This window comes from Ochrobactrum sp. 19YEA23 (assembly GCF_029909865.1).
Lineage (GTDB): Bacteria > Pseudomonadota > Alphaproteobacteria > Rhizobiales > Rhizobiaceae > Brucella > Brucella gambitense.
This window is the reverse complement of sequence record NZ_JASAMQ010000008.1, coordinates 1-57671: the sequence shown is the minus strand read 5'-3', so window position 1 is coordinate 57671 and position 57671 is coordinate 1. Positions and strand designations below refer to the sequence as shown.

Here is a 57671-nt window from a genome sequence, read left to right as displayed (position 1 = left end):
TGCCGCCTGCGTTTTCCAGTACATTTTCCAGCCACTGGAACTGTTCTTCCTCTTCCTCACTGCCGGTGCCGATGATCAGGCTGTTGAGGCCGACGATCAGCCATTCGCCGAGGTCTTTGGCCCAGCGGTCGGGACCAATATGGCGCTGCCAGCGCGCAAGGCGCTCAGCATTGACCGGCTGGTGGCTTTCCGGCAGATGGCCGATGTCGTGATTGCCCGGCACACTGAGGACAGGGGCGGAGAGCTGTTCGAAACAGCTGCGGCAGAATTCGAGATCGGCTTCGACATCGGCGCCGTCAACGGCAAGGTCGCCGGTGTGAATGATCAGGTCGGGCTTCTGCTGCTCGACCCACGCCACGAGCGGTTCCCAGTTCGGGTTGAAATGCGTCTTGATCGGGCTGAGATGGGTGTCGGTGATTTGAACGATCCGCATGGGTGCGCTCCCTCGTGGCTTGTGGGACGATCGCAGCGGTGCCGTTCAGAGCATTCCTTAGACAAATAAGTATATTTGGCGTCGAGATAGTGGCTCTTAACAGCACCTTAGAGCACGGTTTGATGTCATCGATCCGAAATGCACTCTAAAGGCCGCGTTTGCCGCTGCTGACTTGCTTATGCAGCGGCTTCTGCGGGGGCTTGTATGCCTCTTGTGTGACAGTCCTGATGCGCCAGGATGACAGTTGGGTGACATCTTCTGTGGGGAATCAGCCATAGGTGATTTGCTGATTTTGCAGGCAGTCCGGTTGTATTGATGCCTGTTCCATAGGCGCTCTTATTTGAGCTTGCGGCGTCTCGTGACGGGCAATTTATCGGTAACTATTTGTTTTTACATCATATAATTGCGCGTCTGAGCTATGCAGTAAACGCATGGCAGCATTGCGCTAAAGTTGCATTGCAAAAATCATGAGCAGGGAGCATATAACAATCATCTCAGCGCCGCGTTTCCTCCTCCCATTTGCGCGGGCTGAGTGTTCCCCTCTGGAGGTTTGCCTCAAAGGCACCTTCAAAACTCAAAGCCAGACATTTGTCTGGCTTTTTTTTTGGCTTTTCGCCTGTTTCTTGGCCGTGATGGCTGAGCTGAACAAACTACAGATACCGTTTGTCTTCCAGCTGTCTGTTCTGACAGGGGCCTCGACGATTAGTATTTAAAGCGCAGATACGAAAAAGGGGCCGTGAGGCCCCTTTGTCATTCATCGTTTCGAAGTGATTAGCGCAAGCTGGCGCAGAAGCGCTGGATGCGGTTGCAGGCTTCTTCGAGCAGCTCATCGGACGTTGCATAGGAAATGCGGAAGTTCGGTCCGAGGCCGAAAGCCGAACCGTGAACCACGGCAACGCCTTCTGCTTCGAGCAGCTCGGTGACGAAATCTTCGTCGGTTTCGATAACCTTGCCAGCTTCGGTCTTCTTGCCGATCAGGTCAGCGCAGGACGGGTAGACGTAGAATGCGCCTTCTGGCGTTGGGCACTGGATGCCCTTGGCCTGATTGAGCATCGATACGACCAGATCGCGACGAGCCTGGAAGATTTCCTTGTTCTTCGGGATAAAGTCCTGCGTGCCGTTGAGTGCTTCAACCGCAGCCCACTGGGCAATCGAGCAGGCGCCGGAGGTCTGCTGACCCTGCACCATGTCCATGGCCTTGATAAGCTGTAGCGGGCCAGCGGCGTAACCGATGCGCCAGCCGGTCATTGCATAGGCCTTGGAAACGCCGTTCATGGTCAGCGTGCGCTCATAGAGCGACGGCTCGACCTGGGCAGGCGTCGTGAAGACGAAATCGCCATAGACCAGATGCTCATACATGTCGTCGGTCAGGATCCAGACCTGCGGGTGACGCACGAGAACGTCCGTCAGCGCCTTCAGCTCGGCTTCCGTATAGGCAGCGCCCGTCGGGTTCGACGGCGAGTTGAAGATCAGCCACTTGGTCTTCGGCGTGATGGCCTTTTCCAGATCGGCGGCGGTCAGTTTGAAATTGTCTTCGATCTTGGTGTTGATGAACACCGGCGTACCGCCGTTGATCGCGACCATTTCCGGATAGCTGACCCAGTAAGGCGCAGGCACGATGACTTCATCGCCGGGGTTCAGCGTGGCCATGAAGGCGTTGAACAGGATCTGCTTGCCGCCCGTGCCGACGATCACCTGATCCGGCGTGTAGTCGAGACCGTTTTCACGCTTGAACTTGGCGACGATGGCCTTGCGCAGTTCAGGGATACCGGCAACAGGCGTGTACTTCGTTTCGCCGCGATTGATCGCGTCGATGGCGGCCTGCTTGATATTGTCTGGCGTGTCGAAATCGGGTTCGCCCGCACCGAGACCGATCACGTCCTTGCCTTTGGCTTTCAGTTCGCGTGCTTTCTGGCTGACCGCGATGGTCGCAGATGGCTTTACGCGGGAAAGGGCGTCGGCGAGAAATGCCATGATAGATCTCCATAGATGGCAGGCTCTGTTAACCGCACTGGGAACGGCGCGGTTTTGCGAATTTTCTATGTCGCATCGGCAAAGGAATCGCAACAGATGGATTGGCATTTGGCCGGTATTTCGGGGTTTTCTCGAAAATGTGTTGCGAAAAGTGCCGGATAGATCAGTCTTGCTGACATAATATCTCAATGAAACTGATTGGACAGGCCGTGACGCAGGCAGAGATAGTGCTACGAAACAGGAGACATCGATGCTGACCATTTACGGACAACCCGATTCAGGAAATTGTTACAAGCCCCGCCTGCTGCTTGCCCTGCTTGGCAAGCCTTTTCGCCATGTGACGGTCTCGTCGCGGGACGGTTCCACACGCAAGACGGACTATCTCGCCAAAAACCCCAATGGCAAGGTGCCTTTGCTTGAGCTCGATGATGGACGCATGCTGGCGGAATCGAACGCGATGCTTCTCTATCTGGCTGAGGGGACACCGTTTTTGCCCGCTGACGCCTATGAGCGTGGGCTGGTCTATCAGTGGTTGTTTTTCGAACAATATAGCCACGAGCCCTTCGTGGCGGTAAGCCGCGCGTTGCGGCTTTATCCGGAACGGGCACAGCTGGCGACACCGGAACGTCTGGCCTCGTTACAGGACGGCGGTAACAAGGCGCTTGGCGTCATGGAAACGCAGCTCGAAAAGACGCCCTATCTGGCGGGCGAGGCTTATACGGTCGCCGATATCGCGCTCTATGCCTATACGCATGAGGCGCATCTGGGCGGCTTTGACATGCAGCAATATCCGGCGATTCAGGCCTGGCTTAAACGCGTTGCCGCGCATCCGGGCCATGTGTCGCTTGACTGGCTGCCCTGAAAGCCTGTTCCAAAAGTCGTCCTGTGTGGCTGCAAATTGCAATTTTCTCCATTCCGGTGCTCACGTATCTAAAAGTACGCTCCGCTCCGGTATTCGAAAATCACCAATTTCGCACACACATGCCGCTTTTTGATTCAGGCTATGAGAATTTTCAAACGGTACAAATAATTAGAGCGCCGATCAGATCGGCGCTCCAATATTTCTAGCCACATTCAGGCAATGCCGGATGGGACATCCAGCCGCTAAATGTATTAGGCTGCGACGAGGTTGTCTGCAGACGAACGGCCCGAACGGCGATCCTGCACGATCTCGTAAGAGACCTTCTGACCTTCGTTGAGCGTGGCAAGGCCAGCGCGCTGAACGGCAGAGATGTGAACGAAAATGTCCGTGCCGCCCTGGTCAGGCTGAATGAAGCCGAAACCCTTGGTCGTGTTGAACCATTTAACTGTTCCCGTAGCCATGGGAATGTCCTTTGTAACGATAGTAATTTTTAGTCCGTATGCTCCGCACACGTCCCTGTGGATCGAATTTATGGACAGGAGATCGTTAGGAAGCACGGCAGGCCGCACGGGTCTCAAAGTCACTCGACCGAAAAATCGATTGCCGGACTATATGCGACAAATTTGACCAGCACAAGAGAGCTAGAATGCGTGAAGGGCGGTTGATTTGCTAAAAAAATCGCGGCTTTAACGATAATGGAAGGTAATTTTTATCTGAAGCGCAGTCTTTTGGGCGATTGCACGCCCCGACCGCACTTAGCAGAAAGGTTCTCGACATAATATTGCGGGCTAATATTAAGACGTAAACGGATCGACCATGTCGGAAAAGTCAGGCATCGCGTTTCTTTGACTTTTGCGTGATATGCATAACGCGCATGTTGTGAATTGCCCGCGAGTTCGTCACAGGGATTAGCGATTGGGCACGTGGTGAGGCAAAATATGACGTCTGAACCGGAACAGAAGCAGCCGAAGCGCAGTGCGCCGAAGAAAAGCCGCAGGCGCGGGAAGTCCCAGCGTACGGGCATCAAAGGCTTGCTTACGCGTCAGCCGGTCCGCGACGGCAACGATCTGTTCTCGCAGCTCTCCATGATGACCGGCGCTTTCTGGAGTTCGCCGGTGCGTACTGCGCTGATAGCGCTTGGAACCGGCATTTTTGTGCTGATCGTGCTGATTGCGATCGGACAGGTTGCAATCAATCGCTGGAACGAGCCCTTTTATGATGCGCTGGCGCGCAAGGATTTGCAGGCTTTCTTTCACCAACTGATGGTCTTTTTCGGGATTGCCGGTACTTTGCTGGTGCTCAATGTCGCGCAGACATGGCTGAACCAGATGTTCAAGCTGAAGATGCGCGAAGGTCTTGCGGGCGATCTGGTCGGTCAATGGCTGGCGCCGGGGCGAGCGTTCCGGCTGGCCAATGCGGGCGAGATTGGCATCAATCCAGACCAGCGTCTGCATGAAGACGCCCGGCATCTGGCCGAAACCTCCTGCGATCTCGGTATCAACCTGCTGCAATCGACAGTCATTCTGGTGAGCTTCGTCGGCGTGCTCTGGTCGCTGTCGAGCGGCTTCATTTTCCATGTTGGCGGCTACAGCTTCCCGATCCCTGGCTATATGGTCTGGGCGGTGGTCATCTATGCCGCCTCCGCATCGTGGCTGACATGGATCGTCGGGCGCAACCTCGTCAATATCAACGCCAACCGCTATGCCCGTGAGGCGGATTTCCGCGCCTCGCTGATGCGGGTCAACGAACATCTGGATGCTGTTACCCTTTCACGCGGTGAGGCGGACGAGCGGCGTCGTCTCGATCTGGATATCGACGCCGTACTGGCCGCGATTCGCAAGATCGTTTATGCGACCACGCGATTGACCTGGGTGACCGCCGGTTATGGCTGGCTCACCATTGTCGCGCCGATTCTCGTTGCCGCGCCGGTCTATTTTTCCGGCGGACTGACCTTCGGCGGTCTGATGATGGCGGTCGGCGCCTTTACGCAGGTGCACAATTCGCTGCGCTGGTTCGTGGATAATTTTGGCGCCATCGCCGACTGGCGCGCGACGCTGCTTCGTGTCGCCACGTTCCGGCAGGCGATTCTACGCATGGATGAATTGGGCCGTCTCGACCGTCAGGTCGATCTGGCCGTCAACGAGGACGACAGAATCAGTCTCGACGATGTGTCGATCGCAGCACCCGATATCTGCCTGCGATTGTCGAAGAGCGCCTTTGCGGTCAAGCCGGGTGAGCGGGTGCTCGTAACCGGTGGAACCGAGACGCAACGCACATTGCTGTTCCGGGCGCTGGGCGGCCTGTGGCCCTGGGGTGAGGGGCGTATCGGCATGCCCGCCAATGACGGCGTCGCCTTCATGCCGCGCGCACCCTATTTGCCGCCGGGCACGCTGAAAAGCGTGATCGTCTATCCGTTCGATCTGAAGAAGTTCTCGCCCGAAGCACTGGAAGGTGTGTTGCAGCGCGCCGGGCTTGCGCGGCTTATCGGCAGTCTCGATCATGTTACCCGCTGGGAGCGGGTGCTGACCGATGACGAGCGGCAATGTCTCGCCTTTGCGCGGCTCATTTTGCAGGAGCCGCAATGGATCATCATCGACGGCGCGCTCGATGGGCTCGATGCCGAGGCCTATGATCGCATTCGGGACATTTTGAACAATGAGCTGAAGCAAGCCGCGGTGATCCATCTGGGCAAGCCGCACCTGCATAACGGGCTTTTCTCGCGGCAGGTCAATCTGGAAGAAGATCCTGATGGAAAGCCGCTGGAAATTCCTGCTTTGAAGAGCGCATAAAAAAAAGCCGCCGGATCACTCCGGCGGCTTTTTTGTTTATCTATAGAGCGGGTTATGCGCGGAAGTAATCCTGCAGCGGGCGGACTTCCAGCGAACCTGCCTTCAGCGCCGCGATGGCTTCTGCGGCCGATTCGGCACCTGCCATGGTGGTGTAGTAAGGCAGCTTCTGCATCAGCGTTGCGCGACGGATCGACTTGGAGTCGGACACGGCGCTGGCGCTATCGGTCGTGTTGAAGACCAGATGGATCTGACGATTGCGGATCGCATCTTCCACATGCGGACGGCCTTCGATGACCTTGTTGATCTTGATCGCTTCGACGCCGTTGTCAGCGAGGAAACGCTGCGTGCCGCCCGTTGCCATAACACGGAAGCCGAGGCTTGCGAGCTTGCGCACAGGCGCCAGAACGCGTTCCTTGTCTTCGTCGCGTACCGACACGAACACGGTGCCTTCACGCGGCAGTTCCACGCCAGCACCAAGCTGCGCCTTGGCGAAAGCCAGTGCGTAGTCGTAGTCGAGGCCCATGACTTCGCCGGTCGAGCGCATTTCCGGTCCGAGCAGCGTATCGACGCCCGGGAAGCGGGCGAACGGGAACACGGCTTCCTTGACCGCGATATGCGGACGCGACGGTGCCTGCGGCTTACCGCCGTAAGCGCCGAGCGCGTCTTCAAGGCTTTCGCCAGCCATAATGCGGGCAGCGACCTTGGCAATCGGGGTGCCGATGGTCTTGGCAACGAACGGCACCGTACGCGAAGCGCGCGGGTTGACTTCGAGGATGAAGATTTCGCCATCCTTGATCGCGAACTGGACGTTCATCAGGCCGCCGACATTGAGCGCCTTGGCCAGTGCTTCCGTCTGACGTTCGAGTTCGGCAACGGTTTCAGCCGAGAGCGAGTGAACCGGCAGCGAGCAGGCGCTGTCGCCCGAGTGAATACCGGCTTCTTCGATATGCTCCATGATGCCCGAAACAAAGCTGTCCTTGCCATCGCAAAGGCAGTCGACGTCTACTTCGATAGCCTGGGTCAGGTAGGTATCGAACAGAAGCGGGTTCTTGCCGAGCAGCGTGTTGATCTGGCCGGTCTTGTCGTTCGGATACTTCGCCTTGATGTCTTCCGGGACCAGTTCCGGCACGGTGTCGAGCAGGTAGGCCTGCAGCGTGCGCTCGTCATGGATGATCTGCATGGCGCGGCCACCCAGGACATAAGACGGGCGAACGACCAGCGGGAAACCGAGGTCGGCAGCGACGAGGCGAGCCTGTTCGACCGAATAGGCAATGCCGTTCTTCGGCTGGTTCAGGTCGAGCTTGACCAGAAGCTTCTGGAAGCGGTCGCGATCTTCCGCAAGGTCGATGGCGTCCGGCGAGGTGCCGAGGATCGGAATGCCAGCCTTTTCAAGCGCATTGGCGAGCTTGAGCGGGGTCTGGCCGCCGAACTGGACGATAACGCCGTGCAGCGTGCCCTTTTCCTTTTCAACGCGCAGGATTTCCAGCACGTCTTCCGCCGTCAGCGGTTCGAAATAAAGACGATCCGAGGTGTCATAATCGGTCGAAACCGTTTCCGGGTTGCAGTTGATCATGATGGCTTCGTAATCGGCATCGCCGAGCGCGAAGGCCGCATGGCAGCAGCAATAATCGAACTCGATGCCCTGACCGATACGGTTCGGGCCGCCGCCGAGAATGACGACCTTCTTGCGATCCGAGACTTCGGCTTCCGAACGCGGCTGGCCGACGAAGGGCGTTTCATAGGTCGAGTACATGTAAGCGGTCGGCGAAGCGAATTCGGCGGCGCAGGTATCGATGCGCTTGTAGACCGGATGCACGTCGAGATCGGCGCGCAGCTTGGCGACGTCCGTCGCTTCCTTGTTCGTCAGGCTGGCAAGGCGGGCGTCGGAGAAGCCCATTGCCTTCAGCATGCGCAGGTTCTCTGCGTCCTGCGGCAGGCCATGTTCGCGAATGCGCGCTTCGGTCGAAACGATGGCTTCGATCTGTTCAAGGAACCATGGGTCGATCTTGGAGGCGTCATGCACCTGCTCGACGGTCAGGCCGAGGCGCATGGCCTGCGCAACCATGCGCAGACGATCCGGCGTTGGCGTGCCGATGGCGGCGCGGATAGCGTTCTTCTCGTCGCCTTCCTCGATGTTCGGAATGGCGATTTCGTCGAGGCCGGTCAGGCCGGTTTCAAGACCGCGCAGCGCCTTCTGCAAGCTTTCCTGGAAGGTACGACCGATGGCCATCACTTCACCGACCGACTTCATGGCGGTGGTCAGGATCGGCGAGGAGCCGGGGAACTTTTCGAAGGCAAAACGCGGGATCTTGGTGACGACATAGTCAATCGACGGTTCGAACGAGGCTGGCGTTGCGCCGCCGGTGATGTCGTTGTCGAGTTCGTCCAGCGTGTAGCCGACGGCGAGCTTGGCCGCGACCTTGGCAATCGGGAAGCCGGTTGCCTTGGAAGCCAGAGCCGAAGAGCGCGAGACGCGCGGGTTCATTTCGATGACGATCATGCGGCCATTGGCCGGGTTGATCGCGAACTGCACGTTGGAGCCGCCGGTTTCGACACCGATCTCGCGCAGCACCGCAATCGAGGCGTTACGCATGATCTGGTATTCTTTGTCGGTCAGCGTCAGGGCTGGCGCCACGGTGATCGAGTCGCCGGTGTGCACGCCCATCGGATCGAGATTTTCGATCGAGCAGATGATGATGCAGTTGTCCGCCTTGTCGCGGACGACTTCCATTTCATATTCTTTCCAGCCCAGAACCGACTCTTCAATCAGAACTTCGGTCGTCGGCGATGCGTCCAGACCGCGCTCGATGATTTCGAAGAATTCCTGACGGTTATAAGCAATGCCGCCGCCGGTGCCGCCGAGCGTGAAGCTCGGGCGGATGATGGCCGGAAGGCCGACAAAGTCGAGCGCCTGCGCTGCCTTGGCAAGGGCATGCGTCATGTAGCGCTGCTTGCGGTCAACTTCGCCGAGCTGCCATTCGGTTTCGAGCTTGTCGAGCGCCTTGTCGAGGTCGCTGCCGGTGTACTGGGTCTTGACTTCCGCACGCTTGGCTTCGTGACGCTTGCGATCCTCGTCCTTGATTTCCGTCGCATTGGCGAGCATGGAATCGGGCGTATCGAGGCCGATCTTTTCCATGGCTTCACGGAACAGCGCGCGATCTTCCGCCTTGTCGATGGCCTCGGCATTGGCGCCGATCATCTCGACATTGTAGCGCTCCAGCACGCCCATGCGGCGCAGCGACAATGCGGTGTTCAGCGCGGTCTGGCCGCCCATGGTCGGGAGCAGCGCGTCCGGGCGCTCCTTGGCGATGATCTTGGCAACGACTTCCGGCGTGATCGGCTCGATATAGGTCGCGTCCGCCAGATCGGGATCGGTCATGATCGTGGCCGGGTTGGAGTTGACGAGGATGATGCGGTAGCCTTCCTCTTTCAACGCCTTACAGGCCTGGGTGCCCGAATAGTCGAACTCGCAAGCCTGGCCGATGACAATGGGGCCCGCGCCGATAATCAGGATCGATTTGATATCTGTACGTTTCGGCATGGGCGCTCATCCTATCTTCTTCGCGCGCATGATCTTATCCGAAAACCGGTTCCCATTTTCGGGATCATGCTCTTGTTTTACGCATGCCTTTGTCTCGAAACCGGTTCCCACTTTCGAGTGACATGCTGCTTAGCCTGCCAGAAAAGCCCGCACGGTTTTCCGGCGGGTTGGCAGCGTATGAATTCTGTGGGCTAAGCGGGCCTTATAGGCAATGATGACCCAAAGCGGAACCCCACAAATACGCTTATTTCAAAGAAAATGCGGGCATTCACGAAAAATCTTGGCCGAGCGCAGTTTTCTTGTTCGGTGACGCGCCGGTGCGGTAACGCTCCAGCGCCGTTTTCTGGCTCGACCGGCTGACGGGAAGCAGCGTCCCGTCGCGAGTTTTGACGTTAAGCGCGCCATTGACGCGCTGCAATTCTGCGACATGAGCGTCAGCCACCCAATGCGAGCGGTGGATTTGCAAACCCGGCGTTTCGCCGATTTCTTTTACTGCATCGGAAAAGCGGATCAGGATGAGTTCCTTGCCCCGGCTGGTGACGACCTGCGTGTAATGATCATCCGCCGACAGACGCAGCAGCGGGCCGCGATTGCCCGGTTGCAGGCGATTGAGAAGGGCAGGGGCTTCGGGGCTCGTGCTTGAAACGGTTTCGATGTCTTTGCGAACCGTCAGATAGGCAAGGACGCAGAAGAGCGCGCTGAGCGGCAGCGAGACCGCCATGTTACCGACAAGTGTTCTGAACGTCGGAATTCTGGTCAAAAAACCATAATCGACGAGGCCGACCCAAAGGCCAATGGGAATCGCCGCCAGAAGCGCGCCTGTCATCATGCGCGCAAAGGTGCTGGCGACCCATGGCTTCAGCAGGGAATCCGCCAGAACAGCGAATAAAATGGCGATGGACCAGCCGCCAAACTGGACCAGCAGCCAGTAGAAGAAGCGGATGGCGACGGGCATCGAACCCGTGCCCAGTGCAGCCGTTATCGTGAAGATCAGCACCACCACAAGAAACGTCATCCAGAGGCGGAGCGCGCGCAAAATGACCGTCATTTCACGAAGCGCGAATTGCACAATACCGCCAGCCACGAAGTTTTCCTGCATTCCACGTCATTCCAATTGAGCCGAGCGCAGTGTTGTCGAAGGAAGGTCGAAATTCAACCGGAGCCTTGCCATGAATTTCGAGCCGCTTCTCCACGCACCGCTTGCTGTCCAGCTGCACGTCGCCACCGTCATACCCGCAGCCTTGCTGGGCGCATTCATTCTTCTGCGCCGCAAGGGTACGCGACTGCACAAATATCTTGGGCGCATCTGGATGGTGTTGATGGTTGTCACCGCGATGACGAGCTTTTTCATACACCAGATCAACCTGTTCTGGGGTTTCAGCCCGATACATATCCTGTCTGTGCTGGTTATCGGCGGATGCATCCGGTCAGTGATCGCTGCGCGTCAGGGCGAGATTGACCTGCATCGCAAAATCGTGCGACAGGTCTATTTTCTTGGCATTGTCGGGGCTGGGCTCTTTGCCTTCCTGCCGGGACGCATCATGCATGCCGTGGCGTTTCCGGATGCTGGCGTCTCGCAGCTTGCGACAGGTGCGGCGGTGGTCGTGGCTGTCTTGCTTGGAAGCTCATTTCTAAGGCACAGGTTTCGCGCCATTCGATAGGAAAACTCCCGAAAGCAAATATTGCGGGCGAGTCTCCGTTTGTGATGAGGCTTGCCATTTACTTTTTATATTGCGGTGGCAACTCTTTATGCGACAATTATACGAGATTGATTGATGCGCCGCGCAGGTTTGCTGCGGCCGGTGTTGAGGGAGTGGGCGTATGCGCTGGCAAGGTCGTAGGCAAAGTGACAATGTGGAAGACCAGCGTGGCGGTGGTGGCGATTCAGGCGGCCAGGGCGGCGGTTTCGGTGGTGGCGGACCGGGTTTCCGCGTCGTGCGCGGCGGCGGCATTTCCGGCATCCTCATTTTGATCGTGATGTTCTTCGTGCTGCGCGCCTTCGGTATCGATCCGATTCCGATTCTGTTTGGCGATAGCGGCATGGGTTCGTCTGTGCAGACGCAACAGCAGCAGTCCAGTGGCCGCACGGTTGCCGAGGGCGGAACTGTCGCCAATGACGAGATGACCCAGTTTGCCCGCACGGTGCTCGCTGAGACGGAAGACGTCTGGAGCGGTATTTTCCAGTCGCGCGGCCAGACCTATACCAAGCCGACCATGGTTCTTTTCACCGGTCAGGTCCGTTCGGCCTGTGGTTTTGCCTCTGCCGCCTCCGGGCCGTTCTACTGCCCCGGCGACCGCAAGCTTTATATCGATCTAAGCTTCTATGACGAACTGGCGAACCGCTTTGGCGCATCGGGCAATTTCGCGCAGGCCTATGTGCTGGCGCATGAAGTCGGGCATCATGTCCAGAATTTGCTCGGCATTCTCCCGAAGTTCAACCAGATGCGCCAGCAGATGAATCAGGCGCAGGCCAACCAGATGTCGGTTCGTGTGGAGCTTCAGGCCGACTGCTTTGCGGGCATCTGGGGTTATTACACCCAGCAGAAGGGTATTCTGGAAGCGGGCGATCTTGAAGATGCGCTCAATGCGGCTCACCAGATCGGCGACGATACCTTGCAGCGTCGCAGTCAGGGTTATGTCGTGCCGGAAAGCTTCAGCCACGGCACATCGGCACAGCGCGCCAAGTGGTTCAAGCGCGGTTTTGATACCGGCAAGCTCGAATCCTGCGATACGTTCAGCGGCGATATCTAAGCTGTTCTGATCATTTCATAAAAGGCGGCTTCGGCCGCCTTTTCTTTATGCTGTATACAGTGGTTCGAATCATTTTCATCGACCTGTATCAAGCAGGCTTGTCGTAGAATAATTTTCCCTATAAAGGTTTCGCGTCGGCGCGGCCCTTATCCAAATCATGCGTGACGCTCAACTTTGAGCGGCGATGACGCGCGATCCTTTCCAACATTCAAATCATGATGCTTCCTGCGGCACATCCGCATGAGCATATTCAGGTGTTCCAATGCTTGACCCCAAATTCGTAAAGCGGGGCCTTTGGCTGGTCTTCATGACGCTGTTTCTCGATATTATCGGGATCGCGATCATCATGCCGGTTCTGCCGGCCTATCTCGAAGAACTAACCGGCGCAGATATCAGCACGGCTGCCGTGGACGGCGGCTGGCTGCTGCTGGTCTATGCGGCGATGCAGTTTCTGTTCGCGCCGCTGATCGGCAATCTCAGCGACCGTTTCGGACGGCGGCCGGTTCTGCTGGCCTCCATTCTGACCTTTGCAATCGACAACCTCATCTGCGCGCTCGCAACCTCATTCTGGATGCTGTTTGTTGGCCGCGTGCTGGCGGGCATCAGCGGTGCAAGTTTTGCAACAGCATCCGCCTATATTGCGGATGTCAGCGATGACAGTAATCGCGCGCGCAATTTCGGCCTGATTGGCATTGCCTTCGGCGTGGGCTTTGCGCTCGGCCCGGTTCTGGGCGGACTTCTGGGTGAATTCGGCCCGCGCGTTCCGTTCTACGGCGCGGCGTTGCTGTCTTTCATCAATTTCGTGCTGGCATACTTCCTGCTGCCGGAAACGCTGTCCCTGCAAAACAGGCGCAGCTTCCAGATTGGGCGTGCCAATCCGCTCGGCGCGTTGAAGCAGCTGCGTAGCTATCCCGGTATCGGCTGGGTTATGGCGGTGTTCTTCCTGTACTGGCTGGCCCATGCGGTCTATCCGTCGGTCTGGGCCTTTGTCGGGGCCTATCGTTACAACTGGAACGAAGCCCAGATCGGGCTATCGCTTGGCATGTTCGGCATCGGTACGGCGTTCGTTATGGCGGTGGTGCTGCCACGCGCACTGCCTATTCTGGGTGAGCGTCGCACGGCCATCACCGGTGTGCTTTTTTCCTGTCTGGGTATGATCGGTTATGCCATCGCATGGGAGGGCTGGATGGTCTATGCGGTCATTCTCATGACGGCGCTGGAAGGCTTTGCCGATCCGCCGCTGCGCAGTATCGCTGCGGGCAAGGTTCCACCTTCCGCGCAAGGCGAGTTGCAGGGCGCGCTGACCAGCGTTTCGAGCATGACGACGATTATCGGTCCACTTCTTTTCACGCAGCTCTTCAGTCATTTTACCGGAACAAACGCGCCGTTTGATTTTGCCGGTATGCCCTATGCGGTTGGGGCAGGGCTGATCTTCATCGCGCTGGTCGTGGTGGTGGCGCGGGTTCATCCCAAGCCAAAGCCGAAGATGGCGGATGTCTAAAGGCTATAAATGCGCATCAAAAAAGCCGGGGTGTTTGCCCCGGCTTTTTATTTGCTAACAATGTGTTAACCGCACAATCTCAGATTTTGATTCACGCGGCCTGTTCGCGTTCCGGCAAAAGGGCTTCGCCCTTCTTTTCGCGGATGAGGTTGATGAACCGACGGAAGAGGTAGTGCGAATCCTGCGGGCCGGGCGAAGCTTCCGGATGGTGCTGCACGGAGAAGACCGGCTTGCCGATGACGCGCAGACCGCAATTGGTGCCGTCGAAAAGCGAGACGTGGGTTTCTTCAACATTGTCCGGCAGCGATTCAGAATCGACCGCAAAGCCGTGGTTCATGGAAACGATTTCCACCTTGCCGGTCGTGTAATCCTTGACCGGATGGTTTGCGCCGTGATGGCCCTGATGCATCTTCTCGGTGCGGCCGCCAAGTGCCAGCGCCAGCATCTGGTGTCCAAGGCAGATACCGAAAACCGGCAGGCCGCTGTCAACCAGCTTGGCGATGGTCGGCACGGCATATGCGCCGGTGGCTGCCGGATCGCCCGGGCCGTTCGACAGGAATACGCCGTCAGGATTGTAGGCCAGCACGTCATCGGCGGTTGCCGTTGCGGGCAGAACCGTCACCTTCGCGCCGAGGCCTGCAAGCAGACGCAGAATGTTGCGCTTCACGCCGAAATCGAGCGCGACCACATGATATTGCGGATTGTCGAGTTCGCCGAAGCTTTCGCCCTTGATCCAGGGTGTTTCGTTCCAGACCTGGCTTTGGCCGATGGTGACATCCTTGGCGAGGTCGAGATTTTCCAGACCGCTCCAGCTAGCAGCGCGCGCTTTCAAGGCGTCGATGTCGAACTTGCCGTTCGGGTCATGCGCGATGACGGCATTCTGCGCACCGCGTTCACGGATCAGCGCAGTGAGGGCGCGGGTGTCGATGCCTGCAAGCGCGATGACGCCGCGTGCCTTCAGCCAAGCGTCGAGGTCTTCGCTGGAGCGATAGTTTGACGGTGCGGTGATATCGGCCTTGAAGATCGCGCCGACTGCGCCGTGGCGGTTGGCTGGCGTCAGGTCTTCGATATCTTCGACATTGGTGCCGACATTGCCGATATGCGGGAAGGTGAAGGTGACGATCTGTCCGGCATAGGACGGATCGGTCAGGATTTCTTCGTAACCGGTAAGCGCGGTGTTGAAGACAACTTCCGCTTCGATTGCGCCGGTCGCGCCGAGGCCCTTGCCTTCGATCACGGTGCCGTCAGCAAGAACCAGAACGGCGGTTCGCTTTTCAGTTGTCCAGGGTGCGGTTTTCGGGGTCGTTTCGGTCATATCTGCACTCCTGTTTAACTTGCGACACGCAATCCGCGCCACGTTTAATGTTTTAGCTTTTCAGCATACGCTCATGTTCCATCCCTCCAGCTTCACCCCTGTAACCGGGCGAATGGCTTGAAAGACGGAGCGTCAATGGTCATATACGCGCCAACAGGCGACGGGGTCATATATGCGCCAAAAGGCAGCGGGGATTTCAAATCTCCCACTGCGAGCATGTACCGATGTCCTGCTAAGCCTCGATCAATAGAGAAACTTGAGCGTTGGGTCAATCGTCCGCGCGCACTCATTCGGGAAATAATCGCGATAATTATCGCGTTATTGTTCTCCGGACGGGTAGTTCGGACAGCTCATGACTGCGCGCGATTGCTTTATGGGTCACGTTGCGAGTAAGAAGAAACAAACACTGTCAGGAGACAATTCGATGCTTCGCCAGGAGATTTCCCAGGCCCTCACAACCGCGCTCAAGGCGCAGGAAAAGCGCCGCACGTCGACGCTGCGCCTTATTCTGGCTGCCGTGAAGGACCGCGATATCGCCAACCGCACCGCTGGTAAGGACCCGGTCGGAGACGAGGAATTGCTGGGTATTCTCGGCAAGATGGTCAAGCAGCGCGAAGAATCAGCGCGCATCTACGAAGAAGGCAGTCGCATCGAGCTGGCCGACGCCGAGCGCGAGGAAATCGTCATCATCTCCGAGTTTCTGCCGCAGCAGATGACTGAGGAGGAAGTGAAGAAGGCTTGCGAGGACGTCATCGCTGAAATCGGTGCGCAGGGTCTGCGCGACATGGGCAAGTGCATGGCCATCCTGAAGGAGCGCTATGCAGGCAAGATGGATTTCACCAAGGCAAGCGCGCTGGTGAAATCGCTTTTGCAGTAAACATCGATTTGACTGGATACCGAGAGGCCCTCGCCAATGGCGAGGGCCTCTTCATTTGCGCATGATCAGCTTTGCTTGACGGTCTTGAGGCGCGTTTCGCTTAAGAGGCCCTGTTCTTCCAGTACCGGATAGGCCATCGAAGCCAGAAGCGAGTTGATCTGCTTCAAATCGCGGATGGTATCGAGATGGATGGTGCTGGTCTCGATACTGCGGGTTGAGCCTTCGCGCAGACGCGAGAAGTGGCGCAGACTTGTCTGCTTCTCCAGTTCGCGTAGGCGGTCCTTTTCCTGAACGAGCTGGCGCGCCGTGCGTCCATCACGCGAGACGACCACGTTGAAGGCCAGATGCGCATTGGCCAGAACCATGGCGTGGAAGTGGCTGAGTTCCTCCCAACCTTCTTCGGTAAACTCCAGCTTGTGGTCCATCTTCTTCTGCACTTGCGCCAGCATGTTGCGCACGATGATGTCGCCAACCTGTTCAAGCTTCACGCAAGCGCCGAGCAGTTCCTGCATCCGGAGGGCTTCGAATTCGCTCAGATCCTGTGAGGCAAGCCGGGTGAGGTAAAGCTTGATCGCCGCATGTTTCTTGTCCACACGGTCATCAAGGGCGGCCAACTCGTTGATACGGGCCTGATCCGGCTTTTCATAAAGATCAATGATGCGGCGCAGCATGACTTCGACCGTATCGCAAACGCCCACCACTTCGCGGGTGGCATTGGCCAGCGCCTGCGACGGGCGGTTGAGTACGCCTGCGTCGAGTGCGCTATATTCTTCCATTTCCAGCGGCTGTGTGGGTGCTGGAGTCTTGTCGGCATTGATCTTGACGAGCGCTTCGGTGGTGCGCAGCACCAGTCCGGAGAGCGGAATACCCGCCAACATGACGATCACGTTGAACAGAATATGCGCGTTGACCACCTGCGATACAGGATCGGTGCCGAGGAAAGCTATCGACGGCTTGAAGGCTTCATAGAGCACCAGCATGACCAGCGAGCCCGCGCCACGCATCAGGAGGTTGCCGAGCGGCACGACGCGGGTTTCAGGCGGGGCATTGCGGGTGAGGATTGGCGCGATGATCGAGGAGCCCAGATTGACGCCGAGCACCATGACCACGGCCAGTTCCGGATGGATGAGGCCGCGCGATGCGAATGTGGTCAGCAAAATGACGGCTGCAACGCTGGAATGGAACAGCCATGTCATCAGCGCGGCCAGCAGATAGGTGGTGATTGGGTCGCTCGACAGATAGTCGACGATCACCGGCAGAAGTTCGCTCTGGCGCAACGGTTCGGTGGCCTGTCCGGTCATTTCCAGCGACATGATCAAGAGGCCGATGCCCACGAGAATGCGCCCGATCTGCCGCCAGTCGCGGCGCTCGGTGGTCATGAAAATACCGGTGCCAATGACAAGGCAGAGCGGAACGAGAATGGTCAGGTCGTAGCTCAGGATCTTGACGACCAGAGCCGAGCCGAGTTCGCCACCGCGTACGGCCATCAGACCTGCGACACCACTGACGAAGCCCGATCCGACGAAGGAACCGACCAGCAGCGTCACGGCGGTAGAGCTTTGCAGGGCGACGGCAAGCACGAGACCGAAGGCGACCGATAGAAGCGGGTTCTGCATCTGGTTGCGCAAACGTCTGCGCAGGCGGTCGCCATAGGCGCGCTCTACCCCGGTTCGCACCATGCGGGTGGCCCATAGGAGGAGGGCGACAGCGCCAGCAAGGTGCAAAAGGACCAATGAACCATTCACGGCGAAATCCCTTCGGGTTGGTGGTTGGTGTTGGAAGCTAGAATTATCTCCACAAAACGAAGAAAATATGTTCCGGCTAACGAAATATCCAAGAGATATGGGCTTATTCGCGTCTAAAATCAACAGCTCATAATTGAATGTGAATGTTATATGACAGTTTTATGACAGATGCATGGTTGTGAAACGACCACATAGAAGACTGTGATTAGCGGGGAGGGCGGAGTAAGCGCGATGGACGCCGGGGGTGACGGTGCTTATATGTAGAATCTGTTTGCAAACACCGAAGACATCGCCGTGCCTGGGACCCTCTGGTCCACGGGCATATTGATGTTAAGGATTGATCTGGAAGTGACACCCGCAATGCGTTTCCCACCCTCCTTTCTCGATGAGATCAGAGATCGCGTACCGATCTCGACGCTGATCGGAGCGCGGGTTTCTTTCGACCGGAAAAAGAGCAATCCGCCGAAGGGCGATTTCTGGGCCTGCTGTCCCTTCCACGGCGAAAACACGCCGAGCTTCCACTGTGAGGACCGTAAGGGACGTTACCACTGTTTCGGCTGTGGCGTGACTGGCGATCACTTCAAGTTTCTGACCGAACTGGAAGGCTTGAGCTTCCCCGAAGCCGTGGAGCGCGTGGCCGACATGGCGGGCGTGCCGATGCCCGCGCGCGATCCTGAAATGGAAAAGCGCGAGGCACAGCGCGCAACGCTTTACGATGTCATGGAACTGGCGACGCAGTTCTTCGAGGCACAATTACAGAGTGCTGCCGGTGCCAAGGCGCGCGCCTATCTGCGCGACCGCGGGCTTTCCAGCGCGACGCAGCAGGCATTCCGCATGGGTTATGCGCCAGAATCGCGCAATGCCCTGAAAGAGTTTCTGGCGGGCAAAGGCGTATCGCGCGAACAGATCGAGGCTTGCGGTCTCGTGGTGCATGGCGAGGGCATTGCCGTTTCCTATGACCGCTTCCGCGACCGTGTCATGTTCCCGATCGAGGATCTGCGCGGACGCATCATCGCCTTTGGCGGTCGTGCACTTTCTGCGGACGCACCTGCCAAGTATCTGAACTCGCCGGAAACCGAACTCTTCCACAAGGGGCGGGTGCTTTATAACGGCCTGCGCGCTCGCAAAGCCTGTCAGCCGCAAAACGGCGAACCGGCCAAGCCGATCATCGCTGTCGAAGGCTATATGGATGTGATCGCGCTGGCGCAGGCAGGCATTCATCATGTCGTGGCGCCGCTCGGCACCGCGCTGACCGAAGAGCAGCTCGAACTTCTCTGGCGCATCAGCCCCGAGCCAGTCCTGTGCTTTGACGGTGACGGCGCGGGACTTCGCGCCGCCTATCGTGCTGCCGATCTTGGTCTGCCGACTTTGCAGCCGGGCAAGTCGTTGCGTTTTGCGCTTTTGCCGGAAGGGCAGGACCCCGACGATCTGGTCAAAGCGGAAGGTCCGGCGGCATTCCATGCCGTGCTGCGTGACGCCAGACCGCTTGTCGATATGATATGGACGCGCGAAACCATTGGCGGTGTGTTCGACACGCCGGAACGGCGCGCCGAACTGGAAGCGCGTCTGCGCGAAATCACCAGTCGCATCGCCAATGAGGATATTCGCCGCCATTATGGTCAGGATATGCGCGAACGCGCCCAGGCATTCTTCGGGCAGGGGCGGCAGCAGAACGGCCAGCGCAATGGGTCGTTCAACCGCCGCAACGACAACGGACGTGGACGCGGTGGTCCCGGCATGGGCGGCAGCGGACGTCTTGCAATCTCCGACAGTCTGGTGCGCTCCACGCTGGTCAAGGGCGGACGTCCCGGTGCAGGCACCCATGCGCCCTTGCGGGAAACGGCAATTGTGCTGACGCTGCTCAACCATCCGCGTTTGATCGAGGAAGATTTTGAAACGATTGCCGGGCTTGATCTGGCGCATGACGCGTTGAAGACACTGCATCTGGCGATGCTCGATGTTCTGGCCTCCGACCATGTGGACAACGGCGAGGCCATGCGTCACGCGCTGGTCGGCGCCGGGCATCGCGATCTGATCGAAACGCTGGAACAGACGGTGAAAGGTGCGAGGCTCTGGACCGCAACGGCACTGGCAGCGGAAGATGACGCACGCGAAGCATTGCGTCAGGCGCTTCACTTGCATCAGCGCGCCCGCACACTACATAAGGAGCTGCGAGCCGTTGAGGCCGCTCTTGAAACCGATGAGACGGGCGAACTTTATGCGCGCCTCATCGACATACAAAATCAGATTTTAAAGGCAGATGCGACTGAAGCCCTGATTGACGGGTTTGGTCTGTCGTCTGGACGCTCACCCGGCGGTTTCTGATTCGGCAGGCCGAATCACTTTATTGAAAAGCACCGGGATTACGGGGTTGCAGACGGTCAATAGCGCTCTAATTAGCCCGCGGATAGGCCGCGACAACAAATGATTCGCTTTTTAAGGACGAATCAGGTGAGTCGCTCTTGACGTATGGCGTAAATGACGGAATCACGACAGTTCGAACAAGGATAGAACGGATAGCGATGATGTTCCGATACCTCTGCTCCGTGTGAAGCGAGATGCGGAACAAGGGCAAAAAACCGTTGCGATGACGTGAGGTCACCGGATCTGCCCACAGAAAATCGATCACGATGGAGTCTGATACCGAGGGCAGGGTTAATCCGCCATTAACGGCAAATCAGCTACTCGCAGAATCAACCGGCGGCTTGCGGTCTCGCAAAACCGTTCGGACACTCTATATATCTTAAAAGCGACCGGGGTCGCCTGGAGAAGAACATATGGCAACGAAGGTTAAGGAAAACGAAGAAGCCGAAGTCGAGCGCGAAGGTGCTGCCGACGGTCCGCTTCTCGACCTTTCTGACGATGCTGTCAAGAAGATGATCAAGGTCGCGAAGAAGCGTGGCTATGTGACCATGGACGAGCTGAACGCCGTTCTTCCTTCCGAGGAAGTGACGTCGGAACAGATCGAAGACACCATGGCCATGCTTTCCGACATGGGCATCAACGTCGTTGAAGACGACGAGCAAGACAACGATCGCGAAGAAAACAACAACGACGACGACGCGGAAGAAGGCGGCGATCTGGTCGAGACCAGTGGCACTGCCGTTGCCACCACGACGACCAAGAAAGAGCCGACCGACCGTACCGACGATCCCGTGCGCATGTATCTGCGCGAAATGGGTTCGGTGGAGCTTCTGTCGCGCGAAGGCGAAATCGCCATTGCAAAGCGCATCGAAGCCGGTCGCGAAACGATGATTGCCGGGCTGTGCGAAAGCCCGTTGACCTTCCAGGCCATTATCATCTGGCGCGATCAGCTGAACGAATCCAACATTCTCCTGCGCGAAATCATCGACCTCGAAACCACCTATGCCGGTCCGGAAGCCAAGCAGGCCCCGGTCATCGAGCGTGTGGAAGAAGAACGCCCGCGCGACGACAAGCCTGTGCGCCGTTCGCGTGACGACGACGACATCACCAATGTCGGCGGCGACATGCCGGTGGAAGAGGAAGAAGAGGACGAAGACGAAGCCAACCTGTCGCTGGCGGCTATGGAAGCCGAACTGCGCCCGCAGGTCATGGAAACGCTCGACCTCATCGCCGATACCTATAAGAAGCTGCGCAAGCTGCAGGATCAGCAGGTTGAGGGCCGTCTGGCCGCGACCGGCGAACTCTCCTCCAGCCAGGAGCGCCGCTACAAGGAACTGAAAGACGAGCTGATCACTGCCGTGAAGTCGCTCTCTCTCAACCAGAACCGTATCGAACAGCTGGTCGAACAGCTTTACGATATCAACAAGCGTCTGGTTCAGAACGAAGGCAAGCTTCTGCGTCTTGCTGAATCCTTTGGCGTACGTCGCGATGAATTCCTCAAGGAATATCAGGGCCACGAACTTGATCCGAACTGGGTTGAGCGCGTTGGTCTGCTGTCGGCTCGCGGCTGGAAGGACTTCGCCAACAAGGAAGTGGGCACAATTGCCCGTCTGCGCAGCGAAATTCAGAACCTCGCCACTGAAACCGCGATTTCGATCGGCGAATTCCGCCGCATCGTCAATCAGGTGCAGAAGGGCGAACGCGAAGCCAGCATCGCCAAGAAGGAAATGGTCGAGGCCAATCTGCGTCTCGTGATTTCCATCGCCAAGAAGTACACGAACCGTGGTCTTCAGTTCCTCGATCTCATTCAGGAAGGCAATATTGGCCTGATGAAGGCGGTCGACAAGTTCGAATACCGTCGTGGTTACAAGTTCTCGACCTATGCGACCTGGTGGATTCGTCAGGCAATCACCCGTTCGATTGCTGATCAGGCGCGCACCATCCGTATTCCGGTGCACATGATCGAAACGATCAACAAGATCGTCCGCACGTCGCGCCAGATGCTGCACGAAATCGGTCGCGAGCCGACGCCGGAAGAACTGGCGGAAAAGCTTGCCATGCCGCTCGAAAAAGTGCGCAAGGTGCTGAAGATCGCCAAGGAGCCGATCTCTCTCGAAACGCCGGTTGGCGACGAGGAAGATTCACATCTGGGCGATTTCATCGAGGACAAGAACGCGCTTCTGCCGATCGACGCCGCCATTCAGGCGAACCTGCGCGATACGACGACCCGTGTTCTGGCTTCGCTGACGCCACGTGAAGAACGCGTTCTGCGTATGCGCTTCGGTATCGGCATGAACACCGACCACACGCTCGAAGAAGTCGGTCAGCAGTTCTCGGTTACCCGCGAACGTATCCGTCAGATCGAAGCGAAGGCACTGCGCAAGCTCAAGCATCCGAGCCGTTCGCGCAAGCTGCGTTCGTTCCTCGATTCTTAAAAAAGGGGAGCACCATGTCGTTTTTGAAGCGCCTGTTCGGCGGCGGTGGAGAAGCTGCTGAGACATCAGCGGAGCCGAAAGAGGCCGGTCGTACCGAGCACAAGGATTTTCTGATCGTCGCCACGCCTTACAGCGAGGGCGGTCAGTATCAGGTGTGCGGTGTGATCTCCAAAACGATCAATGGTGAGCTGAAGGAATATCGCTTCGTTCGCGCCGACCGTTGCCCCGGCATCGAAGATGCCGCCAGCATTGCGCTGAACAAGGGTCGCCAGATCGTTGACGAGCAGGGCGAGCATATCTTCCGCTAATCGTCTCCATTTCAAAAGAAAGCGCCGCGCATGTACCCATGCGCGGCGCTTTTTATTGGTTTGTCCCGCTGATTAGAGCGGATCCGGTTAAAACGGAATCGTGGAACCGCTCTATCTATTTGTTTTTACGCATTATCCCACGCAAAACCGCTACGCACTTTTGCTGGAAATGCTCTAGATCAGTGCGGATGGCACACAAAGGCAACCATTCTGCGCACAATCGGCAAAAGCATCAGCAGAACAGGGAAAGCCACGATCCACGAAACCACCCATGAACTCATCCAGTTGGATGCGAGTTCGGGATGGGCGAAACCGAGACTTTTTGCTGTGGCGATCAGGGAAACCACAAGCGTCATCAGCATCGAAAGAATGAGCGGCATGACGATAGAAGCGTAACGCGCTGGCAGCTTTCTGCGACGCGGCGTGTCAGAATTTGACATAATAGTACCTGAAATTCAGAGCGGAAAGCGGAAGGCAACGATCAGTGCATCGACGGCCGTTTCCGGTCGGTTGATGCGTTGCCTGACGTTAGACGCTTACGATCATTGGGATGACTCTTGTGACTTAGCCCACGCAGGCGGGGCTTTCAATAGTCAATTAGCAGTACTCATCAGCTGCAGTCAGGGCGGCGATTTGTCCACGCCATTCCCGACATAATTCCGTTATAGGCTCAATCATGACCGACAAACCCTTCTGGAAAACCAAAAAGCTCAATCAGCTGACCCGCAGCGAGTGGGAAAGCCTGTGCGATGGTTGTGGCCAGTGCTGTCTGCATAAGTTGCTGGACGACGATACCGACGAGATTTATTGGACAAGCGTAGCCTGCACGCTGCTCAACCCGGAAACCTGCCAGTGTCGCGATTATCCAAACCGCAGGGCTACCGTGCCGGATTGCGTATTCCTGACGCCAAAAATCGTAGATGAAGTGAACTGGCTGCCGGTGACCTGCGCCTATCGCCTCGTTGCCGAAGGCTCCGACCTCTATTGGTGGCATCCGCTGGTTTCCGGTTCGCGGGACACTGTGCATGAGGCGGGGATTTCCGTGCGCGGCAAGGTAACCGCCTTCGATCACGACATGGAAGACGAAGAAGATTATCTCGATCACATGGTTATGCCTGATCGAGACGCGCTCTAATTTATAACATTGCTTAAATTTAATTATTCGGTTCAGAGAGATAAAAGAGCTTTTTATTCATCCTAATTGATTGAATTTAATGCCTTTTTTAGGCCACCTTTCATTGCTTTCGTTTTTGCTGAATGGCAGATGAACGGCAGCTTTCTTTTTCGTTCATCTTCCGGGGGCTAATGATCGGGTGTCTCAGGCGGAGGGCCTGACACTCAATTGGAAGAGGTTCAACATGTCCGCTATTTCGCTCAAGTCGTTTGCCGTTACCGCTGCACTCGGTCTTGCCGCCGTCTTTACGGTCGGCGCATCGGCGAATGCCGCGTCTCCGATGACGGCACCGGCTGTCAGCACTGCTGCACATGGAGCTGTTGTTAATGTCGATTATCGCGGTCGTCCGCATCATGGACGCCCGGTCTATCGCGGTCCTGCTTGCTCGGTTGAAGCTGCCAAGATGAAGGCAAATCGCATGGGCATTCGCAATGCGCGCGTTGTGTATCGTGGCAAATCCGTTCAGGTGCGCGGCTATCGTCATGGCCGTCCTGGCGGTGTCGTATTCGCCAATGCACGCGGCTGCCCGATCATCCGCTGATCGAACACAATGAACAAAAGCCGGGCTGATCCACTCAGCCCGGCTTTTTTATGTCGGAAACAGTCGAATAAAAAAGAGGCGCATTGCGCCTCTTTTCGCTGGACCGAACCTGCCGTTATTCCTTGATCTCGAATACGACATTGACCGAAACGTTGAAGCTGTTTTCACCGGCTGCGACAGGAACCGAATCCTCCGGAGCCGCGGCAGCCATCGTCTTGAACTGGCCGCGTGCGATTGGCATCGGCATGGGCGGACGGCCCTGTTCGGAGATTTCAATAACACGACCGAGACCGACGCCAGCAGCATCGGCAAGCGTCTTGGCCTTGGCGACAGCGTCGGCCACAGCGCGCTTGCGGGCTTCATTGATGGTCGCGGACGGGTTGTCGTTGACGAAGTTCAGATCGCCGCCCTGATTGACGCCAAGCGTGATCGACTGGTCGAGGATTTCACCAACCTTGGTGAGATCGCGAACGCGCACGGTCAGGCTGTTGGTGACCGCATAGCTCGTGATGTTTGGCTCCTTGAGACCGTTCTTGTCATCAGGGAAGACATAACGCGGCTGAATATTGATGCCGCCGGTCTGGAGATCACGTTCCTCGATGCCTGCCTTTTTCATGGCGTCCAGAACCTTGGTCATGGCCTCGTTATTGGCAGTCATGGCTTCGCGGGCGGTCTGGGCTTCGCGCAGCACAGTGAGATTGAGAATCGCCATGTCGGGTGCGGCGGTGGTGGTGCCTTCACCGGTCACGGCAATGCGCGCAGGCTGTCTCGACATCTGGTTCTCCTGGGCTGCGGCGGGCAGGGCCAGGGCACCTGCAAGCATGATTGCCGAAAAAGAGGCTGCGATAAGAGTGGTAGCGCGGTTTTTCATGAAATCTCCTGTAGAGAAAGTTGAGGCAGCTTATTGTGAGCGCTCCGGATTTGCCGGTTCGCTTTATCGTTGAAATCGTTTGTTTCTTAAGTTCCCTCTCATGCGCGTCGCCATGATATAAGAATAGAAATGCCGGTTTAATGCAACCGAGAGCTTCGAATCCTGACTGTCTTGGCGTCCGACGCCATGCATCGCAATCGAATATGTGCGCATTAGGGCGACTGGCAGATTTGACAGTTGTATCTTCCGTTTCTTTAGGGTAGGTCCAGTGTTGCGTGGGGCCTGTAGCTCAATTGGTTAGAGCCGGCGGCTCATAACCGCTTGGTTGGGGGTTCGAGTCCCTCCGGGCCCACCATTTCCTTTAAAAGCAAAGACTTGCAAAACAGCCTTCGTGTTACGAAGGCTGGGCTTCTTGCCGTCTGCGCTTGTCCAAACCTCAGCGCGTTCATCATTCTTGGATCATATCCGCGACCCGCTCTGTCGGGTTGATTTCGCAACGGTTGGCCGTGCGCGAATGGCGGATTAGCCTCTCAAATTTTCAACAAATTTTTAGGCGTTTGTTAAGGAAATAGTAACGCAATGTTATAATTTTTAAATAAGCGTGATTTTGTAATATTATGGAGGTTTTGGGCGATGAGGAAAAATGCAACCACCGTTGCGTTAGCGCTGGCAGGGTTGGTGGCGAGTTCTCTCGTGGCTACGGCAAAGACGAATTATATCGGAGAATTCAGGGACTGGGGTGTTTATCAAAACACTGATCTTCCCGGTAACAAATGCTATGCTTTGACGGTTCCGATTAAATTTCACCCCGTAGATGTCAGGCACGGCGATAATTTCATTATTATTTCCAAGGCAAGCGGACAGTACAGTCCACAGCTCGTCATGGGCTATGATCTCAAGTCGGACAAGGCCGTGAATGTCATGGTTGATGGCACTGCGTTTCCATTCTTCAGCGAAGGCAATCGCGCCTGGGCGGAGAATGTCGCCGATGAAACGCGGATCATGCAGGCAATGCGCGCGGGCAAGACGGTCAATGTGCAGGCGGTCTCAGCGCGTGGCACGCAGACGCGCTATACATTCTCGCTGATCGGGCTGTCAGCATCGCTCCAGCGCGTGGATGGCTGTTGATACAGCCACCAGAAAGAAAGACCCCGCCATGGCGGGGTCTGGGGTTCTGTGGCATTAGAGCGGTTCCGATTAAAACGGAATCGTGGAACCACTCTATCTATTTGTTTTTACGCATTATCCTACGCAAAACCGCTACGCACTTTTGCTGGAAATGCTCTAGAGGCCGAGGAACGTGAACGGTTCGGTTTCCTTGAACTGATCATTGGCCATGCCGGAGAATGTATGGGTCTGGTCGGGGCCGAGATCAAGCTTCTTCACCTTGCCGGTTTCGGGTGAAAAATCGATCTTGTTCAGGTCCATCCAGAATGTATTCGGCGTCAGCGCGGATTCAAAGAAATAGAGCTTGCGCTTGTGGTCGGCCACGGTGCGCCAGCGGGTCGATGAAATATTGGGCTGATCGGGTGTGCTGATGCCGAACGGCACCGAGACATTTCGAATCACGCTGAACACGCTGGCAATGGTCTTCACCGGGTCTTCCGTTTTGGGAATGGCATCGACGTAGAAAGACGCCCGGGCAAAGCGGTCAGCGGCGCGATTGGTGCCCGGCAGCATGACCGTTCCGCCGATATCTTTCCAATAGGCGTTCAGCGCAAGCTGCTGATCGAAAGTGGGCGAATTGGTCATCACCGGATATTGCTTGCCGTGATGGATGACCTGTTTTCCATCGATATATTCGATGATGGCGCTGTCGCCGCTGGAATCAGACATTGCGAGATGCAGCGTGGCGAGACGATCTTCGCCCGGCACCTTGTCGGTTACGATATTGAACGGGTTGTCGCTCAGCGCTTTGACGGCTTCATCGACGGTCGCGAAATTGTCGAGGACATATTGCGCCCAGGCGGCGATGCTGAGGCTTGGGTGCTTTTCATCGAAGGGCGGATATTCCGATTCCACCAGCCAGAGCACGCTTGCCGAAAGCCCGGCTTCATTGAGGCCGTCGGTGGTCGAAATATCGTAGCCGGAGGCGATGACGCTGCCATATTTGGATTGCCACTGGACGGAATTCGGCCCGGCTTCGCCGGAGCGCTTCATGCCGCGTGGAAAAATCCATAGATTGGTCGCGACGTCGACTTTCCAGTCCATGGAGCGGGCTGTGATGATCTGATCATTGGCGCCGTGATAGACGAGGCGCGTGCAAGCCTCGGCGACAGGAGCAGCAATCATGCTGCCTGCCACAAGCATCGCCGTGCATGTGGCGGCAAAAGAACGTTTCAATATCGTCATGGATGGCCCCTGTGGTGTCTTCGTTTCAATGCAGGATCGGAACGGATTGGCGTGCAACGCCCCGTAGCGCGATATAGGGCATGGGGTGGGGAAGAAAAGCGGATGCGTGACGCGTTCCGTGCGTTTGAACTAGTGATGGCCCGTATTACCGCCGGGCTTGCGATTGACACCCTGAAGGATAACTTCCAGAAGCCAAGGTTTTTTTTCAATGACCTCGGTCAGGTCATTGGCGCCAATGCAAAAACCAGCTTCCCTGAGCATGGTGTCCGCGGCTGCGCCTGAACCGTTCGTCTTGTCGAGGGACAGATGGTGTGCGCGACGCAGCAGCATTTCCGCCGGTGTAAAGCCGCCTTCCGCGAGGCTTTTTTCTATCCGGCGCTGAAGCTCTTCTGGAAGAAGCATAGTGCGATGGTCCTCATTGATATTCGGTGTGGTTCGAAGCGGCTTGCTTCAAAGAGATCTAAGTCCGACGCCCCACCCGTCACTATAGATAGGCCTATTGAACAATTTGAGAATATGAAAAGCGAAATTGCCGGGTCTCTCCTCGCAGAATGCATTTCCACACACATGAACAAAATTTTGCCTTTGTTTCCCTTGTTTGGGGATTTGTCGGCTCTTACATAGGGTTAAAGCCTGAACGGGGAACGGCGTCGCTTTTTGTCGATGTCGGGAGAGGGCTTCGTTGAGAGATGAACAATTTAACGGTTTGCAATGGCCACCCTACGTTATTTTATATGGCCCATGATTTTTACAGTCGTGGGTCTCGCGGCTGCCGTCTGGCTCGGATACGAGATGACCGGCACCTTTGGGGGGATGGTCTCCGTCTTCATCATCTGCGCTGTCTTGAGCGTTCTTGAGATATCGCTCTCATTCGACAATGCGATTGTAAATGCGCGCATTCTGCGTGACATGACACCCGAATGGCAGCATCGCTTCCTGACATGGGGCATCATCATCGCCGTTTTCGGCATGCGCATCATTTTCCCACTGGCTATCGTCGCGGTCGCCATGTGGACCGATCCGATTTCAGCGCTCAAACTCGCCATCTGGCAGCCGAATGAATATGCTCGGGTCATTGCCGAATCCCATACGGGTATAGCGGCTTTCGGCGGTACATTCCTGCTGATGGTCGGCATGAAGTATTTCTTCGACGTCGAAAAGGATGTGCACTGGATCAAGGCAATCGAAAGCCGCATGTCCAAATTCGCATCCGTGCAGGGCGTGGAAATCGGCGTGGCCATCGCGCTTATCCTGTTTTTCTCCTACCAGCTCGATGCGGTTCACGCGCATACGTTCCTCGTTGCGGGCCTGTTCGGCCTCCTGACCTTCCTGGCGGTTGAAGGTCTGGGTGAAGTGCTGGATGCCACGCAGGAGCAGATGGACATGGTCCATCGCGGCGGTCTGGGCGCTTTCATCTATCTCGAAGTGCTTGATGCAAGCTTCTCGTTCGACGGCGTTATCGGCGCATTCGCGCTGACGACGAACCTCTTCATCATCGCAATCGGCCTTGGCATCGGCGCCTTTTATGTGCGCTCGCTCACAATCATGCTGGTTGAGCGCAAGACACTCGGCCAATACCGCTATCTGGAACATGGCGCGTTTTACGCCATCATGGTTCTGGCGGTGGTCATGTATGTACAGACGCTGGTTCATATACCGGAAGTCATTACCGGCCTGATTGGCGCGGTTCTGATCGGTCTCTCCTTCATGTCGTCGCTGCGCTATAACCGGCTTAATCCGCACTGGCAGGATGAAAGCGAAGAGGCCACTGGCCATTAAGCTTCGATACCAATGATTGGAATGGGCGGCTTCAAGCCGCCCTTTTTGTTTGCGTTCCGGATCGGGCAGGGTAAGCCATAATTGTCGACCCGCTTGACCGAATCGCCAGAATTGATGAGCCTCAGCTCTGCGCTCACTATGCGCTTAACGTGCTGCGGCCAGTCCGGGGGAACTGTGAGGTCGGTCGGCTGCGGTCAAACTGAAGGGGACATTCATGGTCGTTACCCGTTTGAGCAAGACCGCTTTCGTAGCGGCAATCGCTTTCTTTGCCACGCTGGTGGCCTTCGGCAACATCACCGATTACGGCACCAATTTCGCATTCGTCCAGCATGTGCTGATGATGGACACGATCTTTCCCGATGCATCGATTAAATATCGCGCCATCGATAATCCAACCCTGCATCACGCGGGTTATATTCTGATTATTGCCGCTGAAACGCTGACCGCCATCCTGTGCTGGATCGGCACCTTCGCGATGCTGGGGCGGCTGACCGATCGCGCTGCCAGCTTCAACCGTTCCAAGAAATGGGCCATTGCCGGGCTTTCACTTGGCTTTCTGGTCTGGCAGGTCGGCTTTATCTCGATGGGCGGCGAGTGGTTCGGCATGTGGATGTCACAGACGTGGAATGGCATCGAATCGGCCTTCCGCTTCTTCATCACCATCATTGCCGTGCTGATCTACGTGGTCATGCCCGATGGAGAGTTAGAGTAAATGTGCGGCTAAAGCAGGCTCGTCGATCAGTTCGACGCCAGCCTGCTTCATCTTTTCCAGCATGCTGCTGATGGAACCGTTGAGGTCGATGCCGCGGCAGGCATCGAGCTGCACGCGCACCTGAAAACCTTGCGCAACCGCGTCGAGCGCGGAATAAGCGACGCAGAAATCGGTTGCGAGACCAGCCAGCGTCAGCGACCCAATGCTGCGTTCGCGTAAATATCCGCCAAGGCCGGTCGGCGTTTCACGGTCGTTTTCGAAAAAGGCGGAGTAGCTGTCGATACCGAAACGGAAGCCTTTGCGGATCACCAGTTGCGCCCGTGTCCATTGCAGGGCGGGGTGAAAATCCGCACCGTGGCCGCCTTGCACGCAATGGTCGGGCCAGAGCGTTTGCGGCCCGTAGGGCATCTCGACCATCTCGAAAGGGGCCTTGCCCGGGTGGGTGCTGGCAAAGCTTGAATGACCCGCCGGGTGCCAGTCCTGTGTCAGAATGACATGTTCGCTTTCATCGATCAGACGATTGACGGCAGGCAGGATTTCGTCGCCATGCGCGACGGCCAGCGCGCCGCCGGGGCAGAAGTCGTTCTGGACATCGACGACAATAAGGGCATGACCGATCATAAGCGCTCCTGCTTCATTTCCAGCTTTTTCACAGCGACTATAATCAGCCCGTTTTCCCGAAACCAGCGAATATGCACGTTCTGGTATAACATGGATAAGGGTGCTAGGGACCGCGCTTGGCAGTGACAATAAAGGCAGGGATCACCATGACAGACGAAATCACGCGCGACAGCAACGGCACGCAATTGAATGACGGCGATTCCGTCACGCTGATTAAGGATCTGAAGGTCAAGGGAACCTCGACCACGCTGAAGCGCGGCACGATGGTCAAGGGCATCCGCCTGACGGGAAACCCCGCCGAAGTCGATTGCAGCACCAAACAGGTCAAGGGCCTCGTACTGAGGACCGAGTTCCTGAAGAAAGCTTGATTTAGGCGTCGATCTCCACGCGACCGCGCGGACGGCTGCAACAGGCGAGAATGTAGCCTTCCGCGATTTCATCATCGCGGATGCCGCCATTGTGGTTCATCTCGGTCTCGCCGCCGAGGCACTTCACCTTGCATGTGCCGCAAATGCCGAATTCGCAGGCGCTCGGTATTTTCAGGCCGCCATTGCGGGCTGCAAGCAGGATCGTGTCGTTCTCGGTGCATTCGACTTCGATGCCCGAGAGGCTGAAGACGACACTGGCTGCGGCCACCGCAGGCGCTGCCGGTGCGGCGGCAGCAGCAGCGGGCGAGGCGGGCGCCAATGCACTTGGCACAGGCACTGACGAAATCTCGCTCGCGGGCTGGAAGCTTTCCTGATGATAATTGGCCATGTCGAAGCCGGATTGTTCCAGCAATCCGCGCACGCCGTTCATGAACGGTTCCGGGCCACAGCAGAATACCTTGCGGTTCTGGAAGTCTGGCGCAAGCAATTCAAGCCGCGCACGGTCGATACGTCCGTGCAGGCCCGGCCAGACGTGGCGGGCCGAGGATTGCTCGACGACGAAGGCCAGCCGCATGGCGTCCATACGGCCGGAAAGCAGTTCCAGTTCCTTGCGGAAAATAATGTCGTCCGGTGTGCGGGCACAATTGATAAAGGCTATGTCGGTTCCCGGTGCGCAGTCGAACAGCCAGCGGGTCATGGACACCATCGGCGTAATGCCGGAACCAGCCGAGATGAACAGGTATTTTTCGCTCGGATGATTGGCCAGCGAAAAGTCGCCATTCGGGCCGTAGGCCTTGATCTTCATCGGCGGGCGCAGATTGTCGAGCATCCAGCGCGTGCCGATGCTGTCCTTCTGTGCCTTCACGGTCACCGAAATATGGTAGGGCCGCGACGGCGTGGATGACAGCGTATAGGTTCTGAGCACAGGGCCAAGACCGTCCGCTCGCTCCAGCGGCAGTTCCAACGTGACGAACTGGCCCGGCGTATAGCGGAACCAGTTGCCTTCCTCGGTCTTGAACGAGAAGGTCATGACATCTGGCGCTTCTTCGATGGCTGAAATGCATTCCAGCATTTGCAGCCTGTCGTTCCACGGCAGCATCTCATCCAGATATTTCAGAGGCTGCATGGCCTTCTCGCTTGTCTATTCATATCAAAACGGGACAGGCCGGACTTGATCCCGGCCTGCGGCTTGGTTCGTTCAGCGGGCCTTGATCAGGCCACGCGGCTCAGCTTGGCCGCTTCACCACGCAGGCGCGGCGTGATCGTATTGGTGTACCATTCGAGGAACTGCATCACGCCACCTTCATGCTCAACCGAATAAGGGCCGGGCTGATAGGCGGGCGAGCGGATGCCGACGGCATTTTCCTCGACGATCTGCCGATCCTGATCGTTTGTCTGTATCCACACATGGGTCAGTTCGTCCAGATCGTAATCGACGCCTTCGACCGCATCCTTGTGCACCAGCCATTTGGTGGTGACGAGGGTTTCCTCAGCACTGATTGGCATGACGCGGAAGGAAATGGCGTGATCGGCCATCAGGTGGTTCCACGTGACCGGATAGTTGAAAAGCAGCATCGCGCCAATATTGGTATCGCCTGCAACCTGTTCGCTGAGCGGCTTTTTGACTGCGGCCTTGCCCGACATCGTGTAGCTCACAGCATCGCGCAGAAGCGGAATGCGGGTGATGCGATAGCGACCGTCTTCGGACATTTTGAATTCCGCCGGCAGACCGGCGCTGGCGCAATTCTTCCAGAGCTGGTTGATTTCCGGGTCTTCCATGACACCCTGCACGCCGGTTGCTGATGGCGCTTCGGGATAGGTGCGGCAGAGTTCCGGATGGTTGGCCGCGCAGTGATAGCACTCGCGATTGTTTTCCCAGACCAGTTTCCAGTTGCCCTTTTCGATGATCGAGCTTTCGAAAGCGACCTTGGCGTCCTTGATATTATGCGGCGCGAGATAGGGTTCGACCAGATCGCGGAAGGCGGCGAAATCCGGCGCTTCGTCGGCGACGCAGATATAGATATAGCCTGCAACCGTCTCGCAATGTACCTGCTTCAGGCCATATTCGGCGGGCTTGAAATCCGGGCCTACCTGGCGCGCGAACAGCAGGCGGCCGTCCAGTTCATAGGTCCACTGGTGATAGGGGCAGACGAGCTTGGCCGCCGTGCCTTTTTCGGCAGAACAGATGCGCGAGCCGCGATGGCGGCAGGAATTGTGGAAGGCGCGAATACCGCCCTGTGCGTCGCGCACGATGACGACCGGATAAGCGCCGACCTGCACGGTCATATAGGAGCCGGTCTTCGGCAGTTCGCAATCATGGCCGACAAACAGCCAGTCGCGATAGAAGATGTTTTCCAGATCCAGCTTGTAGTAATCGGGATCGGTGTAAAACTTCTGCTCCAGGCTGAAATTGGGGTCGCGCCCGGTCAAAAGTCCCAGCATTTCGTTGCGAACGTCCATCATCACGACCCTTGCTTCATCTTCGTTAGGATCGGCATTTGCTGTTCTCCCAGCGACCTTGGCCTGATCCGGTGTTCCCTTTGTCTTCCAGAAGCACGGCTTTTGCCGTTACATCAATGGCTTGTCTGCTCCCGCTTCGGGGGCCGGACTGGCTTCTGTTGTCATGATTCAATCACTGAAATGTTCTAAACGCGCATTGGGATGCGACATGGATTTCGCGTAAAGACGACACGCCAAAATGTCGCTTTTGCGGCAAGGCGTATAACAGCAAATATGCGTGACAGCTGGCTGCAAAGCATTTCCGGGATTGCCAACTGGTGGGAAAGATAGTTACCACACCAACCAGACAGAATTTGTTTCATTCCGTGGGAGGTCCAGAGGCCATGAAGCGTTCAGAAATCAACGAGATTATCCGCGAAAGCGATGCGTTTATCCGCTCATTTGGCTATGTCATGCCGCCCTTCGCTTACTGGACCCCGGAAGAGATGAAGCTGCGGACGGGCAGCGATGCCGCAGCCATTCGCGATGCGCGTCTGGGCTGGGACATTACGGATTACGGTCAGGGCAAGTTCAAGGACCTCGGCCTTTTCCTGTTTACGACACGCAACGGCAATGCCGATGACCTCAAGCGCGGCGGCGGCATGCTTTATGCTGAGAAGATCATGATCTCGCGCGAGAACCAGTTGTCGCCGATGCATCGCCATGTGGTGAAGGCCGAAGACATCATCAATCGCGGTGGCGGCACGCTGGTGCTTGAACTGTTCAACTCGCGTCCCGATGGCAGCGTCTGCGAACAGTCCGATGTCACTGTCGCGACCGACGGTCGTCTCGTGATGCAGAAGGCGGGCGCGCATCTGAAACTGTCGCCCGGTGAAAGCGTGACGCTTCTGCCCGGCAACTGGCATGCCTTCTGGGGCGAGGGCGGCGACGTGCTGATCGGCGAAGTCTCGACCGTCAATGACGATCTCACCGACAATATTTTCCGCGAGCCGATTGGCCGCTTTTCGAACATTGAAGAAAACGAGAAGCCGCTGCATTTGCTTGTATCTGACTATGACAAGTGGCTCTAAGCCAACAGATTTCGGCTCTGGCCGCCTGCAAATGGCGTGATTTTGCGCTTCCGGTGCTCACCTACATTAAGTAGGCTGCGCGCCGGTTCTCAAACCCCACCATTTTCGGCAGGCCATAACCGGAATCTCCTCAGGCGGATCGGCCTAATCAAACTGAAGGACTGAACATATGAAGCTGGCGATGATCGGTACGGGCTATGTGGGTCTGGTTTCGGGCGTGTGTTTTGCCGAATTTGGCTTTCACGTCACCTGTGTCGACAAGAACCCGTCGATCATCGAACGGCTTGAGGCGGGCAAGGTCACGATTTTCGAGCCGGGTCTCGATGAACTGCTGACCCGCAACATCCGTGACGGGCGGCTGGACTTCAGCACTGATCTTGCATCAAGCGTTGCCGATGCGGATGTGATTTTCATTGCTGTCGGTACGCCGTCCCGGCGCGGCGATGGCGAGGCCGACCTGCAATATATCGAAGCGGCAGCCGACGAGATTGCTGCGGCGATGAAGCCGGGCGCTGTGGTTGTCATCAAGTCCACGGTCGTCGTCGGCACCAATGCGCGCATCCGCGACCGCATTGCCGCAGCGCGCCCAGGTGTGGCGTTCTCCATGGTTTCCAACCCTGAATTCCTGCGCGAAGGCTCGGCCATCGAGGATTTCATGCGGCCGGACCGCGTCGTGGTCGGCGTAGAGGACGAGAGCGGCAAAGCTGCGATGCAGCGTCTCTATCGTCCGCTCTATCTGCGTGAAACGCCGATGGTCGTGACATCGCTCGAAAATGCCGAGATCATCAAATACGCAGCTAATGCCTTTCTGGCCATGAAGGTGACCTTCATCAATCAGGTCGCAGATCTGTGTGAGAAGACCGGCGGTAATGTGCAGGAAGTTGCGCGCGCCATCGGGATGGATAACCGCATTGGTTCGAAATTCCTTCATGCTGGCCCGGGCTTTGGCGGCTCATGCTTCCCGAAGGATACACGCGCCTTTGCCGCGACCGGTAAGCGTTACGACGCCCCGCAGTCGCTGATCGAGGAAGTGATTTCCATCAACGAAATGCGCAAGCAGTCGATGGCGGAACGCATCGTTTCTGCTGCGAAGGAAAGCGGCGCAAAGACAGTCGCGGTGCTTGGCATCGCGTTCAAGCCGAATACCGATGATATTCGCGAGTCTCCGGCACTGGACATCGTGACCGCAATCCAGAAGGCCGGGATTTCAGTGCGGGCGCACGATCCGGAAGCCATGGATGCAGCCAAGGCTGTTCTGCCGGGTGTGATCTGGTGCAGCTCGGCCTATGAGGCGGCGGAAGGCGCTGGCGTGGTCGCGCTTCTGACCGAATGGAACGCCTATCGGGCGCTCGATCTCAAGCGCGTTGCAAAAGCGATGACTGGAAAAGTTTTGATCGACCTGCGCAATGTCTATAAGGCTGAAGATATCACAGGTACCGGCCTCGATTATCGTTCGGTGGGCCGTACAGTAAAGGTCTGATTGTCGGATAGGTTCTTAGAAAATGAGTGCGTCAGGACGGACAGTTCTGGCGCACTTTTTTGATCTGCTACGGGCAGCGCTTTATTCGCTCGCCGTGATCTGCTTCTTCTCATTGGCGATCAGCCAGAGATTGCGGACATAGACAACGAGACCAAGACCCTGTCCCGCGATGAATACGGGGTCCTTGCGCTGGATCGCATAGATCAGCAGCAATGCGCCGCCGAAGAGCGAGAAGAACCAGAATGCCACCGGCATGACGCTTTTCTTGGCCTTCTCAGATGCCAGCCACTGCACGACAAAGCGCATGGTGAAACAGGCCTGTGCGATGAAGCCAAGCACGATCCAGCCATCCCACTGAGCGACGAAAACTTCGTGCAGCCAATGCGACAGGCTGTTGAAAATGTCAGTCATGGGTAATCTCCGTCACACGCGGCACAACCTTGCGGCGCTTGCGCAGCCACCAGACACCATAAAGATCGAGAATGCCACGCAGTCCGCGATCGAGAATGCCGTAATTGGATTTGCCGTGGCGGCGTTCGCGGTCGACCACATCCACATGCACGACATCGAAACCTTCGCGCAGCGCCAGCGATGGCAGATAGCGGTGCCAGCCGTCGAAGAAAGGCAGCTGGCGGAACAGGTCCGTATGCAGCGCCTTGAGGCCGCAACCGGAATCGCGCGTCTTGTCCTTCAGGATAGCGCCGCGCAGATTATTGGCGAAGCGCGACGACAATTGCTTCAACTTGGTATCCGTGCGCTTCAGGCGCTGGCCGGCGGCAATGCCATAACCTTCGCCAGCTTCGACGAGCGCGTCGACCAGCATTGGCAGATAGGCCGGATCGTTCTGGCCGTCGCCATCCATCGTCACTACAATATTGCCGTGTGCGGCAAAAACACCGGAACGCACCGCCGCGCTCTGGCCGGATGAGCGGTCATGGCGCAAATGGCGCAGCGGCTTGCCTGCATGGATGCGCCGGGCAATCACATCGCTTGTCGAGTCCGTCGAGCCGTCATCGACGACAATCACTTCATAGGCGCGACCCTGCATCGCGGAATCCACTTCATCCAGCAAAAAGGCCAGATTGTCCGCCTCGTTACGGCAGGGGATGACAACAGAGATTGTCGGTGTTTCCACGCAGAGTGTTCCTTCGTTCCTTGCGCTATTCTTCAAGCGCAGGCTCCATTTTCGATGTCTGGAGGCCCGATATCGCGCAAGCCGCGGCCAGTTTTTTCAGCATCGGCTTTTCCCGAAACCGATAATCACTTTCGGGGCCGATGCTCTAGCACTGAATACCCGAAGAAGCCAAGATGCTTCAAGAAATCGTGAGCCAAGCCCAACAGAAGAGAATGCCGCCGCTTCTTAACCGGACTTCGACAGAGACGGAAGGGTTTCCGCCAGCCAATCCAGAAATTTCTGCGTCACTTCGTTTCGATTAATGTCGTTGAGACTTTCATGGCGGGTTTCTGCGAGGATCAGGCAGGTCACCCGTGTGAACCCCATGCGCTGCATGCGCTTCGCCAGCCGGGAGACGGCAGCACCTTTGGCAGTAGCCGGATCTTCGCTGCCGCCGACCAGATGAAAGGGCAGGTTGCGCGGGATATTGCTGAAGTTGCGATCATCCGCGCCGCGCGCGGTCATGTGCACGAGATCGAGCCAAAGGGATACAGTGGCGTCGAAGCCGCAGAGCGGGTCGGCGACATAGGCATCGACCTCCGCCGGGTCGCGCGACAACCAGTCGAAGAGCGTGCGATGGCCGGGAATGGCGCGGCCCCAGGCGCGGAAGGTCAGTTTCGGCAACAGGCTGCTTGGAACATCCGACCCTTTCAGCATGCGCTCTATATAAAGAAGAGCCGCAGCGGCTTTAGCTTCAAGCCCGCCGTCGAAATTGGCATTCCAGACTGCAGCGGCGTCCACCGTGTCGGCATGGTCCAGCACATAGTTCAGGGCAATCAGACCGCCCATCGAATGCCCGAACAGGACCACCGGCAAGCCAGGATGCTCAAGATGGATGTGGCGGTTCAGTGCCAGAACATCGTTGATGGCCACATCATGGCCTTGCTTTTGTGAAAACATTCCTCTCGGTGCATGAGCGCCAATATTCACGCCATGGCCACGGTGGTCATGGGCATAGACGTGATAGCCAGCCTCTGTGAGCGCTTTGGCAAACCGGCCATAGCGCGCGGAATGTTCCGCAAGGCCGTGGCATATCTGAACGACAGCGCGCGGTGTATCGGCAAGCGCGCTTCGAAACGGCAGTTGCGTCGCGTCGGACAGGGAGATGTGATGAACGGTTTCAAACAACATTTTGCCATCTGATTTTATGCCGCGCAAATAGTCAATTCCCCCGTTGAACGCGGTATTAAAAGAGGCATGACAACGTTGTATGAGCGAATTTTAGGCAAAAGCGTTTTTTGTGCAAATTCTGCTTGAAATGCGTGAAAAGCTGGGCAAATCTACGCTCAACGGGGAATTACAGGGGCTTTGACGGTTATAAAGGGCGTCATTTAGAGAAATCCAAGCCATCATTTGCAGGCCGTCCGATGAAAGGGAGGAAACTTTCGCGGACGGTGGCCAGAGGGGAAACCGGGTGACGGAAATATCCGCGCCCGGTTTCATTCTTTTAAGCCCCATTTTTCAAGCGCGTGCTTCTTCGAACAATGTCTTGCCCGTCATTTTTGTTTTACGCGATGGCGTTTGCGTCTGCTCTTTATTTGGCATACATACGCCTCAGCAATTTCCGCGCGGTTCGGCTTCGCATGAACCCGCCGCGCTTTCCAACCCGTGGAGACGACGCGCTTTATGGCACGCCAATTCATTTATCATATGTCCGGCCTGAACAAGGCTTACGGAGCCAAGAAGGTTATCGAAAACCTTCACCTGTCATTCTATCCAGATGCGAAGATCGGTATTCTCGGCCCCAACGGCGCCGGTAAGTCGACGATCCTCAAGATCATGGCCGGTCTCGACAAGGAATATACCGGCGAAGCCTGGCTCGCAGACGGCGCTACGTGCGGTTATCTCGCGCAGGAACCGCATCTCGACCCAGACAAGACTGTGCTCGGCAACGTGATGGAAGGTGTGGCAGCAAAGACCGCCATTCTCGACCGTTACAACGAACTGATGATGAACTATTCTGATGAAACTGCCGACGAAGGCGCGGCGCTTCAGGATGTCATCGACAGCCAGAACCTCTGGGATCTGGAAAGCCAGGTTGAAATGGCGATGGAAGCGCTGCGCTGCCCGCCAGCCGATGCCGATGTCACCAAGCTTTCGGGCGGTGAGCGTCGTCGCGTTGCACTTTGCAAGCTGCTGCTGTCGAAGCCTGACCTGCTGCTGCTCGACGAACCGACCAACCACCTTGACGCCGAAACCACCGCATGGCTGGAAAAGCATCTGCGCGAATATCAGGGCGCTGTCCTGCTTATCACGCACGATCGCTACTTCCTCGACAATGTGACCGGCTGGATTCTCGAACTCGACCGTGGTCGTGGCATTCCTTACGAAGGCAACTACTCGGCTTATCTTGAAGCCAAGGCCAAGCGTATGATTCAGGAAGGACGTGAAGAAGATTCGCGTCAGAAAGCTCTTGAGCGTGAGCGCCAGTGGATTGCCGCGAGCCCGAAGGCGCGTCAGGCCAAGTCGAAAGCACGTATCAAGGCTTACGATCAGCTCGTTGAAGCTGCGGAAAACCAGCGTCCGGGCGATGCCCAGATTCTGATCCCGGCAGGTGAGCGTCTCGGCCAGGTGGTTATTGAAGCTGAAGGTCTGACCAAGTCGTTTGGCGACCGTATGCTGATCGAAAACTTGACCTTCAAGCTGCCTCCAGGCGGTATCGTTGGTGTTATCGGCCCGAACGGCGCCGGTAAGTCGACGCTGTTCAAGATGATCACTGGTCAGGAAAAGCCGGATTCCGGTTTGATCCGCATCGGTGATACTGTGCATCTTGGCTACGTCGATCAGAGCCGCGATCACCTTGATCCGAACAAGAATGTCTGGGAAGAAATTTCCGGCGGCAACGACATCATCAAGCTCGGCAAGTTTGAAATGAACTCGCGCGCTTATTGCGGTGCGTTCAACTTCAAGGGCGGCGATCAGCAGGCCAAGGTTGGTAACCTTTCCGGTGGTCAGCGCAACCGTGTGCATCTTGCCAAGATGTTGCAGGCAGGCGGCAACGTTCTCCTCCTCGACGAACCGACCAACGATCTTGATACGGAAACGCTGGCAGCGCTTGAAGATGCGCTCGAAAAATACGCTGGCTGCGCTGTTATCATCTCCCACGATCGTATGTTCCTCGATCGTCTGGCGACGCATATCCTCGCTTTCGAAGGCGACAGCCATGTTGAATGGTTCGAAGGCAACTTCGAAGACTATGAGGCTGACAAGGTCCGTCGTCTCGGACCGGAAAGCGTCAACCCGAAGCGGGTGACCTACAAGCCGCTTACCCGATAATGACTTCCAAGGCCGGTGCATCGCACCGGCCTTTTCATTTGATGAAAGGAAAGACGATGAAAGACTGGTCCGCAAAGCAATATCTGAAGTTTGAAGATGAACGCAGCCGCCCGGCGCGCGATCTTCTGGCGCAGATACCCCTGACTGCACCGCGCAAGGTGGTGGATATTGGCTGTGGACCCGGCAATTCGACCGAGCTTCTTGTGGAGCGCTGGCCGGATGCTCAGATCGCGGGCTTCGATACATCGCCGGATATGATCGACAAGGCGAAGGCCCGTTTGCCGGATGTGGAGTTCTTCATCAGCGATGCCGCCAGTTTCGAGCCGGATGCCGAAACCGACGTGTTGTTCTCCAACGCAGTCTTCCAGTGGTTGCCTGATCATATCGAGCAATTGCAGCGACTGTTGTCCTTGCTGCAGCCGGGCGCATTTCTGGCGATCCAGATGCCGGATAATATGGGTGAGCAAACCCATGTCGGGATGCGCGACGTTGCCAAGACTGAGCCTTTTGCAGCCAAGATCGGCAAGACGGGCAGGGGCGTGTTGCCGCCGGTCGCCACCTATTACGATGCGCTTGCAGCCGATGCGGCGCGGATTGATATCTGGCACACGATCTACAATCACCCGCTCGCAGGCGTCGATGCCATTGTGGAATGGGTCAAGGGCACAGGCCTTCGACCGTTCCTCGACCCGCTGGATGCGGATGAGCAGGCGGCCTATCTCGCAGCCTATAAGGAGCGCATCGCGCCCCATTATCCGACGACTCGCGACGGCAAGGTGCTGCTTCGGTTCCCGCGCATCTTCATGGTTGTTCAGAAGCGATAATCATGCCGAAACCGGTCACTACACGGGGATGTGATTGATGCTCTCCGTGTCGATGGCCGCGTTGATCCAGGATTTTTGCAATTATTTCAAAGAACTGCGGTGGGCGGTGGCAGGTGAATTGTCGTCGCCCGCTTTGCCATTCGTCACGGGTCAATAGATTGCATGCAAACGATTTTGCACCTATGGTCTGGTCGCATTCTGGACCTGCGCTAATTTAGCGAGCATCCTTATAACGTTGCGCTTTATCCAACAGTATCGCTGTCGTTCGATGTGGGTAGCAGAATCCGCTTTTGGGAGTTTTTAACATGAGCAATGCAGGAACGCATGTCGATGCCAATGGCGAGGTCGAAGCGGCGCATGACGCCCACGATACGCGCCGTCGTGTCTATGCGATTGTGGCCAGCGCCTCAGGCAATCTGGTTGAATGGTATGATTTCTACGTTTATTCGTTTGGTGCGCTTTACTTCGCATCGCAGTTTTTCCCCGCTGAGGATCAGACCAGTCAGCTTTTGAATGCAGCTGCGATTTTCGCGGCTGGCTTTTTGATGCGTCCGATCGGCGGCTGGTTGTTCGGCCGTATCGCCGACAAGCTGGGCCGCCGCACATCGATGCTGATTTCCGTCACCATGATGTGTTTCGGCTCGTTTGCCATCGCTATTCTGCCGACCTACGCCTCAATTGGTGTGCTGGCTCCGGTACTGTTACTGATCGTGCGTCTGTTGCAGGGCCTTTCGGTCGGCGGCGAATACGGCACGACAGCGACCTATATGAGTGAAGTGGCGCTTGCTGGGCGTCGCGGCTTCTTCTCGTCGTTTCAGTATGTCACGCTGATCGGCGGCCAGCTTCTGGCCGTGCTGGTAATCGTGCTCCTCCAGTTCATGCTCACATCCGAGCAGCTTCATGCCTGGGGCTGGCGCATCCCGTTCGCAATCGGCGGTCTCGCAGCCATCGTGGCGCTCTTTCTGCGCCGCACGCTGCATGAAACCACGACTGAAGAAACCCGCAACAGCAAGGCTGCCGGCAGCTTCGCCACCATCTGGAAGCATCATCGCAAGGCGTTTCTGGTGGTTGTCGGCTTCACGGCAGGCGGTTCGCTCGCCTTCTATACCTTCACCACCTATATGCAGAAATATCTGGTCAACACGGCTGGTATGAGCAAGGAAACCGCCAGTGAAACGATGACCTTCGTGCTGCTGGCCTATATGCTCATGCAGCCGCTGTTCGGCGCGCTTTCCGACAAGGTCGGTCGCAAGACCATGATGATCGGCTTCGGCGGTATTTCGATCCTCACGACGATCCCTTTGATGACGCTGATCGGCTCGGTGCAGAGCTCGACCATGGCCTTCATCTACATCGTGATCGCTCTGGCCGTGGTGAGCATGTACACCTCCATCAGCGGTATCGTGAAAGCCGAGCTTTTCCCGGCGGAAGTGCGTGCACTCGGCGTCGGTTTCTCCTACGCTATCGCCAATGCAATCTTTGGCGGCACGGCGGAATATGTCGCGCTGTGGTTCAAGCAGCAGGGCATGGAAAGCGGCTTCTTCTGGTACGTGACCATCATGATGGTCATCGTCTTCGCGGTCAGCATCTTCATGCCGAACCCGCGCAAGCACGGCTATCTGCAAGGGCATGGGTCTGTCGATTAAGCAGACCAACACTCAAAACGATCAAAACGCCGCCTCCGGGCGGCGTTTTCACATCTCCACCGCTTCGTCGTCTTCCGGCGATAAAAGCCGCGTTGCACGCCATTCCGTCAGCTTTGAATTGATTGCATCCAGCACGAAGAAGCGGGCGGAATCCTTGTCATATCCGTCATCGCGTAGCGTATCGTAATCCGTATGGGCATGGCGCACATGCGCCACCGTGGCAAGCCACACCGCCGTGGATGGCGGCAATGTCTTCATGTGCGGGGCCAGAGCCGCCGCTCTGATCGGTTCCGAATCCGAATAGGGGACCGCTGGAAGCAGCAATGTGAGCGATTTGGCGATTGCCTTTTGACGCATAGTGCTCGCACGCATGGCGCTTTCCTTTCCCGCATTCACTGTGAACGAATCCCCAGCTCGATTCATTCTGCCATGAAAAGCGCTTGCATAGGAATGCCTTTCCATATAAACATATCTTTATATGTTTTTAAGCGCAGCGTGGGTTGCGTCCAACGGAAGAGCTGAAGATATGGCCGGTTTGCAGTTGCAACTCGATCAGATGGTGGATGTGCTGAAGGCGGTGGCAGAGCCAAGCCGTCTGCGCATTCTGGCGCTTCTGGCGCGGGGCGACCTGACGGTTTCCGATCTGACGACCATTCTCGGCCAGTCGCAGCCGCGCGTGTCACGCCATCTCAAGCTATTGGGCGAAGCCGATCTCATCGACCGCTATCAGGAAGGGGCATGGGCCTATTTCCGGCTGGCGGACAATGCGATCTGCGGTGATCTTGCGCGTGGCTTGCTGGCGCGTCTCGACCGTTCTGATGCGCTGGTCGAGCGCGATCTGGAGCGGCTATCACAGGTCAAGTCCAGCCGTCAGGAAAAGGCTGCGGCCTATTTCAGCGCCAATGCGGGTAGCTGGGGCGAAATCCGCAAGCTGCATGTGTCCGAAAATGCGGTAGAAATTGCGCTCAAGAAGATCGTCGGCGAGAAGCCGTTTCAAGCCATGCTCGATGTCGGGACTGGTACCGGGCGCTTGCTGGAGCTTTTCGCGCCGCTTTATGCGCGTGGTCTCGGCATCGACATTAATCGCGACATGCTGGCGGTAGCCCGCGCCAATCTCGATCTTGCAGCCATCGGCAATGCGCAGGTGCGTCAGGGCGATGTTTATGCCCTGCCGGTCGAACGCGAGAGCTTCGATCTGGTGACGATCCATCAGGTGCTACACTTTCTGGACGATCCGCTTTCGGCGATCCGCGAAGGCGCGCGTGCGCTGCGCCCGAATGGTCGTTTGCTGATTGTCGATTTTGCGCCGCATACGCTCGAATTCCTACGCGAAGACCATGCGCATTTGCGCCTCGGCTTCAGCGACGAGCAGATGCTGGGCTGGATGAAGGAAGCAGGCCTTGAGCCTGAAAAGACGCTGGAGCTGACCCCGAAGGGTGCAAGCGGCGATGAGGGACTGACCGTCAAGCTTTGGCTTGCACGCGATCCGCGTCTGCTCATTGCTGATCCGGCAAAGAATGAATCAAGCATGACGGAGACAGTGTGATGGGTTTTTATGGTCTTTCCCGCCGACCGGATGTCGGCCAGACCACCCGGGTATCGTTCGAATTCTTTCCGCCCAAGTCGGAAGAAATGGAACAGCGCCTCTGGGAAACGGTCACACGGCTGGCGCCTTTGCAACCGGAATTCGTGTCCGTCACCTATGGTGCGGGCGGCTCGACGCGTGAGCGTACGATCCGCACTGTCGCGCGTATCCTGAAGGAAACCGATATCCAGCCTGCGGCGCATCTGACCTGTGTGGATGCAACGCGCGAGGAAGTCGACCGCGTAGTCCGCGAGTTCGCCGATCTCGGCGTCAACCGTTTCGTCGCCCTGCGCGGTGATCCGGCTGCGGGCATTGGCGAAAAATATGTGCCGACAACCGGCGGCTATCTGAATGGCGCTGATCTGGTCGGCGGCCTGCGCCAGATTTCGGATTTCGATATTTCGGTTTCGGCCTATCCGGAAAAGCATCCGGAAAGCCCTGATTTCGCAACCGATATCGACATGCTGAAGCGCAAGGTGGACGCTGGCGCCACGCGCGCGATCACGCAGTTCTTCTTCGAGAACGATCTTTATGAGCGTTATGTTGAGCGCGTGCGCCGGGCTGGGATTTATATCCCGATCGTTCCGGGCGTCTTGCCGGTGCATAATTTCAAGCAGGTCAAGAATTTCTGCGCCCGTTCCGCGACGCATATTCCGGCCTGGCTGGCAGAGCGTTTCGACGGGCTGGAAAATGATCCGCAGACGCATCAGCTGGTGGCTGCGGCCATCGCCGCCGAACAGGTTATGGATCTGATCGAACGCGGCTTGCAGGACTTCCATTTCTATACGATGAACCGCGCCGATCTGCCCTATGCGATCTGCCATATGATCGGCATTCGCCCCAAGACCGAAGCGGCTCTGGAGCCTGCATAAGTCCTTTACGAGACCAAGAAAAAAGCCCGCCGTTTCGGCGGGCTTTCTGTTTCTTGCGAGACGGGTCTATCCTCGAAACCTGTGTCGCCGTAATGGTCTGATGCGTCTGCTTTACGGTATGACGCCTGCTATCAACGCTGCAACAAATGCAAATGCTGCACAGATCATGAGGACATTCAAAGATCGTGTCAGTCCCATCGGTCTGTCTCCTTCATATGCGCCAGACAAGCGCCCGGCGCGCGCTGGTAGAGACTGGAATCTAAGCGCAAAAAGCCGCGAACAAAAGAAGATTTCGTACTGCAACCTGGCGTGATTGCGAAAAAAACCTTCTGTTTACCACCTAAGTTATTGAAATTTCTGACCTGAAAAATCTGTTCACATTTCATGAAAAAGACACAGAACTGACAGGATTTACGGGGCAATTGCCACAATTTCCACAGGCTGTTTGCAGCGATACCCCGCTTTTCGTCAGCGGATCAGGGCGAGAAACGCCGACAGAGTCACCACGGAAATGACTGTCGAATAGAGAATGACATTGGAGGTGATGGCTGCCTCGCGCCGATAATGTTCGGCGAGCATGAAAGGGCCGGTGCCCGTCGGCAAGGCCGCGAGAAGGGCAGCGCTTTCCGCCATCAGCGGCGGCAATTCGAACACATAGACTGCAAGCAGCCATGTGGCGAGCGGCTGGACGATCAGCTTGACCGAAACGAGGAAGGCAATGGCGTTGACGCTTTCGCGTTCGACCTTGCGCGATTGTGCGAGAAACAGACCGAGCGCCACAAGCGCGCAGGGTGATGCTGCGCCGCCGAGCATTTTCAGAAAGGTTTCGGCAGGGGCGGGGATCGTCAACCCGAGGAAAGAGAAGATCGCTCCGAGCGCCGGTGCAAAAAGCAGTGGATTGCGGATGAGTGAGCGAACGACTTTCCAGACGAGATGAAACGGCTTCTTTTCGGTTTGCAGACCGATTTCGATCAACACGATCGCAAATGCGAAAGTGACGCAAACGGTGATGATGATGGAGATGGTGGTTGCGGCCAGAACGCCGGAGCCGAAAGCGATCATCGACAGCGGAATGCCCATATAGCCCGTATTGGGATAGGCGGCATTGAGGCCGTCGAGTGCTGTATCGGCAAGCGGCAGCTTTCCGCGCAGCCGCACAAGAAAGGGCAAGACGAAGGCGATGGCGCTGCTCAGCAGGAAGACGGCAATGAATCCCGGCTGCCAGAGTTCGCTGCCATGGGTATTTGCCATGATGTCGAACAATAGCGCAGGCAGCGCGAGATAGACCACGAAGCGGTTCAGCTCTGCAATGGCATGTGGTCCCAGTATTTTCAGCTTGAAGGCGCCCCATCCGGAGAAAATGAGCGCAAATACAGGCAGGACGACGAGCAGGGTAGTGAGCATGAAACAGGCATTCGTGATGAGAGCAGAATAGGAAAAGGCGCGGAGATGATCCCGCGCCTTATGATGTTCTTAGAGCTTGTCCAGAAGCTCCTGGGTTGGCCAGGAATCGGCAGGCATGCCAAGCCGCATCTGTTCGGCGCGCACAGCATCGCGAGTCAGGAGACCGTAAACGCCGTCGATCTTCGCGCCCATATCATAGCCGCGTGCCTGAAGCTTCGTTTGCAACTCCTTCATCTGCTCCTGCGTCAAACCCGGAATCGGATTGCCGGGATCGAATGCAGGCGCACCGGCAAGGCGCGTTGCAAAATAGGCGGCGGTCGTCGCGTAGACGATGGACTTGTTCCATTCGACGAAGACGTCGAAATTCGAATAGGACAAAAAGGCCGGGCCCTTGCGGCCAAGCGGCAGCAGCAGAGAGGCATCGCCGTCATCGGGTCCGAGTGGACCATTCAGGCCGGTCACGCCCTGCTCAGCCCACCAGGAATGCGGCTTGCGATTGGTGCGGATGGCTTCTTCCCAGGGCAGATCCTTGGTGATGCGCACTTCTTCCAGCCACGGCTGGCCGCGTTTCCAGCCCAGTTCGGAAATCATGCGACCAGCGGTCATCATGGCGTCAGGAACGCTGTTCTTCAGATCGACCTTGCCGTCGCCGTCACCATCGACGCCGCGCTCCAGATAATCCTTGGGCAGAAGCTGCATCATGCCGATTTCGCCAGCCCATGCGCCGGTCGTGCTGGCATCAACAACGCCCGTGTCGAACAGCTTGAGCAGCGCGATCAGCTGCGGACGGAAGAGATCCGGACGGCGGCAGTCATAGGAAAGGGTGACGAGCGCGTTCAGCGTGTCGAAGTCGCCCTGAATTGCGCCGTAATCGGTTTCAAGGCCCCAGAAAGAGGCAAGAACCGGACCCGGCACGCCGTAGGTTTCTTCAACTTTCTTGAAGACATCGGCCTGTTTGATCAGATTTTCCCGGCCTTTTTTCAAGCGCGCTTCGGAGATGAGGCGCTTGGAAAATTCGGTGAAGGTCAAATTGAAAACAGTCTGCTTGCGATCCCGGTCGAGCACTTTCTGCTCAAGCGATGCCTTGTGCAACTCGCTGATACCCTTTTCGCCGACGCCCGCTTCACGCGCTTCCTTGGCCAGATTTTCGATCCACTGGCCAAGATCGGTTTCGCATTCCGGCTTGGGTGCATTGACGGCAGTTTCAGCGGGAACCGTGGGTGTCGGAGAGGCATTGGCGGTCTGTGCATTCGACACCGCGGTCGAAGCGAGCAGGGCGGCTGTCATGATGGAAGCAACAAACTTCATCGGTAACTCACACTCGTTTTGCAGGGAGCAACAGGTCCCTTCCAAGGATTGCTAAAGCTATTGCCCCAACAAGCCATGGAAATGAAGCAAAACTTGATGTGTGAGCTCAAACAGGCCCGTCTTAACGGGCCTTGTTGCTTTCCAGCCACTTTTTCCACGTGGCGGCGTCGCCCGCGAAGACATTGATGTCTGCATCGCCCTTGATGCCCGGAATGACGCCCGTGCCGGTATATTGCCAGAACGTCCACGGATGCGGGCCGTATTTCTCATCCGGATGACCGGCGACCGAGCGCAGCCAGAACGGATAGTCCGGAATCTGGCGCAGATCATTGTCGTCGAAGAAATCGACGGTCGTGTAGATGATCGGACGCTTGCCATAGTGCTTTTCAAGCGCGGCAAGGAAGATGCGCATTTCCTTGCGCACAACCGCCGCATTGGGCCGTAATTTGCAGGTTGGCGATTGCGGGTTCCATTCCATATCGAGAACCGGCGGCAGCGCGGAAGGATCGCGCGGTACATTCTGGATATACCAACGGGCCTGTTCGATGGCCGGACGGCAGAAATAATAGAAATGATAGGCGCTGCGGGGAATGCCCGCCTCGCGGGTGCCGTTCCAGTGTTCGGCGAAGCGGTCGTCTACTCGGTCGCCGCCCTCGGTCGCCTTGATGAAGGTAAAGGAGATGCCGCTGGCGCGCACGGCGCTCCAGTCGGTGTTGACCTGGTATTTTGAAACGTCGGTGCCGTGGATCGGATAGTGCCACGGCGTCTTGCCGGTCCAGTCATGCGGATTGCTATCACCGAAGCGTGGCGCCTTCACTGATCCCGATGGCGGCGGAATACGGGCAACCGTGCCGTGCTTCTTCACATCGGAAAAATCGTAATCCACCGTCGTACAGGCCGAAAGCAGAAAGACGCCCATGCAGGAGGCAAAGCAAGAGCCAAGAAAATTGCGGCTGGCCAGACGGCTCATGAGACGTTTCATGCAGGGTTTCCGGTGTCGCGAATCAGTCCCTACAACGGTTACGCGATCCGCGACCGGTCGTCATCAGCCCAGTGCTGTTCTTGCTCCTAATTTTAAGCTGAAGCGCGAATAACGGCTATCCACGCAAAGCCGCGATAAAGCACGCGGCGCTCCGCCGACAGGCCGCGCTCGGCTGCAAGCCGCTCACATATGGCGAACATGTCCTGCCGCGGCGTTACATGGAACCAGTCGAGCCATGTGTAGAGACCGCGCTTGAACCATCCGGGCAGGCGGGACTGATCGCCGAAATCGACGACATGCAATTCACCATCCGGTCCGAGATGCCGGATGCTTTCGCGAATGACCGATTGCCACTGCGGAATCATCGATATGGCGTAAGAAATGAAGATGCGGTCGAAGCCGGTTTGACGGAAAAGCTGCTCGGGATCGAACTGCGCCGCATCTGCAAGTTCCAGTTGGGTACGGCTTTCGATCCCTGCACGTTTGGCGGCGCTGCGGGCGGTATCCAGCATCTCTGCTGAAATATCGATGCCGTAAAGTTTGGCATCGGGGTAGTGCTGCGCCGTTTTGACGAGGTTGCGACCGGTGCCGCAACCGATTTCCAGAATGCTGCCGCCGTCTGGCACATGGAGTGTCGCGATCATCTGGTCGCGACCCAGAAGGTAATATTTGCGGGTCGCATCATAGAAATGACGCTGATGGCGGTAAACCTTGTCCATCAAACGCGCATGGCTTGCACCCTGACCATTGCCCTGTGCGCTCGCACGGCTTCCTTCCGGGCTTTGCAGCATATCAGGCGTCCTTCAGGACATAGAGGTGAAATCCGCCATAGATCGACGAGCGGTCGCGGTCGTGCAATGCGCGGGATTCTTCGGCGCGATATTCCCAGCGGCCGAGGATTTCCGGTGCAACACGACCGGGCAGCAGGCTCGGTTCGGCGGCGGTACGGAAAATTACGCGAGCGCCCGGCGCGGCAGTGCGTGTGATTTCGTTCCAGACGGCATTGAGCTGGCTGTCGTTCATCCAGTCCTGCGCGTCGAGCAGGATGTAGCGATCCACCGATGCAGCAGGCTTGGCGGCGAGAAAATCAGTGTAATTGGCGTTCTGGACCGTCATGCGGTCGGCGCGGGCGCGCACCGTTTCGAAATTGGCGCGTGACAGATAAGGCGGCAACGGGCCGGTTTCCTCATCGCCGCTATAGCCGCGCCCGAAGGCCTGCCAGGCGAAGTAGTTTTCCGTCAGCGGAAAGCCGCAGGCGAGCTTTTCGAGGCGGCTGCGCAGCACCTCGGCCATGTTGCCGTTTCCAGCAGTGGCAAGCGCGTCATATTGCTGGGGTGGAATGCCGAGGCCGAACAGCGAGGATTTACGCGCCGTCGCCCAGCGCACCATGCGCTTTTCAAACAAAGGCGCCAGCGCCGTGTCGAAGAAGCTGCGCTGTTCTTCGATGGTGCGCGACTTGAGGATATCGCGTGGGTCGATGCCGTAAAGGCGCGCCACACGGTGCCCCATGCCGATGAACACACCCAGCAGGCCGTGACGGTAGAGGTCGCGCCAGAAGATCGAAATGCGCTGGCGACCGTTCCACTTGCGCTTTTCCCAGTAAGCGCGGCTTTCGGCATCGAGATGCGGACGCACGAAGCGCTTGTAGGCGGCAAGGTTGGTCTTGTCGTCTGCCTTGCCATAAAAGCGGTAGAAGGCGTTGTAATCCGGCAGGTTCTTGAGCGCTGCGAGCTTTAGCCGGTTGAAGGCGACGTGCGCCTCGTTGAGATCCACCGCTTCCACGCGCGCCGGATCGGCAGTGAGGTAAGACAGAGCGTTACAGCCGCCGGACGCGATGGTGACGATGCGATGACCGGGCTGAATTGCGAGCGCTGTCATATCCACATCGGGGTCTTCCCAGATCTGCGGATAGACCAGCCCCTTGAAGAGCCAGGCGAACAATCTTTCCGAAAAGCCAGCGCGGGAAAGCGCATGGTTCTGGGTTACTGCACGTTTCAGAATGGTACCGTCAGCTGATTGTTCGGCCATAAAATTCCCCTTTGGGACGAATCCCGCGCTTGGTTTCAAAAAGTTAAACACCGGGGCATGACAGGGGATTGACGGATTAATGACCGCTTTCTGACAGCGAAATGCACGAGTAAGTGCCTGCAATCTTGGCGTTTTATTACGGGCGGTAAGACTATTTGAGAGAACCTTTCCTCTTCGCTGCCGTTTTCTTCTGTGACGGTGGGTATCGACAGGACTTCTGTGCCTGATCCAACCGCAAAAGTGATCGACCGGTAAGGAGCCGGCCGGACACGAAGAAAGCTACGAAGAGAGCAGAGGGGTGTTTTGCGCAAATTGCGCCATGCTCAACAGGGATAAGCTCGCAACGAGCAAACCCACGCTAGGAAGGAGAGCCAATATGAAGAAGTTTCTGATTACGTCTGTTGCCGCTGTGTCGCTTCTGGGCCTTGCCGCCTGCAATGAGAAGAAGGATGACGGCGCCAGCAACGCTCCCGCACCGGCACCGGCTGCGCCTGCCGCACCTTCGAACAATGATACGACGACCACGCCTGCAACGCCGGCTCCGGCTACTCCGGGCACGGGTACAGGCGGTACGGGTAGCGCGCCTGCTAATTAAGCGGGATTGTTATTTAGCACCCAGCAAGTGCGGGCAAGTTGCAGCCGGTGAGCTGTCATAGTCCCGTATGGTAAATGTCTTACGAATGGCGATCCGGGAAACTGGATCGCCATTTGTCCCAGAAGGAATTGCATTGAATGAATGATCCCGCGGCATTTTACGGGAAAGACGGCGCGCAAGCGATTTCCGTGTTTAAACGCAGGCTGTCTTCGGCTATGGCTTTGATCATGAACCGTAACACCTTGTTCTTCGTTGCCGCCATTGTTCTGGTTGCGCTTGCTGCTTGCGGCAAGGGCAATGACGAGAAGGCCGCTGCTCCGGCGCAGGATGGCACCGCTGTTTCGCAGCCTGCCGCACCGGCGGAAGGGGCATCGGACAAAAAAGGTCCGGATCTCGTCAAGGCCTTGCGTGACAATGCCGGTGTGAATACGCCCGAGGAACAGGCCGCTGCCATTGAACGGGCGCGCACCAACGCCGTTTCCGCTGCAAAGGCGGTCGGACAGAATGAAGAACAGGCTCAGGCCGCGGGAGAAGCGGCTGCCGCGACAGCGCAACGCTCTTTCACTGAACGCCAGAACGCGGTGCAATCGAACTGAGTTGGGCCAATGTTCCGGTTGTATGTTTGAAGCGCAATCAGCGCAATAATCTTTCGATGCGGCGCATTTCTCATCACAGACCGGTGATAAGAGCATATAAATAATTGTTTTTTCGACCGCACTTCATGCGGGCGGTTTTCAGCAGCGACGGAATTTTGTAGAACAGAACCATGTCGATTTGGGTTCGCATCGGTGAGTTTGTGGCGTCAGTGACGTCGAACGCTATTACAGGCGTTATCGAGGCTGTGCGCACCGTTTTTGAAGGCGATGCCGATACGCGCAGGCGGGTTGCTTTCTCCATTGCCATGATCGCCCTGTCAGCCAAAATGGCGAAAGCCGACGGGGTCGTGACGCAGGACGAGATACGGGCCTTTCAGGATATCTTCGCGGTGCCGCAGGAAGAAACCGCCCATGTGGCGCGGCTTTATGATCTGGCCAAGCAGGATGTGGCAGGCTTTGAAAGCTATGCCCGCCAGCTGGCCGGTCTCTGTCAGGAAGGGCAAAGCGAATGCCATCTTCTGGAAGATATTCTCGACGGGCTGTTTCATATCGCTAAGGCCGATGGCTATGTCCATGAGAAGGAAATGGCGTTTTTGACCGAGGTTGCAGGCATCTTCGGTTTTGACGAAGTTGCCTTCGACCGCATCGCAATACGGCATGTGCAGCGCGGCGAGGGCGATCCCTACGCCATTCTCGGCCTTGAGCGCGGTGTGTCGTTCGACGATGCGCGCAGCCGCTATCGGACGCTGGTCAAGCAGCATCATCCCGACCGGCTGGTCGCGGAAGGTCTGCCGCTGGAATTCATTACTATTGCCAATGCGCGTCTTGCTGCCATAAACGCTGCCTGGGCAAGCATAGAAAAGCATTTGGAGGCTGCGTAATGCAGGAAACGAGCGGCGCAACCGAATTTCGGGACGAGGATCAGGATCTGGCCGAACTGGCGCTGAAGCAGGCCGACTTTGCGGGCGCTGCGCTCGATCCTTCGCCTAATTTCGGTCCGCGTCGTGACGGCAAAACGCCTGTCTATCTAATCCTGCATTATACGGGTCTGGCAACCGCGCAGGAGGCCGTCGACATTCTCAAGTCGCCGGAAATGCAGGTCTCGGCCCATTATCTCGTTCACGAGGACGGGCAGGTGGCACAGATGGTGTCGGAAAAGGCCCGTGCCTGGCATGCAGGCAAAAGCTTCTGGAAGGGCGAGACCGACATCAATTCAGCCTCCATCGGCATTGAAATCGTCAATCCGGGGAATCTGGAAGACTATCCGCCTTTCAAGGATGCGCAGATCGAGGCAGTCATTGGCCTTTGCCGTGATATTTGCGAGCGTTATGCCATTGCGCCGGAAAACGTGCTTGCGCATTCGGACATCGCACCGGCGCGCAAGACCGATCCGGGCCACAACTTTCCGTGGAAGCGTCTGCATGATGCGGGCATTGGCCACTTCATCGAGCCGACCTCGATCCGTGGCGGTCGGTTTCTGGCGCGGGGCGAGCAGGGGCAGCCTGTGGAGGCATTGCAGTCCATGCTGGCGCTCTATGGCTATGGGGTCGAGATCACCGGTGTCTTCGATGAGGACACGGAAACGGTGGTTAAGGCATTTCAGCGTCACTTTCGGCCACAAAATGTAGACGGTGTGGCTGATGTTTCTACCATAGATACCCTCTACAGACTGATTTTTTCCCGCCAGAATGTTACCGCCTGAGCGAGCGGCGGTAACGGGATGACTTTCGCAATTTAATTCGAATTTCGTTCAAATTTTCAAAAATTTAGCCGAATCACTTTTCCGGCTCCGCCTGTGCGGAGGGTTGCCGAATTGCGCCCGTTTGAATCAGTTTTGTTACAACCTGTAAGACGATTTTACTTTTGCAACCAATCTTCGGCTGCATTTCCCCGTCAGATCATCGATTAATCCCGGCGGAAATGGGCCTTGAGAGCCTATACCAACCGGGACCTGAATAAACGGGATCGTCTCCCCCCAAGACGGGCGCTCCCCCATAAGAAACGTTCCAAGACGGTAGGTTATGAAAGTAAAGTTTGTTATTGTTAGCGCCCTTGTTGGCGCGATGAGTTCGTTTGGCCTGAATCCGGCGCTTAGCGCCCCTGCAAGTGAACCAACCAACCTCGCAGCTCTTCTCAAGGCGCGTCAGCAGAACAAAGTTGCTGAGGCCGATAAGGCAAAGACTTCGGTTAAAAAGGTGTCGGTCATCACCAACCGTGCTGCGCCTGTGGGCAAGGGTTCCAAGTCCGGTGGCTCCAGCCGTTCGACCAAGAGCGGCGGAAGCTATTCGCAGATTATCAACCGCTACGCTTCCACCTATGGCGTGCCGTCCTCGCTCGCGCATGCTGTCGTGCGCCACGAAAGCAATTTCCAGCCGAATGTGCGTGGTGCTGCAGGCGAAATCGGCCTGATGCAGATCAAGCTCTCGACGGCGCGCGCCATGGGCTATTCCGGCTCGGCCAAGGGGCTTTATGAACCGGCCACGAACATCCAGTACGGCATGAAGTATCTCGCTATGGCGCAGAAGCTGGGCGGCGGCAGCACCTGCGGCACGATCCTGAAATACAATGCCGGTCATGGCGCAACGCGCATGAACCCGATCTCAGCAAAATATTGCAGCTCGGTGAAGGCATATATGGCCGGGCTTTAAGCTCTGTTTTGGAGTTCGCTCCAGAATTTACGTCGGCGGTTGCGTAGAGTTTCAAGCCGTTTGATGTGAACGAAAAGCCGGTAGCGGTTTTGCTACCGGCTTTTCTGTTGCTTTTTCGGACAGAAGCGAATTTATACGCGATGTCAGTCGGTCGGGCAGCCGCGCTTGTCATATGCCGAAAGGCGGCAGGTGAGGAAAGTCCGGGCTCCATGGAAATACGGTGCCGGGTAACGCCCGGCGGGGGCGACCCCAGGGATAGTGCCACAGAAAGTAAACCGCCTCGTCTTCCGTATCGTTGTGCAGAAGCTGCAACGACAGGGATGACGAGGTAAGGGTGAAAGGGTGGGGTAAGAGCCCACCGCGTCTGCAGCAATGGAGACGGCACGGTAAACCCCACCGGGAGCAAAACCGAATAGGGACGGCGCGCCGGTTCGCAAGGACCGGCAATCGGTTTCCGGATCAGTCGTCCGGGTGGGTTGCAAGAGGCGGGTGGCGACATCCGTCCCAGATGAATGGCTGCCACGTCGGGCGAAAGCCCGGCCATACAGAACCCGGCTTACAGACCGGCTGACACTACTTTAGAGCGCCGATCTGATAGGATCAGATCGGCGCTCTAACTTTTTTACGCGCATCTTGTTCCGAAAACCGTTTCACACTTTTCGGGATGCGCTCAAGATCAGAAAAAGCCCGGCTTTGAGCCGGGCTTTTCCTTTCTGCGGCGCGGTTGCTTGGGAGGCGCTGCTTTGATTGGATCAGATCGGCACGCCGCTGAAGAAATCGTAGATGAGCTTCAGGTTCAGCACGACAATGATGACGGCGGTGATGGCCGCGAGGAAGGTGACCCAGCGCGGAGCGACCAGCGATCCCATCTTCTTCTTTTCTGCTGTGAACATGACCAGCGGTATCACCGCGAAAGGCAATTGCAGGCTCAGCACCACCTGCGACAGGATCAGGAGTTCCGTCGTACCCTGCGAACCGTACATGATTGTGACAACAGCGGCGGGCACAATGGCAACAAAGCGCGTGATGGCGCGGCGCAACCACGGTTTCAGCCGGATGCGGATAAAGCCTTCCATGACGATCTGCCCCGCCATGGTGGCGGTGATGGTCGAGTTCAGGCCGCAGCACAGAAGCGCGATGGCAAAAAGCGTTGGCGCAAGCGATGATCCGAGCAGCGGGTTGAGCAGGGCATGGGCTTTGTCGAGATCTTCCACGCCGGTATTGCCGGTCGCGTTGAAGCTTGCTGCCGCGAGGATCAGGATCGATGCGTTGACCAGAAGCGCGAAAGTGAGCGCGATGGTGGAATCGAGCGTCGAATAGCGAATGGCCTCGCGCTTTTCAGCGGTCGTGTGCCCATAGTCGCGGGTCTGCACGATGCCCGAATGCAGATAGAGATTATGCGGCATGACCGTCGCGCCGATAATGCCGAGCGCTATATAAAGCATGTCCGGGTTGCGGATGATTTCAACGGTCGGCGCAAATCCGAGAATGACCTCATTCCATTTCGGCTGGGCCATCAGAATCTGGACCAAGAAGCAGATCGCGATGACGGCCAGAAGCGTCATGATGAGCGCTTCGACGCGGCGGAAGCCCTTGTTTTGCAGATAGAGCACCAGAAGCACGTCGGCGGCGGTGATGATGACGCCGATTTCGAGCGGAATGCCGAATAGAAGATTGAGGCCAATGGCCGTGCCGATAACTTCGGCAAGATCGGTGGCGCAGATTGCGAGTTCCGCCAGAAGCCATAGCGGCCAGGCGAGTATGCGCGGATAGGCGTCGCGGCAGGCCTGCGCCAGATCGCGCCCGGTGGCGATCGCAAGCCGCGTGCAGAGCGCCTGCAACAGAACGGCCATCAGATTGGACAGAAGCACGACCGAAAGCAGCGCATAGCCGAAGCGGGAGCCGCCGGCGAGCGAGGTCGCCCAGTTGCCGGGGTCCATATAGCCGACGGCGACAAGATAGCCGGGACCAACGAAGGCCATGGCCCTGCGAAAGCGCGACCCGGAGCGGTTAACCGCCACGGAGCGATGAACATCGGACATAGAGGCTTCGCCTCGATCCCGCCGCCAGCCTTCAAAGGTGACGTCGTGACCTTCGGATGGGCCCGCACCATGGGGTGTCATTATAAAGACCTTTATTATCAATATGCACTTGCAAACTATTTGCATTTAATAATGGCAGACGGGTGATGCGTCAATAGTGTGGAGGGGAATAGGGGAATAGGGGAATAGGGGAATAGGGGAATAGGGGAATAGGGTAGGAACTCGGAGCCTCTAAAAAAATCGCTTGCGCCGAACGAGCGCCCGCGATCCTCTTCCCTTACTCCCTTACTCCCTTACTCCCTTACTCCCTTACTCCCTTACTCCCTTACTCCCTTACTCCCTTACTCCCTTACTCCCTTACTCCCTTA

General features: G+C 57.0%; 50 protein-coding genes, 1 tRNA gene, 1 other RNA gene and 1 pseudogene (1 of these 53 running past the window's edge). 29 read left to right on the top strand and 24 right to left on the bottom strand.

Annotation, left to right across the window (positions count from 1 at the left end):
- A protein-coding gene (locus tag QBD01_RS19365) for a metallophosphoesterase (protein ID WP_280994144.1) crosses the window boundary here: on the bottom strand, positions 1–433 show its 5' portion. 413 nt of this gene lie to the left of the window's left edge; only the first 433 of its 846 coding nucleotides appear in the window; its start codon is at positions 431–433; its stop codon lies off the left edge, out of view.
- Between the two features lie 771 nt (positions 434–1204).
- Complete coding sequence (locus tag QBD01_RS19360; protein ID WP_280994143.1) at positions 1205–2407, bottom strand: pyridoxal phosphate-dependent aminotransferase; 1203 nt, start codon at positions 2405–2407, stop codon at positions 1205–1207.
- Positions 2408–2657: 250 nt separating this feature from the next.
- Here QBD01_RS19360 and QBD01_RS19355 point away from each other — a divergent pair, with 250 nt between their 5' ends.
- Positions 2658–3269 carry a glutathione S-transferase family protein gene (locus tag QBD01_RS19355; protein WP_280994142.1) on the top strand — a complete coding sequence of 204 codons (612 nt, stop codon included), beginning with the start codon at positions 2658–2660 and terminating at the stop codon, positions 3267–3269.
- A gap of 251 nt (positions 3270–3520) precedes the next feature.
- Here QBD01_RS19355 and QBD01_RS19350 read toward each other — a convergent pair whose 3' ends face one another.
- Entirely contained in the window at positions 3521–3730 is a 210-nt protein-coding gene (locus tag QBD01_RS19350) for a cold-shock protein (RefSeq protein ID WP_078338706.1), read from the bottom strand.
- Between the two features lie 477 nt (positions 3731–4207).
- On the opposite strand from QBD01_RS19350, the gene QBD01_RS19345 reads away from it, so the two are divergent.
- Complete coding sequence (locus tag QBD01_RS19345) at positions 4208–6058, top strand: ABC transporter ATP-binding protein/permease (protein ID WP_182521004.1); 1851 nt, start codon at positions 4208–4210, stop codon at positions 6056–6058.
- 52 nt (positions 6059–6110) lie between these two features.
- Here the strand turns inward: QBD01_RS19345 and carB are convergent, their stop codons facing one another.
- The gene (gene carB / locus QBD01_RS19340; RefSeq protein WP_138785223.1) at positions 6111–9599 is read right to left on the bottom strand and encodes a carbamoyl-phosphate synthase large subunit; all 3489 of its coding nucleotides are present in this window, start codon (positions 9597–9599) and stop codon (positions 6111–6113) included.
- A 268-nt stretch (positions 9600–9867) separates the two neighbouring features.
- Positions 9868–10698 (bottom strand): LytTR family DNA-binding domain-containing protein, encoded by an 831-nt coding sequence (locus tag QBD01_RS19335; RefSeq protein ID WP_280994141.1) that lies wholly within the window; start codon positions 10696–10698, stop codon positions 9868–9870.
- Positions 10699–10768: 70 nt separating this feature from the next.
- On the opposite strand from QBD01_RS19335, the gene QBD01_RS19330 reads away from it, so the two are divergent.
- The 3 genes from QBD01_RS19330 (at position 10769) to QBD01_RS19320 (ending at position 13851) form a co-directional block, all read left to right on the top strand.
- Positions 10769–11260 carry a DUF2306 domain-containing protein gene (locus QBD01_RS19330; RefSeq protein WP_280994140.1) on the top strand — a complete coding sequence of 164 codons (492 nt, stop codon included), beginning with the start codon at positions 10769–10771 and terminating at the stop codon, positions 11258–11260.
- Positions 11261–11420: 160 nt separating this feature from the next.
- Positions 11421–12350: a neutral zinc metallopeptidase gene (locus tag QBD01_RS19325; RefSeq protein WP_280994139.1), complete on the top strand. Its 930-nt coding sequence runs from the start codon at positions 11421–11423 to the stop codon at positions 12348–12350.
- Positions 12351–12612: 262 nt separating this feature from the next.
- Positions 12613–13851 carry a TCR/Tet family MFS transporter gene (locus QBD01_RS19320; protein ID WP_280994138.1) on the top strand — a complete coding sequence of 413 codons (1239 nt, stop codon included), beginning with the start codon at positions 12613–12615 and terminating at the stop codon, positions 13849–13851.
- Positions 13852–13942: 91 nt separating this feature from the next.
- Here QBD01_RS19320 and carA read toward each other — a convergent pair whose 3' ends face one another.
- Complete coding sequence (gene carA / locus QBD01_RS19315; protein ID WP_280994137.1) at positions 13943–15166, bottom strand: glutamine-hydrolyzing carbamoyl-phosphate synthase small subunit; 1224 nt, start codon at positions 15164–15166, stop codon at positions 13943–13945.
- Between the two features lie 424 nt (positions 15167–15590).
- On the opposite strand from carA, the gene QBD01_RS19310 reads away from it, so the two are divergent.
- Entirely contained in the window at positions 15591–16043 is a 453-nt protein-coding gene (locus QBD01_RS19310; RefSeq protein ID WP_151589305.1) for a GatB/YqeY domain-containing protein, read from the top strand.
- 65 nt (positions 16044–16108) lie between these two features.
- Here the strand turns inward: QBD01_RS19310 and QBD01_RS19305 are convergent, their stop codons facing one another.
- Entirely contained in the window at positions 16109–17788 is a 1680-nt protein-coding gene (locus QBD01_RS19305) for a Na/Pi cotransporter family protein (RefSeq protein ID WP_280994136.1), read from the bottom strand.
- 360 nt (positions 17789–18148) lie between these two features.
- Here QBD01_RS19305 and dnaG point away from each other — a divergent pair, with 360 nt between their 5' ends.
- From dnaG to QBD01_RS19290, 3 genes are all read left to right on the top strand, one after another.
- Positions 18149–20113, top strand: a complete 1965-nt coding sequence (gene dnaG / locus QBD01_RS19300; RefSeq protein WP_280994260.1) for a DNA primase — start codon at positions 18149–18151, stop codon at positions 20111–20113.
- A gap of 452 nt (positions 20114–20565) precedes the next feature.
- A complete protein-coding gene (gene rpoD / locus QBD01_RS19295; protein ID WP_280994135.1) occupies positions 20566–22587 on the top strand; it encodes an RNA polymerase sigma factor RpoD in 2022 nt (673 codons plus the stop codon).
- 14 nt (positions 22588–22601) lie between these two features.
- Positions 22602–22895, top strand: coding sequence for an HlyU family transcriptional regulator (locus QBD01_RS19290; RefSeq protein ID WP_182521015.1), 294 nt, complete (start codon positions 22602–22604; stop codon positions 22893–22895).
- Positions 22896–23074: 179 nt separating this feature from the next.
- Here the strand turns inward: QBD01_RS19290 and QBD01_RS19285 are convergent, their stop codons facing one another.
- The gene (locus QBD01_RS19285; RefSeq protein WP_182521016.1) at positions 23075–23335 is read right to left on the bottom strand and encodes a DUF2798 domain-containing protein; all 261 of its coding nucleotides are present in this window, start codon (positions 23333–23335) and stop codon (positions 23075–23077) included.
- Positions 23336–23571: 236 nt separating this feature from the next.
- On the opposite strand from QBD01_RS19285, the gene QBD01_RS19280 reads away from it, so the two are divergent.
- Positions 23572–24030, top strand: a complete 459-nt coding sequence (locus tag QBD01_RS19280) for a YcgN family cysteine cluster protein (protein ID WP_138785212.1) — start codon at positions 23572–23574, stop codon at positions 24028–24030.
- 223 nt (positions 24031–24253) lie between these two features.
- Positions 24254–24610 carry an antifreeze protein gene (locus QBD01_RS19275; protein ID WP_280994134.1) on the top strand — a complete coding sequence of 119 codons (357 nt, stop codon included), beginning with the start codon at positions 24254–24256 and terminating at the stop codon, positions 24608–24610.
- Positions 24611–24725: 115 nt separating this feature from the next.
- Here QBD01_RS19275 and QBD01_RS19270 read toward each other — a convergent pair whose 3' ends face one another.
- Entirely contained in the window at positions 24726–25481 is a 756-nt protein-coding gene (locus QBD01_RS19270) for an SIMPL domain-containing protein (RefSeq protein WP_182521019.1), read from the bottom strand.
- Positions 25482–25759: 278 nt separating this feature from the next.
- Here QBD01_RS19270 and QBD01_RS19265 point away from each other — a divergent pair.
- Both QBD01_RS19265 and QBD01_RS19260 read left to right on the top strand, forming a co-directional pair.
- Positions 25760–25836: transfer RNA gene (locus QBD01_RS19265), tRNA-Ile, on the top strand.
- A gap of 278 nt (positions 25837–26114) precedes the next feature.
- The gene (locus tag QBD01_RS19260; protein ID WP_280994133.1) at positions 26115–26609 is read left to right on the top strand and encodes an invasion associated locus B family protein; all 495 of its coding nucleotides are present in this window, start codon (positions 26115–26117) and stop codon (positions 26607–26609) included.
- A 156-nt stretch (positions 26610–26765) separates the two neighbouring features.
- Here the strand turns inward: QBD01_RS19260 and QBD01_RS19255 are convergent, their stop codons facing one another.
- Both QBD01_RS19255 and QBD01_RS19250 read right to left on the bottom strand, forming a co-directional pair.
- Positions 26766–27833, bottom strand: coding sequence for a linear amide C-N hydrolase (locus QBD01_RS19255; RefSeq protein WP_280994132.1), 1068 nt, complete (start codon positions 27831–27833; stop codon positions 26766–26768).
- Between the two features lie 129 nt (positions 27834–27962).
- Positions 27963–28235 carry a hypothetical protein gene (locus tag QBD01_RS19250; RefSeq protein WP_280994131.1) on the bottom strand — a complete coding sequence of 91 codons (273 nt, stop codon included), beginning with the start codon at positions 28233–28235 and terminating at the stop codon, positions 27963–27965.
- Positions 28236–28544: 309 nt separating this feature from the next.
- Here QBD01_RS19250 and QBD01_RS19245 point away from each other — a divergent pair, with 309 nt between their 5' ends.
- Both QBD01_RS19245 and QBD01_RS19240 read left to right on the top strand, forming a co-directional pair.
- Positions 28545–29612, top strand: a complete 1068-nt coding sequence (locus QBD01_RS19245) for a DUF475 domain-containing protein (RefSeq protein WP_280994130.1) — start codon at positions 28545–28547, stop codon at positions 29610–29612.
- 214 nt (positions 29613–29826) lie between these two features.
- On the top strand, positions 29827–30324 hold the full coding sequence (locus tag QBD01_RS19240; protein ID WP_151589319.1) for a DUF2165 family protein: 498 nt from the start codon (positions 29827–29829) through the stop codon (positions 30322–30324).
- Here QBD01_RS19240 and pncA read toward each other — a convergent pair.
- Positions 30316–30945: a bifunctional nicotinamidase/pyrazinamidase gene (gene pncA / locus QBD01_RS19235; protein WP_280994129.1), complete on the bottom strand. Its 630-nt coding sequence runs from the start codon at positions 30943–30945 to the stop codon at positions 30316–30318. The two genes, QBD01_RS19240 and pncA, sit on opposite strands and share 9 nt — an antisense overlap.
- 146 nt (positions 30946–31091) lie before the next feature.
- Here pncA and QBD01_RS19230 point away from each other — a divergent pair, with 146 nt between their 5' ends.
- Positions 31092–31313, top strand: a complete 222-nt coding sequence (locus QBD01_RS19230) for an alkylphosphonate utilization protein (RefSeq protein ID WP_121536434.1) — start codon at positions 31092–31094, stop codon at positions 31311–31313.
- 1 nt (position 31314) lies between these two features.
- Here the strand turns inward: QBD01_RS19230 and QBD01_RS19225 are convergent, their stop codons facing one another.
- Together QBD01_RS19225 and QBD01_RS19220 are read right to left on the bottom strand one after the other, a co-directional pair.
- Entirely contained in the window at positions 31315–32439 is a 1125-nt protein-coding gene (locus QBD01_RS19225; RefSeq protein ID WP_280994128.1) for a hybrid-cluster NAD(P)-dependent oxidoreductase, read from the bottom strand.
- Positions 32440–32525: 86 nt separating this feature from the next.
- The gene (locus QBD01_RS19220; protein WP_280994259.1) at positions 32526–33773 is read right to left on the bottom strand and encodes an aromatic ring-hydroxylating dioxygenase subunit alpha; all 1248 of its coding nucleotides are present in this window, start codon (positions 33771–33773) and stop codon (positions 32526–32528) included.
- 383 nt (positions 33774–34156) lie between these two features.
- Between QBD01_RS19220 and QBD01_RS19215 the strand changes: the two genes are divergently transcribed.
- Together QBD01_RS19215 and QBD01_RS19210 are read left to right on the top strand one after the other, a co-directional pair.
- Entirely contained in the window at positions 34157–34843 is a 687-nt protein-coding gene (locus QBD01_RS19215) for a D-lyxose/D-mannose family sugar isomerase (RefSeq protein ID WP_280994127.1), read from the top strand.
- Between the two features lie 169 nt (positions 34844–35012).
- A complete protein-coding gene (locus QBD01_RS19210; protein WP_280994126.1) occupies positions 35013–36323 on the top strand; it encodes a UDP-glucose/GDP-mannose dehydrogenase family protein in 1311 nt (436 codons plus the stop codon).
- Between the two features lie 81 nt (positions 36324–36404).
- Here QBD01_RS19210 and QBD01_RS19205 read toward each other — a convergent pair whose 3' ends face one another.
- The 3 genes from QBD01_RS19205 to QBD01_RS19195 all read right to left on the bottom strand — a co-directional run bounded on the left by QBD01_RS19205 (position 36405) and on the right by QBD01_RS19195 (position 38628).
- Entirely contained in the window at positions 36405–36734 is a 330-nt protein-coding gene (locus QBD01_RS19205; protein ID WP_078338680.1) for a lipid-A-disaccharide synthase N-terminal domain-containing protein, read from the bottom strand.
- Positions 36727–37458, bottom strand: a complete 732-nt coding sequence (locus QBD01_RS19200; protein ID WP_182521028.1) for a glycosyltransferase family 2 protein — start codon at positions 37456–37458, stop codon at positions 36727–36729. Before QBD01_RS19200 ends, QBD01_RS19205 begins: the two co-directional genes overlap by 8 nt.
- Before the next feature lie 225 nt (positions 37459–37683).
- Entirely contained in the window at positions 37684–38628 is a 945-nt protein-coding gene (locus tag QBD01_RS19195) for an alpha/beta hydrolase (protein ID WP_280994125.1), read from the bottom strand.
- Between the two features lie 495 nt (positions 38629–39123).
- Between QBD01_RS19195 and ettA the strand changes: the two genes are divergently transcribed.
- The 3 genes from ettA (at position 39124) to QBD01_RS19180 (ending at position 43243) form a co-directional block, all read left to right on the top strand.
- Positions 39124–40773, top strand: coding sequence for an energy-dependent translational throttle protein EttA (ettA, locus tag QBD01_RS19190; protein WP_280994124.1), 1650 nt, complete (start codon positions 39124–39126; stop codon positions 40771–40773).
- Between the two features lie 56 nt (positions 40774–40829).
- A complete protein-coding gene (gene tam, locus QBD01_RS19185) occupies positions 40830–41597 on the top strand; it encodes a trans-aconitate 2-methyltransferase (protein ID WP_280994123.1) in 768 nt (255 codons plus the stop codon).
- Positions 41598–41902: 305 nt separating this feature from the next.
- Positions 41903–43243: an MFS family transporter gene (locus tag QBD01_RS19180; RefSeq protein ID WP_280994122.1), complete on the top strand. Its 1341-nt coding sequence runs from the start codon at positions 41903–41905 to the stop codon at positions 43241–43243.
- A 48-nt stretch (positions 43244–43291) separates the two neighbouring features.
- Here QBD01_RS19180 and QBD01_RS19175 read toward each other — a convergent pair whose 3' ends face one another.
- A complete protein-coding gene (locus QBD01_RS19175) occupies positions 43292–43615 on the bottom strand; it encodes a DUF2293 domain-containing protein (protein WP_078338863.1) in 324 nt (107 codons plus the stop codon).
- 154 nt (positions 43616–43769) lie between these two features.
- On the opposite strand from QBD01_RS19175, the gene QBD01_RS19170 reads away from it, so the two are divergent.
- Both QBD01_RS19170 and metF read left to right on the top strand, forming a co-directional pair.
- Positions 43770–44789 carry a metalloregulator ArsR/SmtB family transcription factor gene (locus tag QBD01_RS19170; RefSeq protein WP_280994121.1) on the top strand — a complete coding sequence of 340 codons (1020 nt, stop codon included), beginning with the start codon at positions 43770–43772 and terminating at the stop codon, positions 44787–44789.
- Positions 44789–45700, top strand: coding sequence for a methylenetetrahydrofolate reductase [NAD(P)H] (gene metF / locus QBD01_RS19165; protein WP_280994120.1), 912 nt, complete (start codon positions 44789–44791; stop codon positions 45698–45700). Before QBD01_RS19170 ends, metF begins: the two co-directional genes overlap by 1 nt.
- A gap of 468 nt (positions 45701–46168) precedes the next feature.
- On the opposite strand, the gene QBD01_RS19160 is transcribed toward metF, so the two are convergent.
- The 5 genes from QBD01_RS19160 to QBD01_RS19140 all read right to left on the bottom strand — a co-directional run bounded on the left by QBD01_RS19160 (position 46169) and on the right by QBD01_RS19140 (position 51422).
- Complete coding sequence (locus QBD01_RS19160; RefSeq protein ID WP_280994119.1) at positions 46169–47104, bottom strand: AEC family transporter; 936 nt, start codon at positions 47102–47104, stop codon at positions 46169–46171.
- Positions 47105–47173: 69 nt separating this feature from the next.
- Entirely contained in the window at positions 47174–48412 is a 1239-nt protein-coding gene (locus QBD01_RS19155) for a lytic murein transglycosylase (protein WP_280994118.1), read from the bottom strand.
- A 121-nt stretch (positions 48413–48533) separates the two neighbouring features.
- Positions 48534–49382, bottom strand: coding sequence for a GH25 family lysozyme (locus QBD01_RS19150; RefSeq protein ID WP_280994258.1), 849 nt, complete (start codon positions 49380–49382; stop codon positions 48534–48536).
- Between the two features lie 104 nt (positions 49383–49486).
- A complete protein-coding gene (locus QBD01_RS19145; RefSeq protein ID WP_280994117.1) occupies positions 49487–50185 on the bottom strand; it encodes a class I SAM-dependent methyltransferase in 699 nt (232 codons plus the stop codon).
- A 1-nt stretch (position 50186) separates the two neighbouring features.
- Positions 50187–51422, bottom strand: a complete 1236-nt coding sequence (locus QBD01_RS19140) for a DUF3419 family protein (protein ID WP_280994116.1) — start codon at positions 51420–51422, stop codon at positions 50187–50189.
- 376 nt (positions 51423–51798) lie between these two features.
- Here QBD01_RS19140 and QBD01_RS19135 point away from each other — a divergent pair, with 376 nt between their 5' ends.
- The 6 genes and pseudogenes from QBD01_RS19135 (at position 51799) to rnpB (ending at position 55836) form a co-directional block, all read left to right on the top strand.
- Positions 51799–52017 carry a hypothetical protein gene (locus QBD01_RS19135; protein WP_113534689.1) on the top strand — a complete coding sequence of 73 codons (219 nt, stop codon included), beginning with the start codon at positions 51799–51801 and terminating at the stop codon, positions 52015–52017.
- A 141-nt stretch (positions 52018–52158) separates the two neighbouring features.
- Positions 52159–52613, top strand: a pseudogene (locus QBD01_RS19130) (antifreeze protein).
- A 170-nt stretch (positions 52614–52783) separates the two neighbouring features.
- A complete protein-coding gene (locus QBD01_RS19125; RefSeq protein WP_078338669.1) occupies positions 52784–53494 on the top strand; it encodes a DnaJ family molecular chaperone in 711 nt (236 codons plus the stop codon).
- Positions 53494–54315, top strand: a complete 822-nt coding sequence (locus tag QBD01_RS19120; RefSeq protein WP_280994115.1) for an N-acetylmuramoyl-L-alanine amidase — start codon at positions 53494–53496, stop codon at positions 54313–54315. Before QBD01_RS19125 ends, QBD01_RS19120 begins: the two co-directional genes overlap by 1 nt.
- A gap of 319 nt (positions 54316–54634) precedes the next feature.
- Positions 54635–55261: a transglycosylase SLT domain-containing protein gene (locus tag QBD01_RS19115; RefSeq protein ID WP_182521042.1), complete on the top strand. Its 627-nt coding sequence runs from the start codon at positions 54635–54637 to the stop codon at positions 55259–55261.
- A gap of 143 nt (positions 55262–55404) precedes the next feature.
- Positions 55405–55836, top strand: an RNA gene (rnpB, locus tag QBD01_RS19110) — RNase P RNA component class A.
- A gap of 177 nt (positions 55837–56013) precedes the next feature.
- Here rnpB and QBD01_RS19105 read toward each other — a convergent pair.
- The gene (locus QBD01_RS19105) at positions 56014–57384 is read right to left on the bottom strand and encodes an Nramp family divalent metal transporter (RefSeq protein WP_280994114.1); all 1371 of its coding nucleotides are present in this window, start codon (positions 57382–57384) and stop codon (positions 56014–56016) included.
- Positions 57385–57671 lie beyond the last annotated feature (287 nt).

Coding starts and splice junctions, on each gene's coding strand:
- dnaG (WP_280994260.1), top strand. CDS start 18,149: ATGCGTTTCCCACCCTCCTTTCTCGATGAGATCAGAGATCGCGTACCG.
- rpoD (WP_280994135.1), top strand. CDS start 20,566: ATGGCAACGAAGGTTAAGGAAAACGAAGAAGCCGAAGTCGAGCGCGAA.
- metF (WP_280994120.1), top strand. CDS start 44,789: ATGGGTTTTTATGGTCTTTCCCGCCGACCGGATGTCGGCCAGACCACC.
- QBD01_RS19160 (WP_280994119.1), bottom strand. CDS start 47,104: ATGCTCACTACCCTGCTCGTCGTCCTGCCTGTATTTGCGCTCATTTTC.
- QBD01_RS19195 (WP_280994125.1), bottom strand. CDS start 38,628: ATGTTGTTTGAAACCGTTCATCACATCTCCCTGTCCGACGCGACGCAA.
- QBD01_RS19145 (WP_280994117.1), bottom strand. CDS start 50,185: ATGCTGCAAAGCCCGGAAGGAAGCCGTGCGAGCGCACAGGGCAATGGT.
- QBD01_RS19170 (WP_280994121.1), top strand. CDS start 43,770: ATGGCCGGTTTGCAGTTGCAACTCGATCAGATGGTGGATGTGCTGAAG.
- QBD01_RS19250 (WP_280994131.1), bottom strand. CDS start 28,235: ATGCTTCTTCCAGAAGAGCTTCAGCGCCGGATAGAAAAAAGCCTCGCG.
- QBD01_RS19310 (WP_151589305.1), top strand. CDS start 15,591: ATGCTTCGCCAGGAGATTTCCCAGGCCCTCACAACCGCGCTCAAGGCG.
- carA (WP_280994137.1), bottom strand. CDS start 15,166: ATGACCGAAACGACCCCGAAAACCGCACCCTGGACAACTGAAAAGCGA.
- QBD01_RS19175 (WP_078338863.1), bottom strand. CDS start 43,615: ATGCGTGCGAGCACTATGCGTCAAAAGGCAATCGCCAAATCGCTCACA.
- QBD01_RS19180 (WP_280994122.1), top strand. CDS start 41,903: ATGAGCAATGCAGGAACGCATGTCGATGCCAATGGCGAGGTCGAAGCG.
- QBD01_RS19230 (WP_121536434.1), top strand. CDS start 31,092: ATGACAGACGAAATCACGCGCGACAGCAACGGCACGCAATTGAATGAC.
- QBD01_RS19330 (WP_280994140.1), top strand. CDS start 10,769: ATGAATTTCGAGCCGCTTCTCCACGCACCGCTTGCTGTCCAGCTGCAC.
- QBD01_RS19205 (WP_078338680.1), bottom strand. CDS start 36,734: ATGACTGACATTTTCAACAGCCTGTCGCATTGGCTGCACGAAGTTTTC.
- QBD01_RS19345 (WP_182521004.1), top strand. CDS start 4,208: ATGACGTCTGAACCGGAACAGAAGCAGCCGAAGCGCAGTGCGCCGAAG.
- QBD01_RS19285 (WP_182521016.1), bottom strand. CDS start 23,335: ATGTCAAATTCTGACACGCCGCGTCGCAGAAAGCTGCCAGCGCGTTAC.
- QBD01_RS19210 (WP_280994126.1), top strand. CDS start 35,013: ATGAAGCTGGCGATGATCGGTACGGGCTATGTGGGTCTGGTTTCGGGC.
- QBD01_RS19215 (WP_280994127.1), top strand. CDS start 34,157: ATGAAGCGTTCAGAAATCAACGAGATTATCCGCGAAAGCGATGCGTTT.
- carB (WP_138785223.1), bottom strand. CDS start 9,599: ATGCCGAAACGTACAGATATCAAATCGATCCTGATTATCGGCGCGGGC.
- QBD01_RS19105 (WP_280994114.1), bottom strand. CDS start 57,384: ATGACACCCCATGGTGCGGGCCCATCCGAAGGTCACGACGTCACCTTT.
- QBD01_RS19240 (WP_151589319.1), top strand. CDS start 29,827: ATGGTCGTTACCCGTTTGAGCAAGACCGCTTTCGTAGCGGCAATCGCT.
- QBD01_RS19325 (WP_280994139.1), top strand. CDS start 11,421: ATGCGCTGGCAAGGTCGTAGGCAAAGTGACAATGTGGAAGACCAGCGT.
- QBD01_RS19135 (WP_113534689.1), top strand. CDS start 51,799: ATGAAGAAGTTTCTGATTACGTCTGTTGCCGCTGTGTCGCTTCTGGGC.
- QBD01_RS19255 (WP_280994132.1), bottom strand. CDS start 27,833: ATGACGATATTGAAACGTTCTTTTGCCGCCACATGCACGGCGATGCTT.
- QBD01_RS19115 (WP_182521042.1), top strand. CDS start 54,635: ATGAAAGTAAAGTTTGTTATTGTTAGCGCCCTTGTTGGCGCGATGAGT.
- QBD01_RS19245 (WP_280994130.1), top strand. CDS start 28,545: ATGGCCACCCTACGTTATTTTATATGGCCCATGATTTTTACAGTCGTG.
- QBD01_RS19270 (WP_182521019.1), bottom strand. CDS start 25,481: ATGAAAAACCGCGCTACCACTCTTATCGCAGCCTCTTTTTCGGCAATC.
- QBD01_RS19225 (WP_280994128.1), bottom strand. CDS start 32,439: ATGCAGCCTCTGAAATATCTGGATGAGATGCTGCCGTGGAACGACAGG.
- QBD01_RS19335 (WP_280994141.1), bottom strand. CDS start 10,698: ATGCAGGAAAACTTCGTGGCTGGCGGTATTGTGCAATTCGCGCTTCGT.
- QBD01_RS19260 (WP_280994133.1), top strand. CDS start 26,115: ATGAGGAAAAATGCAACCACCGTTGCGTTAGCGCTGGCAGGGTTGGTG.
- QBD01_RS19320 (WP_280994138.1), top strand. CDS start 12,613: ATGCTTGACCCCAAATTCGTAAAGCGGGGCCTTTGGCTGGTCTTCATG.
- QBD01_RS19350 (WP_078338706.1), bottom strand. CDS start 3,730: ATGGCTACGGGAACAGTTAAATGGTTCAACACGACCAAGGGTTTCGGC.
- QBD01_RS19155 (WP_280994118.1), bottom strand. CDS start 48,412: ATGAAGTTTGTTGCTTCCATCATGACAGCCGCCCTGCTCGCTTCGACC.
- QBD01_RS19275 (WP_280994134.1), top strand. CDS start 24,254: ATGTCCGCTATTTCGCTCAAGTCGTTTGCCGTTACCGCTGCACTCGGT.
- ettA (WP_280994124.1), top strand. CDS start 39,124: ATGGCACGCCAATTCATTTATCATATGTCCGGCCTGAACAAGGCTTAC.
- pncA (WP_280994129.1), bottom strand. CDS start 30,945: ATGATCGGTCATGCCCTTATTGTCGTCGATGTCCAGAACGACTTCTGC.
- tam (WP_280994123.1), top strand. CDS start 40,830: ATGAAAGACTGGTCCGCAAAGCAATATCTGAAGTTTGAAGATGAACGC.
- QBD01_RS19150 (WP_280994258.1), bottom strand. CDS start 49,382: ATGAGCCGTCTGGCCAGCCGCAATTTTCTTGGCTCTTGCTTTGCCTCC.
- QBD01_RS19140 (WP_280994116.1), bottom strand. CDS start 51,422: ATGGCCGAACAATCAGCTGACGGTACCATTCTGAAACGTGCAGTAACC.
- QBD01_RS19120 (WP_280994115.1), top strand. CDS start 53,494: ATGCAGGAAACGAGCGGCGCAACCGAATTTCGGGACGAGGATCAGGAT.
- QBD01_RS19280 (WP_138785212.1), top strand. CDS start 23,572: ATGACCGACAAACCCTTCTGGAAAACCAAAAAGCTCAATCAGCTGACC.
- QBD01_RS19355 (WP_280994142.1), top strand. CDS start 2,658: ATGCTGACCATTTACGGACAACCCGATTCAGGAAATTGTTACAAGCCC.
- QBD01_RS19125 (WP_078338669.1), top strand. CDS start 52,784: ATGTCGATTTGGGTTCGCATCGGTGAGTTTGTGGCGTCAGTGACGTCG.
- QBD01_RS19220 (WP_280994259.1), bottom strand. CDS start 33,773: ATGGACGTTCGCAACGAAATGCTGGGACTTTTGACCGGGCGCGACCCC.
- QBD01_RS19360 (WP_280994143.1), bottom strand. CDS start 2,407: ATGGCATTTCTCGCCGACGCCCTTTCCCGCGTAAAGCCATCTGCGACC.
- QBD01_RS19290 (WP_182521015.1), top strand. CDS start 22,602: ATGTCGTTTTTGAAGCGCCTGTTCGGCGGCGGTGGAGAAGCTGCTGAG.